The following is a 56,238-nucleotide window of genomic DNA, read 5'->3' on the forward strand; positions in this document are numbered from 1 at the left end:
CTATTGGCGCTTTCGGCGGCTTCCGCCACTTGGCGCGAGAAGGACGACGCTTCGCTGGCGCTGGCGGAGATCGAGCTGACGGTTTCGGCAAGCGTACGGCTGGCGGCCGAGATCTGCTCGGCGTTGCTTTGCTGGGCGCGTGCGCGCTCTTCCAGCATCTGCGACAACTTGGCCAACTGCGGTGCTTGCTGCGACAGGCGGATCGCCGTGCCGGCGATTTTGATCAAGGCGCTGTGAAAACGGGATAGCAACCCTTTGATCAATTGCGCCACCCAGCCAAGGCTGCCGCGATCATCCAGGTTAACGGTCAAATCGACCCCGTCTCGGGTGGCTTCCGACAACGGTTTGAGGAACTGGGTCAGTTTACGAGCTGAGACGAACATGTACTTCACTCCTGGCCGTTCTTGCGCGGCCTGAAAAAAGCCTTCTGTGCCTGAAAAAGTAAAATAGGCCGCCTCTCAAGACGGCGGCCGATCAAGTACGCGCAAGATTGCATACTCATATGCCATATTGTCAACCGCGGTTTCCAATATGAATAAGGTAGGGTGATCCGGTCATGCGGTTGCGTCGTCAAAAAACGTGGCGCGGATCCGCCCGATCAATTCGCTGCTGAGCTTGACGTCCGTAAATATATTACCTAGGCGTGGCGGAATTACATTAGCAAACAATGAATTGTTTGGTTTGGATCAACCGGCGCAGGTGGAAATGGCCATCCGCGGTTTGAAATGGCGTTGTGTGGCCGGGCGCGTTCGTTCGCGCAGAGCGGAGAAGGGGCTGCCAGGCACTGGGTCCTGACAGCTCGACAGAAATGGTGGCGTGCCGGTTATCGTATCGGCTGCTTTTCGCGTTCGCCCAATACGGCCTCGGCCGCGCCGGACAGTTCCGAGGCGCTGTGCGCCAACTGCTGGCTAGCTCTGAGTACACGGTCAATCTGGGCGAGCTGTTGTTTGAGTATGCCGGTATCTAGTTGTCCTTCGGCAATGGCGCGCACCATGATCGCATTCTCTTCGGTGATGTCCTCCAGCCTGATGCCAAGTTGATAGCGTACCCGCAGCAGTTCCATCACCGGCTTCGGGATGCGGCGATCTTGTTCGTAGCGCGAGCCCCCGGATTGGGTCACGCCCACGGCTGACCAGAACTCTTGCTGATTCAGATCGAGTCGACGACGCATCTCGCGCGGATCGAAGTCTACCTCTTTGCTAAGCATAATATATTCCTCTCTAAGTATTTAAATATAGATAACTAATTGTTTAATTTTGGTCGAGCAGACCCCGGCTGCGAAACCTCCATTTTTTTGAAGACCGGGAATCGATGTGCCTATGCCGTGGCAGATGGCACCGGGCTAGGGGCTAGCGTGTTAGCGCCACGCTGTCACATTGAGGCAGCAACTGCGCAAAAGTTCAGTGTCATCAGCAAGGAGCATGTCATGGTGATCTAAGATATTTCGGCATAAAGGCACAGATTTTTCTGCTGTGGTTCACGCTACTTACATGAGGAATTGTACCTAGGGCATGAAGAAAGGGAATGCAACGACAAGCAATTTAAGATAAGTCTTACGTTGCTGCTTGAATAATTAAATTTTCATATCCAACTGTGCGGGCATTGTGCCATATGGCGTGATGGCAGTGCCTGCTTATGTCAATTGAGTTATTGATGGGCTTTGAACGGGTGACGGAAATTTATGCTAAAATTCTCGGAATAATTACCATATATCTCGGTGATATTCCTTTATCTTGAATCGATCCATCGGCTGGTCGTCGCGAGTGTGTCAGCCGGCCGATCCGAGTGGGCGTCGAGTGCGAAATGACACATATCCTCAAACATAGCAAGGCCTTGTTGACCCGCGTGCGGCGTATTACCGGCCAGACGCAAGCGTTGGAGGCCGCGCTGCTGGAACAAACCGATTGCAATTTGGTTCTGCAGCAATTGGCGGCGATTCGCGGGGCCATCAACGGTTTGATGGCGGAAGTATTGGACAGCTATATGCGCGAGCATTTGGCGGCGCCCGACGTGAGCCACGAATCGCGCGAGCAGGGAATGGAACAGTTGTCCCGTGTGCTGCATTCCTATCTGAAGTGAGACCTTCGGTGCGGGGTGCGTTCGCGAAGCAACGCACCAACCCGTTTCCCTCCCCACACTTCCCCTAGTAAGCCACGAAGCCGTTGGGCCGGCAGAAGCTCAACAGCGTGATGCCCGCCTCGCGTGCCAGGCGAATGGCCAAGCTCGTCGGCGCCGAAATCGTGGCGATCAGCGCGACATCGCGACGTGCGGCCTTGCGCACCAGCTCGTAGCTGGCGCGGCTGGTCAGGAACACCAGGCCGTTATCCGTCGACACCGCTTCGCGCGCCATCCAGCCCAGCAATTTGTCGAGCGCGTTGTGCCGGCCGACATCCTCGAATACCCGAATAATCTCCCCGCTCGGCGTGCACCAAGCCGCGCCGTGCGCACAGCCGGTGGCCCGCATCAACGGTTGCTGTGCCGGCAGATCCGCCAAGATGCGGGCGACGATGGCTTCGTCGACAGCCGGCGCTGCGTGCGCGATCGGCGTCGGCGACAAATCCAACAGCTCGATACTCTCGATGCCGCAGACGCCGCAGCCGGTTCGGCCGGCCAGCGCGCGCCGCTGCGCCTTGAGTGCCACGAAGTCGCCTTGGGCGATCTCCATCTGAACCTCGACGCTGTCGTCATGCCGGATCACTTCGATGTCGCGCACGGCGCCGCATTGTTCGACGATGCCCTCCGACAGCGCGAAACCCAGGGCGAAATATTCCAGATCGGCCGGCGTGGCCATCATCACGGCATGCGAAATGCCGTTGAAAACCAGCGCGACCGGGCACTCCTCGGCCACGGCATCGGTGACGTCGTGCATTTCGCCCTGGCGGTGGCGACGAACCGGTAGCGCGAGGCTGCCGGCTGGCAGGGAATCGGACATGAACGGCAATCCTTCGGAGAAAGCTTGGGTAAGCAGTGTACGGCTAACCGCCGGTCTGCGACATGAAACGGATGATCTTTTCCGGTGCGGCGATAAAGTCGTGGCTGTGCGGTTTGAGTTCGATGGCTGCGCGGATGGCGGCATCCAGCCCGGCGTCGTCGACGCCGGCACGCAATAGCGGGCGTAGTTCGTAACGCTCTTCCTGCCCCAGGCAGAGGTACAGCGTGCCGTCGACCGACAGGCGGACCCGGTTGCAGGTGGCGCAGAAGTGCTGCGAAATCGGCGTGATGAACCCGACACGGCCGCGGCCGTCGGCGCTTTCCCAATAACGCGCCGGCCCGCCGCCCAATTCGACTGACGACGGTACCAGGCCAAAGCGTTTCACCAGCCGTTGGCGTACCTCGTCAAGCGGTAGATAGGCGGTGTTTCGGCCGGCCTCGCCAATCGGCATGGCCTCGATCAAGCGCAGAATGAAGTCGTGTTCGAAGCAAAATGCCGCCATGCGCTCGATTTCGTGCTCATTGATGCCGCGCATGGCCACCATATTGATCTTGATCGGCGTCAGGCCCGCCGCTTTGCCCGCCATGATGCCTGCCATTGCCGCATCCAGGCTGTCGCGGCCCGACACCGCGCGCACGCAGGCGCGATCGAGCGAATCCAGGCTGACGTTGATGCGCGCCAGACCGGCTGCCTTCAACGATTGGGCATGCTTGGCCAGCTGCGTGGCATTGGTCGAGAGCGATAGGTCGCGAATGCCGGGCAGGCTGGATAGCCGGCCGACCAGACCGACCAGGTTGTTACGCAGCAGCGGCTCGCCGCCTGTCAGGCGGATACGGCCCGCGCCCATGCGGGAGAAGGCGGCGACCACCCGCTCGATCTCATCGAAGGTGAGCCAGGTGTCCGGTTCGGCATAGCCATCGAATTCGCGCGGCCGGCAATAGCTGCATCGAAGATCGCAGCGGTCGGTCAAGGATAGGCGCAGATAGTCGATACGGCGGCCGAATCGATCCTGCAAGGGGGCGACGTGGTTCATGATCTACTCGATACGGTACTCGGGGCCGAGGTTCGTAGGGCGGGTCGCCTTCGGCGAACCCACCACCCTACGGCGCTTCCTGCTTAGTTGAGCGCGGCCCGGCGCATGTCGGCCTTCATTTTGCTGTAGCTCTCGCGCACATGGTTTTCCGCCCACGACTGATCGGCGATGGCTTCGATCTTGACGGCGCTGAACTTGTACTCCGGCGTCTTCGAGATCGGATCCAGGTGCTCGGCGGTCAGTTCGTTGCAGGCGCCGATCCACCATTGGTAGGTCATGTACACCGCCCCGGCGTTGACGCGCGGATTGATGTTGGCGCGCGTGATCACCTTGCCGCGGCGCGATGCCACCCAAACCAGTGCCTGATCCTGCACGCCAAAGCGTGCGGCGTCGTCCGGGTGGATCTGCACATAGCCCGGCTCGTCGGCCAGCGTTTGCAGCGCGCTGCAGTTGCCGGTCATCGAACGACAGGAGTAGTGGCCGACTTCACGTACCGTGCACAAGCCCAGCGGGTAATCGGCATCGACCTGTTCCCGCGGCGCGCGCCACTCGGCGGCGAACAAGAGCGCCTTGCCGCTTGGCGTGTCGAAGCGGTTGCCTTCGTACAGCCAGGGCGTGCCGGGGTGATCCTCGGTCGGGCATGGCCACTGCACATAGCCCAGATCGGCCATCTTTTCATAAGTGGCGCCGGTGTACAGATGGCACAGGCCGCGCAATTCGTCCCAAATCTGCTGGGCGTTGTCGTAGTGCATCGGATAGCCCATGGCGGTCGCCATCAGGCTGTGGATCTGCCAGTCGTCCTTGACGTCGCCCGGGGCGTCCACGGCTTTGTAGCAACGCTGGAAGCCGCGGTCGGCGCTGGAGAACACGTTCTCGTGCTCGCCCCACGACGTGGCCGGCAAAATGACGTCGGCCATCATCGCCGTCTTGGTCATGAAAATGTCCTGGACGATGATCAGATCGAGCTTGGCGAACGCCTTGCGCATCACGCCCAGATCCGGCTCGGTTTGCAGCGGGTCTTCGCCGAAGATGTAGTAAGCCTTGATCTTGCCTTCTTCGATCAGGTGCGGCACTTCGGTCAGGCTATGGCCCGTTTCGGCCGGCAGGCTCGGCACGCCCCAGGCGCGGGCGAAGCGCTCGCGCGCGGCGGCGTCGGTCACGCTGTAATAGCCGGGCAGGGTGTTGGGTAGCGCGCCCATGTCGCAAGCGCCCTGCACATTGTTCTGGCCGCGTACCGGGCCGACGCCGACATTGGGCCGGCCTAGGTTGCCGGTGAGTGTGGCCAGGCTCGACAAGCCCTTGACCACATCCACCGCTTGGCCCCACTGCGTGACGCCCATGCCCCACAAAATGGTGGCGGTCGCCGATTGGGCGTACATCCGTATCGCCTTCCTCACCAGTTCGGGATCCAGTCCGGTGATTTCGGCGGTGTACTCTGGCGTGTATTTGGCCACCAGGGCTTGGTATTCCTCGAAGCCTTCGGCGAATTGCTCGACGAACGCCTGCCGATACAGTTTCTCGTTGATCAGCACATTGGCGAAGGCGTTGACCAGCGCCATGTTGGAGCCGTTCTTCAGCGGCAGATACAGGTCGGCGATACGCGCGGTTTCAATGAAGCGCGGGTCGCAGACGATGATCTTGGCGCCTTTTTCCTTCGCCTTCAAAATGCGGCGGGCGACGATCGGATGCGAATCGGCGGCGTTGTAGCCGAATACCAGGATGCAGTCGGTGTCTTCGATTTCGCAGATCGAGTTGCTCATCGCGCCGTTGCCGAGCGTGACTTGCAGCCCGGCCACCGACGGGCCGTGGCAGACGCGCGCGCAGCAGTCGATGTTGTTGGTGCCGATCGCCGCGCGGGCGAATTTTTGCGCGACGTAGTTGGATTCGTTGCCGGTGCCGCGCGACGAGCCGGTCATCATGATCGAGTCCGGGCCGTGTTGCGCTTTGATCGTCTTCAGGCGCGAGCTGGCGAATGCGATGGCTTCGTCCCACGACACGGCTTCGAACTGGCCGCCGCGGCTGCGACGGATCATCGGTTGCTTCAGGCGCGGCGTCAGCAGCTTGGTATCGTTGAGAAAATCCCAGCCGTAGTAGCCCTTCAGGCACAGTTCGCCTTCATTGGTCACGCCGTTGGCGGCTTCGGCGCCGACTACCTTGCCGTTCTCGACCAGCAGGTTCAGTTTGCAGCCCGAGCCGCAATACGGACAAACGGTAATTACCTTCTTCATGTTGCACTTCCTTCAGCGGGAAATTGAATGCGTTCAAAGCGGCAGTTGGGGCAGGTCGAGCGCGGCCTGCTCGCGGCGTTGCTTCATCACCGAGGCCATGCGCTGCTGGTCGACCAGATGCAGGCACTTGGTCGGGCAGGACGAGATGCAGGCCGGGCCGGCCGGGCGGTCGATGCACAGGTCGCACTTGAGCGCCATGGCCTTGGTCGCGCGGCTCTTGAGTACGCCGCCACTCGCTACCGGCACGGTCGTGACTTCCATCGCGCCGTAGGGGCAGGCGACCATGCAGGTCTTGCAGCCGACGCAGCGTTCCTGCAGCACCTGAATACTATCGGCATGGCGCACGATGGCGCCGCTCGGACAGGCGTTGGCGCACGGCGCGTCGTCGCAGTGCCGGCACAGCACCGGGGTGCTGATGCGCGCACCCTTGATGACCTTGAGCCGAGGTCTGAAATTTTCAGGCGACAGCATTTCCGTGCCGTCGCCTAGCGGATGCGCCAGCGCGCACGCGACCTCGCAAGTTCGGCAACCGATGCAATTCTGGGGTTCGGCAATGATGAACCGGTTCATGTTTCCGCCTCCTTAGAGCGTCTCTTAGGCACCGCACTTTAACCAAGATAAATACGCGAATGCCTATTCATTGCATATGTTGTGCCAGCTCGGCCGATAGCGGGGTTTTGCGCGTCCAGTGTTTGCGTCAGCGCAAGTCGCCAACGCGTCTAGGGTGGGTAGTGCCTTGATTTGATGGAGAATATCGATGGCATGCCGTGGGTGGCACGCGGGCATGACGCTGGGCGGCTTGCCGGGTGTCGGATGTGACGAGCTTGCTGCATGGCAGGAGTGGCTCGTCAAAAGTGTCGAAGTGTCGACACGAAATCGAACGATATCGAGATATTCGAAGATGATAATATAGATGCGTTAGGAGATTGTTATGCATGAGCTGATGCTGGCCGAGAGCGTGGTGCGTCTGGTCGAAAGCACCGCCCGCCAAGCCGGTGCGGAACGGGTCACCCGTGTGCGTTTGGCGCTGGGGGCCTTGGCGCACGTCGATCCGGACGCGTTGCTATATTGTTGTGAGTTGGTGGCGCGCGACGGCCCGGCAGCCGGGGCGGTGTACGAGGTCGAACGTCCACCGGCCGTGGCCTGGTGCGCGAATTGCTTGACTGAGGTGACGCCGCCGGCCGTCGGGGCGCCTTGCCCCGGATGCGGCGGTTTTCAGCTCGACATTCGCGCCGGCGAGGAAATGCGCGTCATTGATATCGCCGTCGCTTGACCAAAGAAGGGAAGGATCGGGTATGTGTACCACCTGCGGTTGCGGTCACGGCAACGTCATGATCAATGGCCGGGCAGCGCGCGCCGCCGGCCACGCCGGTAACGGCCCACGCGCCGGTTACCGGGCTGTCGCGCCGCTGGATGCGGTGCATGCGCCCGATGTCGAAGCCGAACGCACCTTGCGCATCGAGCAAGACATCCTGGCGGACAACGATCGGCGCGCGGCAAAGATCCGGGCGCAACTGGATGCCCTGGGCATCTTCGCGCTGAACCTGGTTTCCAGCCCCGGTTCGGGCAAGACCAGTTTATTGGTGGAAACCTTGCGCCGTTGGCATGGACAGAGCCCGGTCGCGGTGATCGAGGGCGATCAGCAAACCGCCAACGACGCCGAGCGCATTCGCGCCAGCGGCGCGCCCGCGGTACAAATCAATACCGGCAAAGGCTGCCATCTCGACGCGCGCATGGTGGCGCAGGCGCTTGATCAGTTGCAACGCGATGGCGCGTTGGTCGAAAAAAGCCTGCTGATGATCGAAAACGTCGGCAACCTCGTGTGTCCGGCGGCTTTCGACCTGGGCGAGGCGCACAAAGTGGCGATCCTGTCGGTGACCGAGGGCGAGGACAAGCCGCTGAAATATCCCGACATGTTCCGTGCCGCCGATTTAATGATTCTGAGCAAGACCGATCTGCTGCCGTATCTCGATTTCGATGCCGAGGCCGCCATCGCCATGGCGCGCCAAGTGCGGCCCGGCTTGCCGGTGATCCGCCTGTCGACCCGCTCGGGCGAAGGCTGGGACGAATGGCTCGGCTGGCTTGCCGACGGACTGGCGCGGGCCGCCCCATGACCGTCGAGCGGCAGCGCCTGGTGGTGCGGGGCATCGTGCAGGGCGTCGGTTTTCGGCCTTTCGTGTTCCGCTTGGCCTGCGAGCTTGGTCTGACCGGCTGGGTGCGCAACGATGCCCAGGGGGTGACCATCGAGGCCCAAGGCGATCCAGCGCTGCTCGACACGCTGCCGACGCGCTTGCGCGACGGCAAACCGCCGCTCGCGCGTATCGACGCCATCGAGGTGACGCCGCTCGCGCCGCAGCCCGAAAGCGAATTCGCCATCCGTCTCAACCATGGCGGCGGTACGGTCGATAGCGCCGCCATCGGCCCGGATACCGCGATCTGTCCGGCCTGTCTGGCCGAGTTGTTCGAACCGACCGATCGCCGCTATCGCTACGCCTTCATCAATTGCACCGATTGCGGCCCGCGCTACACCCTGGTGCGCCACTTGCCCTACGACCGCGCGGCGACCAGCATGGCATCGTTCCCCCAGTGCCCGCGTTGCCAAGCCGAATACGACGATCCGCGCGCCCGCCGCTTCCACGCCGAACCGAATGCTTGCCCGACTTGCGGGCCGAGCTTGTCGCTGACCGATCTTGCCGGCACGAGCTTGCCCGGCGATCCGATCGCCGAAACGCTGGCTTTGCTGCGGCAAGGGCAGATCGTGGCCATCAAGGGACTCGGCGGTTTTCATCTGGCCTGCGACGCGCAGAATCCGGCGGCGGTGGCGCGGCTCAGGGCGCGCAAGGCACGCGAAGCCAAGCCGCTGGCGCTGATGGTGGCCAACCCGGCATCGCTCGATGCCTGGGTCGAATGGCAGCCGGGCGATGCGGCGCTGCTCACGCAGGCGGCGCGACCGATCGTGTTGTTGCGCAAGGGTCCGGCGGCCGACCGTGCGCTGCCTGACATCGCGCCCGGGCTCGCCTGGCTTGGCGCCATGCTGCCCTATACCCCCTTGCACTATTTGCTGTTTCACGAGGCCGCCGGCAGACCGGCGGGGCTCGACTGGTTGCAGCAGCCACAATCTCTGGCGCTGATCATGACCAGCGCCAACCCGCATGGCGAACCGCTGGTGATCGACAACGAAGCGGCGCTGTCGCAATTGGCCGGCCTGGCCGATGCCATTCTGATGCACGACCGCGCCATCGTCATTCGCTGCGACGATAGCGTGCTGCGCCAGGAGGAGGGTCGGGCGCAGTTCTTGCGCCGGGCGCGCGGCTATACTCCCCTGGGTATCCCCTTGGCGCGGATGGGGCCGGCGGTGTTGGCCATGGGCGGCTTCTACAAGAACGCGCTGTGCATTGTCCGGCGCGACCAGGCCTATCTGTCCCAGCACATCGGCGACCTCGATCGCGTGGCGGTTTGCCTGGCGCAGGAGGCCGCCGTCGGCCATTGGTTGCATCTATTGCAGCTGACGCCGCAGGCGGTGGCGCACGATCTGCACCCCGATTTTCACGGTAGCCGGCTGGCGCTACGCTTGGCGGAGGAATGGCAGGTGCCGGCCATCGCCGTACAGCACCATCACGCTCACATCGCCGCCGTGCTCGCCGAGCATGGCGTGGATCGTCCTGTGCTCGGGCTGGCGCTCGACGGCGTCGGGCTCGGCGATGACGGTCAGGCCTGGGGCGGGGAGCTGCTCCGTGTCGATGGGGCGCAATACCAGCGATTGGGCCACCTGCGCCCGATCGGCTTGCCCGGCGGCGACCGCGCCGCTCGCGAACCCTGGCGCATGGGGGCCGCCGCGCTGGCGCTCTTGGGGCGCGGCGACGAAATCGCCCAGCGGTTCGCCACCGAGCCCACGGCGCCGCAACTGGCGCAGATGCTGGCGCGCGGCGTGCCGAACACCACCAGCATGGGGCGCTGGTTCGATGCCGCCGCCGGCCTGCTGGGTATTCAGCCGCGTATGCAATTCGAGGGGCAGGCGGCCATGTTGCTGGAGGGGCTGGCCGAGCGGCATGGCCCGATAGCGGTCGACAATGCGCTTTATCGGGTGGGGGCCGAGCTGGACTTGCTGCCGCTCGTGGCCCGTCTGGCCGACGAGACGGATGCCCAGCGCGGCGCGGCGTTGTTTCATGCCGTGCTGATCGAGGCGTTGGCGGATTGGGTGCTGGACGCCGCCCGCAGCCAGGGGCTCGGCATCGTGGTCTGCGGCGGTGGTTGTTGGCTCAATGCCGTGCTCAGCCGTGGCATGCGCCAGGCGCTGAAGGCGCGCGGCTTGCAGATGCTGTCGGCGCGTGCCGTGCCGCCGGGTGACGGCGGCTTGGCCCTTGGGCAGGCCTGGGTGGCGCGCCATGTCTATGCGGCGCGATAAGCGATGATCGCGACGGTTCGTTAGCCCCCTCCCGGCGTCGGCACCTGTGGGAACCGATACTGGCGCCGTATGATCCAAGCTGCTTCTTGTTCTTTCGTCCGGGTATCGAGTGTATGTCCCCCAAGAATTCAGCCGCCGATGAAGGGACGCCGCCGCCGGTGACCACCGTCAGCGTTCCGGAGATATCCTCCCGTTCCTTTTCTGTCGTCGGCATCGGGGCCTCGGCCGGTGGACTGGAAGCTTTCGAGCAATTTTTCCAGCACATCCGAGCGGACAGCGGCATGGCTTTCGTCCTGGTGCCCCATCTCGACCCCGACCACGCCAGCATCCTGGGCGACATCCTGCAACGGATTACACCGATCCCGGTGATCGAAGCCTCGGATCAAATCAAAATTGCCCCGAACAAGGTCTACATTATCCCGCCCAATTACGGCATGACCCTTTTCAACGGCAGGCTGCAACTGCACGAACAGGATCTGCCGCGAGGCCAGCGCATGCCGATCGATGTCTTCCTGCGCTCGCTGGCCGACGATTGTGGCGACCGTGCCATCGGCATCGTTCTCTCCGGCACCGGCACCGACGGCACGCAAGGTCTGCGAGCCATTCTCGGTGGCGGTGGCATTACGCTGGTGCAGCAGCCGGATACCGCCAAATTCGACGGCATGCCAATCAGTGCCATTCGTGCGGGCTACGCGACATGGGTTCTGCCGGTCGCGCAGATGACCGAAGTTCTGCAGGGCGACACGCGGCTGCTCGCGTCCCCGTCGGAAATGCCGTCGCTGCCGAGCCGGTTGAGCAGCATCAACCGTATCTTGTTGAAATTGCGTCAGATTACCGGTCATGATTTTTCGCAGTACAAGAAGAGCACGATCGGGCGTCGGATCGAGCGACGCATGTCGCAGAACAACATCGGCGACATCGATTTGTATGCGCAGTATCTGAAGGGACATCCGGCCGAACAGCAGGCGCTGTTCAAGGAGCTGCTGGTCAATGTCACCAAGTTCTTCCGTGACGACGAAGCGTTTGCTTTGTTGAAGAGCGACATTCTGCCGCTACTTTGCGTCGGCAAGCCCGAAGATTACGTTTTTCGCGCCTGGGTGGCGGGTTGCGCCACCGGCGAGGAAGCGTTTTCGATTGCCATGTTGCTACGCGAATACATGGACGACACCCTGAGCGAATTCAAGGTGTTGCTCTATGCCACCGACATCGACGAGGATGTCATCAATATCGCGCGGGCTGGCTTCTATCCGCCCAACATCGCCCAGGATGTGTCTCCCGAACGGTTGCGCCGCTTCTTCAGCAAGGCTGATGGCGGCTATCGGATGAAAAAGGATATCCGCGAAATGGTGGTGTTTGCGGTGCAGAACGTCATCAAGGATCCTCCTTTCACCAAGCTCGATCTGCTCAGTTGTCGCAACCTGATGATCTACATGGAACCGGAGCTGCAGTCGCAAGTGATTCCGTTTTTCCACTACGCGCTGAAGCCGGGCGGCGTGCTGTTTCTATCTCCCTCGGAAAGTGTCGGCAACCATCCCCAGTTGTTCGCGACCCATAACCGCAAGTGGAAGTTCTACCGCGCCATCGACCTGCACCCGTCGCCTCGGCTGGCCATGTCGCACGACCTGGCGTGGCTCGGCGGCGATAACCATGCGGGATCCGAAGCGATCGTCAAGAAACCCAAGAGAACCGACTTCGCCATCTTGGCCCAGCGCACGCTGCTGCACTTCTTTGTGCCGGCATCGGTGATTACCGACCGCAAGGGCAATATTCTCTATGTCCATGGCGATACCGGCCGCTATCTGCGTCCGGCCCCCGGCCCGGCGTCACTCAATGTCGTCGATATGGCTCGCGACGGGCTGTCGCTTGAACTGCGTTCTGCGATCCAGTCGGCCGGCACCGGCAGCGCGGCGGTCGGCCGGGATGTCACGGTCATGACCAATGGCGGCCTCCTGCGCGTCAGCCTCAGCGTCCGGCCGCTGGCCAATTTGGCAAATGGCGGCCTACTGCTGGTCAGTTTTCTGGACGTTGAATCGCCACCCGCGAAGAAATCCGTGCGTAGCCGGAAAGCGACCGGCCCTGCCGAACTGCAGCGGATCGATGAACTGGAGCGTAATCTGGCCGACACCAAGGAAAACCTGCAGGCTACGATCGAGGCGCAGCAGGCCTCCAACGAAGAATTGAAATCAGCCAATGAAGAAATGCAGTCGACCAACGAGGAGCTGCAATCCACCAACGAAGAGTTGGAAACTTCGAAGGAAGAGTTGCAGTCGGTCAATGAAGAACTGATCACGGTCAATGCCGAATTGCAGGCCAAGATCGAGCAACTGGCCGGCATGCAGAACGATATGAAAAACCTGCTCGACAATATCAGCGTCGGCACGGTCTTCCTCGATTCGGCGCTGCTGATCCGGCGTTTCACCCGCGAGGCACAGGATATTTACCGCTTGGTCGCCTCCGACGTCGGTCGCCCGTTGATCGACATTAAATCCGATATCGATAGCGAACTGGTGCTGGCCGATGCCCGAACCGTCCTCGCCACGCTGATCCCCAGCGAACGCGAGTTGCGCACGGAGGCCGGCGTGTTCTACCTGCTGCGCACCAAGCCCTACCGCACGCTGGACAATGTCATCGATGGTGTCGTACTGACGTTCACCGACATCAGCCAGCGCATCGCGGACGAAATCGAGGTCCGCAAGGCCCGCGATCTGGCCGAGGGCATCGTCGATACCATCCGCGAGCCGTTGCTCGTCCTCGATGCCAAGTTCCATGTGGTGACCGCCAGTCGTTCGTTCTACGATCATTTCGAGGTTACGCTGCAGCAGACGGTCGGCCGGTTGATCTACGACCTGGGAAACCGTCAGTGGAACATCCCGGCGCTATCCGAGTTGCTGGAAACCGTGCTGCCGCGCGATCGCAGTTTCGAGGGCTATATCGTCGACCACGATTTCCCGACCATCGGGCATCGCCGGATAGAGCTCAACGGTCGCCGAATCGTCGGCCCGGCCGGGGAGACGGAGCTGATTCTGCTGTCCATGAATGACATTACCGGGTTGGATGAAAATGAGTGACTCTCCAAACGAACGGTGGCTCAGGGCGCAGGCCGAGGCCGTGCTGGGCGGCGGCCAGTCGCCGACCGGGAGCGAGGCGCGCACGGACGACGAACTGCTGCACGAATTGCAGGTGCACCAGATCGAACTGGAAATGCAGAACGAAACGTTGCGCCAGACGCAGATCGCCCTCGAACAATCGCGCGACCTCTACGTCGACCTCTATGAACTCGCGCCGGTCGGCTATATCTCGCTCAACGCCAGCGGCGCGATCACCCGGATCAACCTGACGGGAACGGCGCTGTTTGGCCGCAGCCGCAAAAACATGCTGCAGCGGTGCTTCAGCACTTATGTTCCGGGTGACGAGCAGGATCGCTGGCTGCGGCACTTCATGCGACTGATCCTCTCCGGTGGCCATAGCCGTCTGGCGCTGACCATCAAACGCGCCGACGGCACGGTCTTCGCCGCGCAACTCGACTGTACCTGCGAAAAAAAGCTGAGCGTAGATGCTCGCTCTTCGCCGGACGCCGACGAAGCCTGCTTGTGTATCGCCTTGAGCGACATTAGCGCGACCAAGGCGATCGAACGGGAGCTGCGGCAGACCAAGGCCGGGCTGGAGCAACTGGTGACGGCTCGCACCGCCGAGCTGGCCGACGCCAAACTCAAGGCGGAACAGGCCAACCTGGCGAAATCGGCCTTCCTGGCCAACATGAGTCATGAGATACGCACGCCGTTGAATGCCATCATCGGCCTCTGCCACCTGCTGTGCCGCGATCTCGTTGAACCGGAAAGGCGCCAGCGCCTGGAGCAACTCGTCGCCAGTTCGGAACATCTGCGGGACATCGTCAACGATGTTCTCGACTTAGCCAGGATCGAAGCCCATGGCCACGTCCTCGAGCCCGGCGACTTTTGTCTCGACACGCTGCTGCTCAAGATTGAACGCATGGTCGGCGGTCTGGCGCAGGAAAAGGGATTGACCCTGACCATGGCGGCGCCTCCGCCTGTGCGCGCCCTGTGGCTGCACGGCGATGCCTTGCGCCTGGCGCAGGTGCTGATCAACCTGTGCGGCAATGCGGTAAAATTCACTTCCCAAGGCTCGGTGCGCTTGGGAGTCGAATGTCTGACGGAAACCCCCGATCACGTCGTCCTGGCCATTGCCGTCAACGACACAGGTATCGGAATCGCCCCCGAGGCTTTGTCACGACTGTTCCAGCCTTTTTCGCAGATCGACACCCCTCCGGCGCGCGAATATGGCGGCACGGGTCTCGGCTTGGTCATCAGCCAGCACCTGGTCAACCTGATGGGCGGCACGATCGCGGTTGAAAGCCAGCCCGGCGTCGGAAGCTGCTTCCACTTTCGGCTCACCGTGCCGCATGCCACGGTCGAAGCGCCTCACACCGGATTGCTTGTGGCTGCCCCGACGGCGACGAATTTCCACGGGCGCTGCGTGCTGTTTGCCGAAGACCATCCGCTCAGCCAGGAGATCCTGTTCGAGATGCTTAAAAATTTGGGCTGCGACGTGGATGTCGCCTCGGACGGCGAAGACGCGGTCGAATACGCCAGGAAACGTGGCTATGACCTGATTCTGCTCGACATGCAGATGCCTAAATTGAACGGTCTGGCTGCCGCGCGGCTCATCCGCGAAATGCCCACGCACCACAAGACACCGATGATCGCGCTGACTGCCAACGCCTTCTCCGATGACCGGCGCCATTGTCTGGAAGCGGGCATGAACGATCATCTCCCGAAGCCCGTGACCCCCGCCGTTCTCGCAGCCACGCTCGCGCGCTGGATGCCCGGTGCCGCCGTTCCCCCGTCGAGTCCGGAGAGCTAGCGTACGTGCGCGTAGTAACGTACGATTTTGACCGCGCATTGCCTGCGACGAATGCATGCCACATTAACTTTCTCCGTCAGGGAGAGTGCCATGGTGTTGATCGTGCTCATGGCCATGATTTCCCTGGCATGGTTTGCTAGGCTGCAGGGCGTGAAATGGGCGTCCGGTCAAGTGTGAGGAAGTGTTATGTGTCTAGCTATACCCGCTCGGGTGGTCGAACTGTTGGAGGGCGACCGCGCGCGCATCGAACTGGGTGGCGTGCATAAGGTCGTATCGATCGACTTGGTGGACTCGGTCGCGATCGGCGACTATCTGATCGTGCACGTCGGCTACGCCATCGGCAAATTGGATCCGCAAGAGGCGGCACAAACCCTGGCGCTGTTGGCCGAGATGGGCAAGGATGCCGATCCCGCCAATCCCGCCGCCTACCGGTGAGCCTGGCATGAAATATATCGACGAATTTCGCGACGGCGAGTTGGCCCGTGGCTTGGCGCGCGCCATTGCCGCCGAAGTGCATCCCGAACGCAGCTACCGGCTGATGGAGTTTTGCGGCGGCCATACCCACGCCATTTCGCGCTACGGCCTGCAGGATCTGTTGCCGCCGCAGGTACGCATGATCCACGGCCCCGGTTGTCCGGTCTGCGTGCTGCCGATCGGGCGTATCGATAGCGCCATCGAACTGGCCACCCGGCACGGCGCGATGCTGTGCACCTATGCCGACACGCTGCGCGTGCCGGCTTCCGGCGGTCTGTCGCTCTACAAGGCGCGCGCCCAAGGCGCCGATGTGCGCATGGTCTATAGCTGCGACGACGCTTTGGCGTTGGCCGAGGCGAACCCAGGACGCGAGGTGGTGTTTTTCGCCATCGGCTTCGAAACCACCACGCCGCCCACCGCATCGGTTATCCGCAAGGCGTCCGAGCGCGGCCTGAAAAATTTCAGTGTGTTCTGCAATCACGTGCTGACCCCGGCGGCCATGACGCACATCATGCAGGCGCAGACCGGCCCGGATGCCGTGGCGCTCGACGGTTTCGTCGGCCCGGCGCACGTCAGTACCGTCATCGGCTATGCCGCCTACCAGGCCTTTGCCGAGCACTATCGGAAACCGGTGGTGATCGCCGGCTTCGAGCCGCTGGACATGATGCAAGCCATCCTGATGCTGGTGCGCCAAGTGAACGACGGGCGCGCGGTCATCGAAAACCAGTTCACCCGCGCGGTGAGCCGCGAGGGCAACCTCAAGGCTCAGGCGCTGGTGGCGCAGATTTTCACGCTGCGCGACGCTTTCGACTGGCGCGGCCTGGGCGAAGTCCCCGCCAGTGCCTTGCGCATCCGCGACGAGTATGTCGAGTTCGATGCCGAGCGGCGCTTCGGCCTGGATTACCGCCAGGTGCCGGATCACAAGGCATGCGAATGCGCCGCCATTTTGCGCGGCCAGAAACGCCCGCAGGATTGCAAGGTTTTCGGCACCGTCTGTACGCCGGATCATCCTATCGGCGCTTGCATGGTGTCCTCCGAGGGCGCCTGCGCCGCGCATTACACTTACGGCCGCTTCCGTGCGGCCGACCAACAGGACACCCTATGAGCTACTCCCGCCCGCTGGACATCAAGCACGGCCGTGTCGATCTGACCCATGGCAGCGGTGGTCGCGCAATGGCGCAGTTGATCCGCGATATTTTTCTGCACCACTTCGACAACCCCTGGCTCGCAGCGCAAAACGACGGCGCCAGCTTGCCGATGCCGAGTGGCGGCCGCTTGGTGATGGCCACCGACAGCCACGTCATTTCGCCCTTGTTCTTTCCGGGCGGCGACATCGGCTGCCTGTCGGTGCACGGCACCATCAACGACGTGGCGATGAACGGCGCCACGCCGCTCTACCTGGCGGCCAGCTTCATCCTGGAAGAGGGTTTTCCTCTGGCCGACCTGGTGCGTATCGTCGAGTCGATGGCGCGTGCCGCGCGCGAGGCCGGCGTGCCGATCGTGACCGGCGATACCAAGGTGGTCGAGGAGGGCAAGGGCGACGGCGTCTTTATCACCACCACCGGTGTCGGCGTGGCGCCGACCGGCGTCGAGGTGTCGGGCGACCGTTGCCGGCCGGGTGACAAGATCGTGCTCTCCGGTTCGATCGGCGATCACGGTATGGCGATCATGTCGTTGCGCGAGGGGCTGTCCTTCGAGACCTCCATCCAGTCCGACACCGCCGCCTTGCATCGGCTGGTGGCGGCCATGCTGGAGGCCGCGCCGGGCCTCCGCGCGCTACGCGATCCGACCCGCGGCGGCCTGGCGGCGGTGTTGAACGAATTTGCCGGCCAGTCGGGCCACGGCATGTTGATCCACGAACGCATGGTTCCCGTGCGCGAGGCGGTCGGCGCGGCCTGCGAGTTGCTTGGGCTCGACCCGCTGTACGTCGCCAACGAGGGCAAGCTGGTGGCCATCTGCCCGCCCGACGAGGCCGACCGCCTGCTGGCCGCCATGCGCGCGCGGCCGGAAGGGGTGGATGCGGCCATCATCGGCGAGGTGATCGCCGACCGCCACCGTTTCGTCCAGATGGAAACGGTGTTCGGCGGCCGGCGCATGGTCGACTGGATCAACGGCGAGCAATTGCCTCGCATTTGCTGAGCGCTAGTTGAGGTTCCCATCCAACGTCACGGAGCCATTCAACGGCACCGTAACCCCCCGCTCGATCGAGCCGTACTGCAACGTCGTGTGGGTGCCGCCGAGGCTGTAGAGCGTGATGGCCGTCAGTGCGTTAGCGGACCAGGACATGTCGAGCGCAAAGCCACCTTTGGCGCGCAGCCCCTTGACCTGCCCGCTGCCCCATTGCGGCGGCAGCGCTGGCAGCAAGACAAGGAGATCGATCCAACCGTGCATGAGCATGTCCAACATCGCCGACGGTGCCCCGAAGTTTCCGTCGATCTGAAAACCCGCATCGCCATCGAACATATTGAGACTGATGTGATCGAACAGGCGAGAGACTAACGAATAGCTGATCGGCGCTTCTTTAAAGCGCGCCCAGCAAGCTATCCGCCAGGCGATGGACCATGCTTCGCCGTTGTAGGTCGATTGCATGTCGGGGGGCTGGCCAAAAGTCCGCTCCGTCAGCAAGGCTCTCACCCCTGCCTCGAGTGGCGGATCGTCAAAAATGCGCTCTCCCTCGTACCAACCGATGAGAGGCGACAAGTGGCGGTGCTTTGGTTCGTTGGTCGTGATGGCGTCGTCTTTCCACTCCTGGAGTTTTCCGGTTGTTGCGCTGACTTGCGGCAGATAAAGTTGCGCTTTCAAATTCGCAATGGTGCTTGCATAATCGGCGTCCCGATTGAGGATTCGGCTCGCGCTAATATAATTTGTGAATAAATCCCAAACCAGCTCTTGCGCATAAGTATTGCCTCGCGCATATCCCCCTTGCTCCGGCGACCAATCCTGATCGTCCAGCAAGGTGTTGGTTTGAGGGTCCGTGACCAGGCGTGCCTGCCAGAACGCGCAGGCGGCTTTCAGTGGGGGATAAATACGGTTCAAGTAGGCCCTATCAAGGGTGTATTGGTAATGGTTCCATAGCGTGCGGCAATACCAGGCACCGCTCGCCGGGTGCCAGCGCCAACCGAGCGAGCCATAAATACCCGACGAGTACATGGCGGTCCATCCGGCGACTCGGCCGCTGCTATTCTTGAACGGATTGATGTCATCGTTGAAATGCGACTGCGTTAAGAACGACCAAGCGGGATATTGCTCGATCAAATAGTCGGCAAACGGTTTTTGGCATTCCGGTAGGGCGGTCTGATCGGCCAGCCAATAATTCATCTGCAGGTTGACGTCGGAGTGGTAATCGGACGACCAGCCCGGTTGGTTCGTGATATTCCACAAACCTTGCAAGTTGGCCGGCAACCGGTCGCGCGACGAAGCGATGGTGAGATAGCGCCCAAACTGAATGAATAGCGCATCGAGTTCGGGGTCGGCCGTGCCGCCGTTTGCCCGGCGAGCTTGCAACCGTTCGGGCATCGCCATCGCCCTTTGTGCTTCGCTCGAGACGCCAAGGTTCAATTCGAAGCGATCGAAAAGCGCGCGGTAATCGCGAACATGATTGCCGAGAAGCGTAGAATAGGTTTGCGCCGCAGCCGCATTCATCTCCGCCTCGGCAGTCCGATTCGGGTCGATGCGTGTTGACAAATATTGGTCGCCAGCCTTGCCGCTATAGTTCGTCCGGGCGGACAAGATAATGGTCAGTGCTCGACAGTCTTGGAAGAGGATTCTTTTTTCTCCCGTGCTGGACAAGGCCACGGTTCCCGCTTCCGGAATTACCCGCAAATGGACGGCATAAAGCTCGCCGCTGCCATTCACACTGCCGGAGAAGGATAAGGTCGAGCCTGCGCCGCTTGTGGCTGTCCCTTGTCCATCGACGAGGGATACCGCGCCCTGATAGCGGCCTTCGTCCGAGCTAAGGCGGATCACCATCGCGTCGTCGTGGGCGCTGCAGAAAACCTCGCGTCGGTAGAGCGCGGCGCCCAGTTGATATTGCGTGCGTACGATGGCATTGCTGATATCGAGTTCACGTTGGTAGCCGCTCACCTGGCTGTGTCCGTTCAGTTCGATGCGCAGTTGGCCCAGCGTCAGATAGCTACCCATCAGGGTGGAAACCAGCTCGGGATTGCCTTCATAATCGCCTTCGTAGGCGATTTGTTGTTTTCCGCCACTCCATAAGCTGATTTCATTCAAATAGACAACTTCCTGCGCCGGATCGCCGCTGACCAGTCCGCCCATTCGTCCATTGCCGATCGCCAGACCTTCGGACAGAATCACCGATTCCGCCGCATGCCGACGATATTGCAGCTTGAGCGCCTGGCTATCGGGGACAAGCGGTGAATGGGGGGTGCCGTTGACCGTGTAAATCAACGTTTCCTTGGGTTTGTCGATGGCAATGGCGGCGAGCCTCGTGCCATGACGGACGATCGAGGCACGGACCGGGCTGAGCGCTTCTTCAATGTTGACATGGAACTTGTTCATGCAACTTGAATCAATTCGATTTGTTGCCAGCTTGTAATACTGTGTGTCCCCATTTTTCATGTCCACCTGTAAATAGCACGCGCTGGCGGTTGCCACTTCGTTGGAATCCGGCTCGTACACCATGCCAAAAGCGCCATGCAGCGCTGGATAGATGTAACTCGTCAAGGTGCCCTGTGGATCGTAGTAGCCAATGAGTGTTACGACGACGACGCCCTGCTTATACGGTTTAGTGCTGGCGAGTTTGTCGATGTTTTTCCATTCGCCATCGGCTGATAGAAAAAACATTTCATCGCCGTTTCTAAGGGGGACCGTCAATCCATTGATATGCATATTGGATGCATTGCTTGCCTCGTGTTTTACATGAATGATTTTCCCCTTATTTTCTACTGAAGCCGTAGGTATATAAATCTGACTGTTATAAAATCCGTCGTAGAAATTTATTTTAACTTTGTCGAATTGGCTCAGTAGCCTAGTCATTCCTTCCAGGCTGACTTCATCGGGCTTTGCGATGGCGATGCTAAAGTTGTCCGAGCTGTTTTCCCAGGGCGCCATGCTTTGCGTGTTGGCATTCCACTTGCTAAATCCGGTGGGAGAATTTTCGTCAAATACCGCTTTACTTTCGAAGAATGTTTGGATTTTTTTTACAGAGTTAGGGGTGTAAAGAGTGAATTGGTTGCTGGCTTGGTAGAAAGGCCTGCCTCCCGCCATGGCATCCAAACCGAAAGTATGCCCTTCAAAAGGTGCTTGGCACTGCTGAGTGCCTGAAATATCCAGGCAAGTCTCGTCATGGCCGATGCGCTTTTCAAAATTGGGAATAAAGAAATCGTGATCGCCATCCCAGCCCCAAGTCGAATTGATTTGATCGGCAGGGCGATGGACGGCTTCCTCGAAGTGGGTGAAATTGTGGTCGAGCCCATAGTTATGCCCGATCTCGTGACTGAACTCGTTTCCTATGCTTTCACCGAGCGTTGCCATGCCGGCACCGCCCGATTGTCCGTGGACAACAATAGTGTTATTGGCATATTTGCCGACTGCATTATGGGCGGTTATTTGCGCGACACTGTAGGGGTTGTCGCTTTCCCCCTGGCCCCGGGATGAATGAATGCCGTAGTTGGCATTGTTAATGCCGATGGATACGAGCTCTTTTGCTATTCGCTGACGCATGGTACCGCTATAGGCATCGCCCACGCTTGGGTCATGGTCGGTTAGCAATGTGCCATCCGGCAGCATGACTTCAAGGAAATGCTGAGATTCGTACTGCGTCACGATTAAGCGACTGACGGGGATTTGCTGGAAATACTGTCGGTGAAGTTCGGGGTCTTTCTGGAAGGTGAATTCGTTGCGCGGCGGCGTTAACATACCCAAGTCGATGGTATGAATAACTAGCTCGTTTGGTGCACCAATATTGATATTGCTTAACGTGCCATGTCTGCCGCCATGTTCGAAATGGAGCGTGATGCCAGGCTGGACGATTTCGGGCGGTAGAATGGCGGACCAATACCTGTTGCTATAGGTGATTTGGCTATACGCCAGGTCATCTTGCGAATACCAAACGCCACGATAATATCTCAGCAAGGTTGTGACGCCGCGCTGTAGTTCATAGCTTTTTCCGGAGCAGTGTATGAGTGATGAATATCCTGCGTCTGCTGTGAATTTTACTATCTTTCCTTCCAATCCGGCGTTCGTCGGTAGATAGAAATCCTTAATCCACGCGCCGTCGTATGTTTGTATTTCCACTGCATTGTGACTGTTGAACTGTGTGTTGAGATAGTCCCCGGAAAAATCGTCTTTCATGCGATTGAGCGTAGCCTGGTCTGCTATCGTAAGATCGTAATTTCCTGGATCGGAAAAATAGGATTCATCCATATTGACGAAATTGCCAACGGCATCTCTTGCTTCGTCCATTGAGTACCATACGCCATTGTAATTTCTCAATAGCAACGTCATGCCAAGTTGAAGCTCAAAGGTTTTTCCAGAATAGTATATATTTGATTTGCTTCCAGCCTCGGAAAAGAACAATAATACCTTTCCATCGAGTCTGGCACCGGCCGGTAGATAAAAATTCGATATCCATCCGCCGTTATATGTATGAATCTTGATGGTGCTGTTATTTCCGAATTGTTGGCCCAAATATACCCCAGGTATATCGTCTTTCATGCGATCGAATTCGGCAGGATCCGTTATAACCTTGTCGTAGTGATCCGGCTCGCTGAACTCCTCTTCAAGGTTGCCTTCGCTCACCTTTGAGCCGGCAATACGCTCGGCGACGGCAGTCAGCGCCGTGGGTTGCTTCATGACAAAATTTGCAATAATTTGCCGGTCTTTATTTTCTACTGACATCGAAATGGGGAGGGCTTCGCCAATATTGATCTGTGGGCTGCATAGCACCATCGTTTTTCGATGTGCCACCAAATGGGGTTGGATGTCGCCTACGAGTTGGTGTTGTGAGGGTGTAATATTGTTCTGAACAAATAATATGTTTGCCGGCAGAGTGCTGCCGTTATCAAGATCGCCTGAAAAATTATTGCCGTTAAATACAATGGTATTGAAGTTGGTTTTTCCTGCTCCCATGATTTTACTCCCATGTCATATCGCAGAACGAATGTTTAGCCGAAATTTGGTCCTGCAGGGCGGGTCAAGGTAGGTGTGTGGACTGCTGGTGTAGGCCGATACCACGAATTATGTTTGTAGCATAACCATGGTTCGCTGAATGCTAGTCGACGGATATTGTGATTTCAAGGCAGAAACGAGACTTGTATGCAACTGTCCCATTTGACGGTGTCGGCCGGTCGTCGAGGCTGAAGCGGAGGGGCTGCTTCCAGCAGCTGCCATGTATTTGCTGAGACAAGCTAGCTGTTCGGTATATGTAAAAACTTTCTGATACTATCTTGGGTTATTTGACTTGATTATCGCGGAGCAATGCAACTATGAGCCGAATGTCTTCGACACCGAATGCGCAAATCATGGCCGAGGCTCGTGCCGCCTTGTCCGGCCGCTGGAAAGTGGCCATCGCCATTGTCGCCATCCAGTTCGGCATCATGATGGCGACTAATTTGCTCGGCCTGTTTGGCGCGGGAATCAGTGTGATGATCAGCGGGCCGCTGGCGTTGGGTATTGCGATGGTCTTCCTGCGCTTCTTACGTGGCGAGCCAGTGCGGGTCGGTAATTTGTTCGACGGTTTCGCCCACTTCGCCACCTGCTTCTGTGCCTATTTTTTGATGTCGCTGTTTATTCTGCTGTGGGCGTTGCTTCTGATCGTGCCAGGCATCATTGCCGCTTACGCCTACTCGATGACGTTCTACATCCTGGCCGACGAACCGCAGCTTCGTGCGCGCGAGGCGCTGCGCAAGAGCAAGATCATGATGTTCGGTAATAAGTGGAAATTCTGCTGTCTCGGATTCCGCTTCAGCGGTTGGTTTTTGCTGGGTATCGTCACACTGGGCATTGGTTTCCTGTGGATTGTTCCCTATATCAGTGCGAGCTTAGCCCGTTTCTATCTCGATATCCGCGATTTGCCGGTCGAGCCGGCTGTGTCCGGTCCCGGGCTAGCCTTCGGTTTCGACGATCAGTAGAACTTTATTAGCCTTTTGTCATATTTCCACTGTCGGCTCCAAGTGTTATTATTTACGACAGAATGTTAATTTTAATGAACTGGCCATTGTCGGTCAGTTCATTGCTTGGAGCCTGTGGTGCGCAAACACATGATTGCGGGACTGGTAGCCGCCTGTTTGGCAGGCTGCGCCAGCTTGCCGCAAAAACAATTGTCGACGGCGGGGATCACCGCGCTCAGAAATCAGACCGTGATTGTGTCCGTCTACGACAGGCCGAGTTTTGCGGCGATGACGCCAGCCAAGATGGGTTTGATCGGGGGCTTGTTGGGCGGGGCTTTGACGATTAGCGCTGGCAATAGTCTGGTCAAGGAAAACAACGTCGCCGATCCCGCGTCGCAGATCGCCTTCAAGCTGACGCAAGTCATGTCGAACCGTTACGGCGCCTACGCTAAACCCAAGTTTCTGCGTTTCGATTCGGAGTCGGTGGACGAGATTGCGCATAAGGCGAAGCCCAGCGCGCGTTACGTCATGGATGTGCGTACCGTGAATTGGGGGTTTATCTACTTCCCGACCAACTGGACGCATTATCAGGTCATCTATACCGCCAAAGCGCGCCTGATCGATACACAACTGAACGCGGTGCTGGCGGAAGGCGGTTGTCACTATATGCCGCCAGACGACACCGGCGCGCCCACCTACGACGAGATGGTCGACAATGGGGCGGCCCGGCTGAAGTGGGAGCTCGGTACGGCAACGGCTAGCTGTGTCCAGACGCTGCAGCGGCAGATGCTTGCCGTTTGACCTGGCCGCTCATGCCAGTTGACCGCGGGCCAAACGGCCTAACGTCGTCACCGCTTGTTTCAATTGCTCGCTCCACGGGTTACCGGCATTCAACCGCAGACAATCGCGGTACAGACCACGCGCGCTGAACGCCGCACCGGGCACCAGGCCGATGCCCTGTTCCCTGGCTGCGCGGTACAGCGCCAGGCCGTCGCCGCCTGGCGGCAATTGCACCCACAGCGCATAACCGCCAACCGGCTGACTGACTCTGCTTCCAGTCGGAAAATGGTGCAGTACCGCCTGGCGCAGGCTATCGACTTGAGCCGACAGCTGCGGCTGTAGCCGGTGTAGATGGCGCCGGTAGGCGCCGCGGTTGAGAAAATCCGCCAATGCGAGTTGTAGCGGTGCGTTCACCGCCAACATGCCGGAAAGGTGCAGGGTCGCGAGCGCCGCGAGCGAGCGTCCCGGCGCGCACCAGCCGATGCGGTAGCCCGGTGCCAGCGTTTTGGAGAAAGAGCCGCACCAGATGACCCAGCCTTCGGTATCCCACGCTTTGATCGGCAGTGGACGCGGCCCGCCGTGACCGCATTCGCCGAATACGTCGTCCTCGATCACCACGCAGCGATGGCGTGCCGCCAGCGCCGCCACCCGTTGTTTATCTTGCGGACTCAGACAAAACCCCAGCGGGTTGTAGTGGTTGCCGGTCAATAGCGCGACGCGCACCACGCCCTCGGCCAGACAGGCCTCCAGCCGATCCAGATCCATGCCGTGCGCGTGGCAGGGAATTTCCAGTACCCGGCGTCCCAGGCTTGCCAGCAGCTGCAACTGACCGCTATAGCACGGCGAGGGCACGGCGATGGTGTCGCCCGGCTGGCTGACCGCCAACAGCGCCAAGTTCAGCGCCGGCATACAGCCGTTGGTAATCAGCAGATCGTCGGGGAGGAGCGCCAGGCCGTCGTCGGCGAAGTGCCGGCTCAGCGCCTGGCGCAGTGCGGGCTCGCCGGCTTGCGGGCCGTAGCCGGCGGCGCTTTGCGGCGCGCGGCGCGCGGCGCGTGTCAGACTGAGTTGCAATTCGTCGAGCGGCAGGCAGCTTGCCGCCAGCATGACCGTACCGAGCGGGACGTGGGTTGCCTCCTGCGCGCCGCGTCGAACTTCGGCGATCAGTGCGGCGTTGTCCACCGGGGTGGCCTGGGGGTCGAACGCGGGAAAACGCGGAGTATGCAAGTCTGGCGCTCGATGGCAGACGAAGAAGCCGGACTTGGGGGCGGCCAGGATGTCGCCTTGCGCCTCCAGCCACTCGTAGCTTTTGATCGCCGTCGTCAGGCTGACGCCATGCTGGCGCGCCAATACGCGGATCGACGGCAAGCGTTGCCCGGCCGACAGTTTGCCCTGGTGGATGTCGTTGCGGATGCCGGCGGCAAGTTGCTGGTATTTGGCGTTCATTCTGTATGCTTTTTTATCGTGTTTTCTGTATCTGTGTTCTTTTTTTAAAAAAGCATACGCTGTTGTCACGATAAATAACAGGAGAGTGACGATGGGGCCGATGCAGCAGGATCAACAAACGCTGTTCGATCTGCAGGGCGAGATCGCGGCGTGGAGTGTCGAGTGGCTGAAGCAGCTGGACGAACGTCCGGTGGCGCGCCCGGACGATCCGCAGCCGCCTGCGCGCAGCCTGCCGCAAGATGGTTTGGGCCTGTCGGCCGTTTGGCAGGCCTTCGTGCGAGATCTCGCGCCCGGCTTCAATGCCTCGCCGGGGCCGCGTTACCTGGGCTTCGTTACCGGCGGCGTCACGCCGGCCGCCTTGGCGGGCGACTGGCTGACCTCGGTGATCGATCAAAACGTGGCCTCGACCGGCAATTCGATCGCCACCGCGGTCGAGCTGCAGGTGCTCGACTGGCTATGCCAATTGCTGGATCTGCCTTCGGGGCTCGTCGGCAGCCTGACCACCGGTGCCACGGCAGCCAATCTGCTGGGTATGGCCTGCGCACGCCAATATGCCGGGTGGCGCCAGGGGCGGGATATCGCCCGCGATGGCATCGGCGGCGCAGCCATTCGGGTGTTCAGCGCCACGCCGCATGCCAGCAGTCTCAAGGTGCTTGGCCTGGTCGGCCTCGGACGCGGGCAAGTGACCGAAGTGCCTAGCCTGGCCGACTCCGAGGCCATGGATACCGACGCGTTGCGGCAATTATTGGTCGATTGCCCTGTGCCGGGCAAAATCGTCATCGCCAGCGCCGGAACGGTGACCGGCACCGATTTCGACGATCTACGCGCGATCGCCGCGCTATGTCGCGAGCACCACGCCTGGCTGCATGTCGATGGCGCTTTCGGCTTGTTCTCGCGCTTGGATGCCGAACGGCGCGCTTGGACCGAGGGGATCGAATTGGCCGATTCCATCACTTGCGATGGCCATAAGTGGTTGAACGTGCCTTACGACTGCGGGATCTTTCTAACGCGCCATCCCGATCTGCTGCAGCAGTGCTGCTCGGTCAGCGCACCCTATCTGGCAAGCGACAGCGCACTGCCGACCCTGATGGATCGCGGGATCGAACAGTCGCGCCGTTTTCGGGCGCTGCCGCTGTGGTTCAGTCTGCTTGCCTACGGCCGCGACGGTTTTGGACGCATGGTGGCGGATAATTGTCGCCAAGCCGCCGCGCTCGCCGATTGGCTCGAGGCTTCTGCGGATTTCGAATTGCTCAAGCCGCCGAAATTGAACGTGGTGATCTTCCGCCCGAAAAACGGCGCTACAGCGGCATGTCTGCGTCGGCTCAATCAGGGCGGCGAAGTATTCATGACGCCTGGACAGTGGCAGGGGCGGGATGGTATCCGCGCTGCCTTCAGTAACTGGCGCACCGACGATGCCGATGTCGAACGTGTCTGTCGCGCACTGGCCTCTGCGGTCGGCGCTTGACCCGATCGGACTCGCCATGCAATATGAGTTTGATATTCATATTGAATAGAGGCGCGCCATGCACGTGCTGCCATACACCGATCCACAGCTGGTCGAGTTCTACGATCATCTTAATGTCGGCGAGCACGATTTCCGCTTCTATGAATCGCTGCTCGGCGACGCGCCGTTGGCGGTGCTCGACCTCGGCTGCGGTACCGGTAGCTTGGCATTGCGCCTGGCGGCGCGCGGGCATGCGGTGTGCGCTGTCGACCCGGCCCCCGCCATGGTGGCCGTCGCGCGCGCCAAGGATGTCGACGAGCAGGTGCAATGGCATGTCGGCGAGTTGACCTTGTTGCCTCCCGAACCGGCATTCGACGCCATTACCATGACCGGCCATGCTTTCCAATGCCTGCTGGCCGATAGCGAGGTGACGCGTACCTTGAACGATATGCGCGTCCGGCTTCGTCCGGGTGGTCGCATCCTGTTCGAAACGCGCAACCCGGCGGGCTTGCCCTGGCGTCATTGGACGCCGCAAGGGTCGATGCGACGGGTGACGTTGCCGGACGGCCGACAGCTGGCGTATTGGCATGTGCTGCAGGCGCATCTAGGGCAACTGGTTTATTTCGAGAGTCACTATGAGGTGCGGCCAGGCAATGAACATTGGGTGTGCGAAAGCCAGTTGCGTTTTATGACGCGTCAAAGGCTGGCCGAGCATCTTCACATAGCGGGCTTCGAGCAGGTCGATTGGTACGGCGATTGGGATGGTGCACCGTTCGATCCGGCGCAAAGTCGCGAGATCATTGTATCGGCCAGGATTTGAATTTTGCAGGATCGCTGATAAGACATATTCTGAAGTGAGGGAAATCGTTTTCTGGGCGGTGAGGAACACCGCCGAGAGCGATGATTGCGGAGGTGAGCCATGTATCTGTTGACTCATGAAGACCCGTCGTCTAGCGATGCTGTCATGCTACAGAACGCGCTATCCAACGTGCTGAGGCGATTGACCGGCTCCAGCGGTCGCGCCTCGTTCGATCCGTCGGAGATTGCCGGGGCGCATGCTTGTTTTGTGGTGGCGCGCGGCGAGCGCGGCGAGCCGGTCGGTTGCGGTGCTTTGCGGCTGTTGGAGCCCGGGATTGCCGAAATCAAACGCATGTACGCCGTACCCGGTCATCGCGGCGTCGGCCGTAGCGTACTGGTTCATCTCGAAGACCAGGCGCGCCGCATGGGCTACGAGGAGGTCTGGTTGGAGACGCGCGAAGTCAATCGGCGCGCGGTCGAATTCTATCAGCGCCACGGTTATGTACGTATCGCCAACTACGGCCGCTATGCCGGCCGCAACGAGGCCGCCTGCTTCGGCAAGTGCCTGTATCGCGGCTAAAGCCGATCCCCGTAGACGCGGATTGATCCGCGATTTTCCCGATGCGTTTAGGAATGCGCCGATAGGCGCTTTTTGTTGCCGAAAAAATAATCATTTCTTTACCCGCCCGGACTGTGCCGGGCGAACGGTGGAGAGATGTCATGTTGTTGTTTTGCCTAGGCTCCGCGCCATGGACCATCGCGGCAGCGCGTGCCGAGCGGCGCCGCCGTCGCGCACGCCGGGCGGCCCGGATGTTTGCGCCGCCCGCCAAGGTTGGTCTCGAAGCCGCCCTGACACGTATCGCGTTATACCAACCGCCGGGCAACGGCGGCCGGCTGGCCGTTCGACATTATCTGCATGCCGGCAGGGTGGCCGGGGGGCTGGTGTCGAGCGGCTCGTTGCTGCAGACCGTGGCGTAATTGGCGCCTTAGGCCGGGTGCGTCCCGTCGCGCTCGCGCAATACTTCTTTGGCCGCGAGCGTGGCGTTGATGGCCGCCGGGAATCCGGCGTAGACCGCAATGTGGATGAAGGTCTCGACCACGGCGGTGCGCGTGCCGCCGACATTGAGCAGGCCGTGGATGTGCACCTTGAGCTGCGGTAGGGCCGTGCCCATGGCGGCCAAGGCGGCGACGGTGACAATCTCGCGTGTCGTCAGGTCTAGCCCCGGTCGGGTATAGATGTCGCCGAAGCCGAACTCGACGATGTAGCGGCCCAGATCGGGCGCAATGTCGCGCAAGCTTTCGATGACGCGCTGCCCGGCCGCGCCGTCGATCTTCTCCAGTGCCGCCCAGCCTCTGCGATAGCGTTCGCCGGGCTCGGTTTCCGGCGTGGCCGGCGCCTCCAGCGTGATCCCTCGGGCGCGCAATACCTCTTCGGCGGCGAAAATGCCGTTGAGCGCGGCTGGAAAGCCGGCGTAGCCGACGAGGTGGATCAGCGTTTCGACGATTTCGGCCGGTGTGCAGCCGACGTTGAGCGCCCCGTGCAAGTGGAACACGAGCTGTGGCCGGGCGTTGCCCAGCGCCGCCAGTGCGGCGATGGTGGCGAGTTGGCGCTGGTGCGGCGTCAAGCCCGGCCGGGCATAGATGTCGCCGTAGCCGAACGCCACGGTGAAGTAGGCCAGATCGGGCGAGATATCGGCCAGGGCGGCCACGATGGCTGGCTGATCGGTGCCCGCGACCTGGGCGAGTTGTTGCAAACCGTGTTGGTAACGGGCGTCGTGCATGATGACCTCTCTTCGGTATGGGTTGGCGTTGTGAACGGCTTCGTTCGCGAGTCATAATCTAGTCCGTCGCGCCAATACGGCGCCAATGCCATTTTGCTGATACCTTTTTTGTATGAGTCACTTGCTGAAAACCCGACAATTGGAATGTTTCGTGGCCGTTGCCGAACTGTTGAGCTTCCGCCTGGCCGCCGAGCGGCTGTGCATGACTCAGCCGCCTTTGAGCCGGCAGATCCAACGCTTGGAGCAGACGCTGGGAGTGCGGCTGTTCGATCGCGATCGCCGTGGCGTGCGTCTCACCGAGGCCGGGCAGCGCTTGCTACTCGATGCGCGGGCATTGCTGGCCCAGGCCGATGCCACGTTGCAAAAGGCGCGTGCAGAGGCGGACGCCGCCCAGCCGGTGTTGAATGTCGGTTTGACGACGGTGGTCGATAGCGAGGTTTTCCCCAATCTGTCCGCGCTGTTTCAGGTGGAATATCCCGATATCCGCTTCAATGTCCTGTCGCGCATCTCGCGCCAACTGATCGAGCGGTTGCGGCGCGGCGAATTGGATGTGGCGCTGATCGGCTTGCCGTCGACGACCGGCGATCTGGTGGTGGAACACTTGTGCGACGACCCGCTGACGGTGGCGCTGCCGACCGGGCATCCGCTGGCGCGCAAGCGGCGGCTATCGTTGACCGAGCTTGGCGGGGAGGCGGTGTTCTGGTTCGAGCGCGAGCGTAACCCGGCTTTTTACGACCATTGCCGCAGACTGTTTCAGGGGTGGTCATTCGCGCCGCGCTGGCTGCCGGAGCCCGAGGATCATCATGTGTTGCTCGGGCAGGTCGCCGCGGGGCTCGGTGTCGGTCTGATTGCCCGCTCGCTGACGGCGATTAGACGCAAGGGGGTGGTCTATCGGCCCCTGGTGGAGGGCGAGCGCATGGCGATCGGCATCGGCGTGGCTTACCGCTCCGGCGACCAGGGCGCGCCGGTGTCGGCTTTCGTGCGCAGCGTGCGGGCGTATTACGCCCAGCGTCCTACGGTTGCGGGGTGAGCGCCAGCTTGTTGATGTCGAACCCCATGCCGATCAATCGGCCAAGCAGGGCCTGATAGTTTGCCGGGTCGACATGCGGCGTGCGCGACAAAATCCATAGCGACTGGCGCGATGGGTCGCTGACGGCGGCGAGTTGATAGCGTGCGTCGAGATCGATGATCCAGTAGTCGCGCCAGACGGCCGGTACCAGGCTCAACCACGGCGAGGCGAAGCTGACCTCCAAGTGCGGCGAGTCGGGCCGGCCCAGCGGTCGCGCCAACCCTTCTTTTTGCTCCATCTCCCCACTGTCCGTGCGGCAACGGCTGACCATGGCGAGCTGATACTGCTCGGTCAGCGCATATTGCATCGTGTCCTCCGAGACGCAGTGACGCTGCGACCAGTTGGGGTATTTGGCGATTTCGTACCAAGTCCCGGTGAAGCGAGCCATCTCGAAATGGCCGACGGTCGGTAGCGTATCGGCTAAGGCGGGTAGGGCGGCCAGCGCGAGCAGCGTGGCGAGCAGGTACGATTTCACTGGGTTTCCTAAACGATGCCGAGTGGACGAGGGCCCATTATCGCGATTTATCCCGTATTTGTCTGTTTGCGATGGGTTTGCGGCGCGAGCGTGCGTTGCTGCGCGAGCGCCTCGACATCTGTCGAAGTGTCATTTTCGGCGCCGGTTTCGACACTTCTGTCGATATGGCGTGTCGCATCGCCTGGCGACAGTGGCGCCGCGGCAAGCTCGAAGCCTGCCAATCCCTTGGCGCCAAACGGAAAATCCCTCCGGACGAAATTGTTTCCGCCGAAAGGCCCTGCCTGGCACGGCATATGCACTATATCCGTGTCGCCGTGGTTTTTTCGGGGGATTGGTCTATGAGCCGCTTCGTCTTCGCGGAGCCAACACGCTGTATCGGGTGCAATACCTGCATGGCGGCCTGTGCCATGGTGCACAAGGCCGAGGGTTTGCAGGCGCATCCGCGTCTGACAGTGGTGCGAACCGGGCAGTTGACTGCGCCGGTGCAGTGCCGCCATTGCGAGGACGCGCCCTGCGCGCGCGTTTGTCCGGTCAATGCCATTACGCACGAGAACGATGCGGTCGTGCTGAACGAGACATTGTGCATCGGCTGCAAGCTATGCGCGATCGCCTGTCCGTTTGGCGCCATCACCCCGAGCGGCACACCGGTCACCGGTGTGGTGCCGGTCAGTCATCTCTATCAGGCGCCGCCTGCCGCTGCCGCGAGTCAAGCGCGCGGCGATAGTCCGGCGATGCTGGACCCGATCCTCGATTGGCAGGCCGGCGTCAAGAGCGTGGCGGTCAAATGCGATCTGTGCGCCTTTAGCGCCCACGGCGCCGAATGCGTGCGCGTGTGCCCGACAAGGGCGCTCAAGGTGGTCGACAGCCGTCTGTTGGCCGCGGACGTCCGCGCCAAGCAGGCCGGCGCAGGAGAGGCGCTCTCCGCCGAGGTTTCGCTGAATCGTTCCCGGGAGCCAAAATGAGTCTGACGCCACTGGGTTGTTTGTTGTTGTCGGTGCTGCTGTTTCTGGCGGGCGCCGTCTTGTCGGCCGTGCTGGCCCGCTGCGAGCGGCTGGCGATCAATCTGTCCGCGCTGGCGGGTGTGGCGGGCGGGGTGGCCGGATTGTTCGCGGCCGCGCCGGTTTTGTTGTCCGGCCACACCGAGCTGCTGACGGTGGCCGGCCCGTTCGCCTTCGCCCACTTTACCGCGCGTCTCGATATGTTCTCCGCGTTGATGGTCGCGGTGATCTCGCTGTTGGCGCTGGTGGCCTCGCTCTACGCGCAGTCTTATGTGCGCGAGTATCAGGGGCGCGGCGCCTGGGCCATGGGGCTGTTCATGAACAGCTTCATCGCCGCCATGCTGGCGCTGGTGGCCGTGGATAACGCTTTCTGGTTCCTGGTGTTCTTCGAGGCCATGTCGCTGGCGTCCTATTTCCTGGTGATCTTCGATCAGGACGAGGAGTCGGTCGGCGCCGGCCTGTTGTATTTCCTGATCGCCCACGCCGGATCGGTGCTGATCATGATCGCCTTCTTCATTCTTTACAGTCACAGCGGCAGTCTGGACTTCCAGTCGTTCCGCACGCTTCGGTTGCCGCTGCCGACCGCGTCGCTGGTCTTCGTGCTGGCCTTCCTGGGCTTTGGCGCCAAGGCCGGCATGGTGCCGCTGCACAGTTGGTTGCCGCGCGCCCACCCGGCCGCGCCGTCGCACGGCTCGGCGATGATGTCCGGCGTGATGGTCAAGATCGGCGTGTTCGGTATCGTCAAGGTCGGCATCGACCTGCTGGGCGCGCAGGCGAGCTGGTGGGGGCTGTTGGTGCTGGCGGTGGGCGCCGTCTCCGCGGTGCTTGGCGTGTTGTACGCGCTGGCCGAGCAGGACATCAAGCGGCTACTGGCTTATTCGACGGTGGAGAATGTCGGCATCATCCTGATGGGGGTCGGCGCCGGCATGATCGGGCTGGCCACCGGGCACGTCGCGCTGGCATCGCTTGCGCTGATGGCGGCCTTCTATCACCTGTTCAACCACGCGCTGTTCAAGGGGCTGATGTTCTTCGGCGCGGGCAGCATCCTGTACCGGACCCACACGCGCGATATGACCCAGCTTGGCGGTTTGGCGCGACGCATGCCGCTGACCGCGCTGGCCTTCCTGGTCGGTGCCATGTCGATCTGCGCATTGCCGCCGTTCAACGGTTTCGTTAGCGAATGGTTCAGTTACCAGGCGCTGTTCGCCATGAGCCACGACGGCGATTTCATGATGCGCCTGGCCGGGCCGGTCGCCATGGTCATGCTGGCGCTGACCGGTGCGCTGGCGGCGATGTGCTTCGTCAAGGCCTGGGGCATGAGCTTTTCCGGACAAGCCCAGAGCGAGCATGCCGAGCACGCCGAAGAGGCGCCATTCTCCATGGTATTGGCCATGGGCGTGCTGGCGGTGCTGTGTGTGCTTAGCGGCATCGGCGCGCCATGGCTCGCGCCGTTGTTCGCCCGCGTGGCCGCTTCGTTGACCGGTGGTTTCATGGTGCCGGTGGCGCAGGGTCTGGCCTTGCATTCCGGCCAACTCAACACCCCGGCCACGGTGTCGACGCCGCTACTGGCGTTGTTGTTGCTGGCCGCGCCGTTGCTGCCGTTCCTGCTGGTGGGCGCTTTGCGTGGTAGTCGCATGACGCGACGCCATGGCGGCGATGCCTGGGCCTGCGGCTATGCCACTGAGCGCTCGATGACAGTGTCGCCGCAGGGCTTCGTCCAACCGGTGCGCTTTATGTTCGGTGCGCTCTATCGTCTGCGCGAAACCTTGAGCCCGGCGGCCTTCGCGACGCGTGGGTTGAACGGGGCCGTGGCCGGTGCCACCCGCGTCGAGCCGCTTTGGGACGAATATCTGATCGCCCCGATTGTCGCCGGGGTACAGAAACTGGCCCGGCGCGTGGCGGTACTGCAGCGCGGCGATTTCCGCGTGTACTGCCTGTATGTGGTCGTGGCGCTCGTCACGCTGCTGCTGATTTCGGTTCGATAGGAGCGTTGCAATGCCGAACCTGACTATGATCGTGCTGGCTGTGGTGCAGGGATTGACCCTGCTCTTGCTGGCGCCGTTGATGACCGGCGTGTCGCGGATGATTCGCGCGCGCATGCATTCGCGCCGCGGGCCGGGGGTGCTGCAGGACTACCGCGACGTCATTAAGTTGTTCAGGCGCCAGGACGTGGCGCCGGCCAGTGCGGGCTGCGTGTTCCGCGCCGCGCCTTACGTGATCCTCGGCGCCGTATTCCTGCTGGCGATGGCCTTGCCGGCCCTGACTCGCCACTCGCCGCTGTCGGCGCTGGCGGATCTGATCACGTTTGCCTATCTATTCGCCCTGGTGCGTTTCTTCTTCTCGCTCTCGGGGGTCGACTCCGGCAGTTCCTTCGCCGGTATCGGCGCCGGCCGCGAGCTGACGCTGGGCATTCTGGTCGAGCCGACCATGATCCTGTCGCTGCTGGTGGTGGCCCTGATCGAAGGCACAACCAATCTGGGCGCCATCGGCGCCGGCATCGGCGGCAACTATCTGCAGTCGCCGGCGGCCATCGGCCTGGCGATGCTGGCGTTCGCCTTCACGGTGTTCATCGAAATGGGCAAGCTGCCGTTCGACATGGCAGAAGCCGAGCAGGAATTGCAGGAGGGGCCGCTGACCGAGTACTCCGGTCCGTCGCTGGCCCTGCTGAAACTGGGGCTGGGGCTGAAAAAGGTGGTGATGGCGCAGTTCCTGCTGGGCGTTTTCCTGCCGTTCGGCTGTGCCGCCGCGTTGGATGCCGGTTCGTTGGCCATCGCCGCGGTGGCGCTGCCGCTGAAATTGCTGGTGGTGTTCGCGCTCGCCGGCCTGATCGAAAACAGCATGGCGCGCGGCCGCTTCCTGCTGACCTCGCGCGTCACCTGGATCGGTTTCGGGTTGGCGGCCTTGTCCTTCGTCTTCTATCTCACCGGTCTCTGAGGAGCAAACATGGAAAATATCGCTCTCGCGACCATTTTGATGCCCTTCGTCGGTGCGGCGCTGGTGCTGTGCCTGCCTGAACGCATCGGCAAGTGGCTGGCCACCCTGGTCGCGCTCATGGCGTCGGTGGGTACCTTGGCGCTGGCGCAGGCCTTTGCCGCCGGCGGCAAAATAGCCTTGACCGCCGACGTGTTCTCGTTGGCGGGTATGCCGCTCATCGGCATCACCGTCGACCGCCTGAGCACGCTGGTGGCGGTGGCCGTGGTGGTGCTGGGTTTCCTGGTGGTGCTGTATTCGACCGCCTATATGTCGCAAGGCAATCGCGAGCATCCGCATGTCGCCCAGCCGCGCTATTACGCTTATCTATTGGTGTTCATCGGCGCCATGGCCGGCCTGGTGTTGTCTTCGACGCTGCTGGGGCAACTGGTGTTCTTTGAAATCACCGGCGCGTGTTCCTGGGGGTTGATCGGCTACTACCAGAAACCCAAGGCGCTCAAGTCGGCGCTCAAGGCGCTGCTGGTCACGCATGTGGCGGCGCTCGGCCTGTATGTCGCCGCGGGCTGGCTGTTCGCCAATACCGGCTCCTTCGCGCTTGCGGGGATCGCCAGTCTGGCGCCGCAAGCCAAGATCGTGGTGTTCCTGGGTATCATGCTGGCGGCCTGGGGCAAGTCGGCGCAGCTGCCGCTGCATGTCTGGCTGCCGGACGCCATGGAGGCGCCGACCCCGGTCAGTGCCTATCTGCATGCCGCGTCGATGGTCAAGGTCGGCGTGTATATCTTCGCCCGCGCGCTGTATTCGGCGGGTGCCGTGCCGGAAGTCATCGGCTGGATCGGCGCGGTGATGGCGCTGGCGACCATGCTGTACGGCTTCGCCATGTACCTGCCGCAGAAGGATATGAAGCGCTTGCTGGCCTACTCGACCATCGCCCAGCTGTCGTACATCTTTCTCGGCCTGTCCTTGTCGGTGTTCGGCTCACGGCTCGCCTTCGACGGCGCGGTGGCCCACATCTTCAACCACGCTTTCGCCAAGAGCCTGTTCTTCCTGGTGGCCGGGGCGCTGTCGTACACCTGCGGCACGCGCATGTTGCCCAATCTGCGCGGCGTACTGAAGAAGTCGCCCATGCTTGGGTTGTGTTTCGGCGTGGCCGCCCTGGCGATCTCCGGTGTGCCGCCGTTCAACGGCTTCTTCAGCAAGTTCGCCATTCTGGCGGCCGGTTTCGAACTGTCGCGCGCGCACTGGCTGGTGCTGCCGCTCGTGGTGTTGGCGCTGATCGAGTCGGTGTGCAGCTTCGGCTGGTTGATGGCCTGGTTCGGCAAAGTCGTGCCGGGCGAGCCCTCCGAGGCGGTGGCCTCCGCCACCCCGTTACCGTGGGCCATGCGCGTGGTGTTTGCCGTGCTGTTGGTGATGTGTCTGGCCTCCAGCTTCATCGCTGCGTCCTGGCTGGCTTGAGGAGGGAATCATGGATGGAATGTTGATCGTCAATAATCTGGCCGGCCTGCTGATCGTCACCTCGCTGTTGGTGATCTGCACCCAAAGCGTGCTGTCCTCGGCGCGCTGGTATGCGCTGCAGTCGCTGGTGCTGGTGGGGATTTTCCTGGCGCTGGCCACCACCCAGGGCTCGGGCGAGCTTTACCTATGGTCGCTGTCGGCGTTCGTCACCAAGGTGGTGCTGGTGCCGCTGATCATGGTGCGCACGCTGGGCCGGCTGGCCGATCGCGAAGCGCTGCCTGGCTGGCTGAGTCCGGCCTGGATGTTGTTGCTGGCGGCGGTCATCGTGATGCTGTCGTGGTTCGCCGTGTCCTCGGTCAAACTCGCCGTCGTGGCCAACCTCAAGCCCGCGCTGGCGGTGTCGTTGGGGCATTTCCTGCTGGGCCTGATGTGTATCGTTACCCAGCGCAACATTCTCAAGCAGATCTTCGGCTACTGCCTGATGGAAAACGGCGCGCATCTGACGTTGGCGCTGATGGCGAGCCGCGCGCCTGAACTGGTCGAGGTCGGGATCGCCACCGACGCGGTGTTCGCCGTTCTGATCATGGCGATTCTGGCGCGCCGGATTCAGCGCACGCTTGGCACGCTGGATGTAAAGCAACTGACCGCGTTGAAGGGTTGATCAAAAATGACCGCAAACCAATGGCTTTCCGTTTTGTTGTCGATTCCGCTGGTGACCTCGCTGTTGTGCTTCGCTGCGCGGCTGTTGGGTCCGGGCGCGCGAGTCGCGGCAACCACCTTGCATCTGCTCGGCACAGCGCTGCTCTTGGTGTTGTCGCTGGGGGTGGCGGGCACCGTGCTGTACGGCGGTCCGGCCACGGCACTGTCCGGCTGGCTGCACGTCGACGCGCTCGGCGCGATTTTCCTTGGCCTGTTGGGGCTGGTCGGTTTTCTCACCGGCTTCTACTCGATCGGCTATATGGGACATGAACTGGAAGAGGGCGAAATCGACGTCGGGCAACTGTGCCTGTATTTCGGCATCTTCAATCTGTTCCTGTTCACCATGCTGCTGGCCGTGACGGCCAACAACATCATCATGATGTGGGTGGCGATCGAGGCGACCACACTCGGGTCGGCCTTCCTGGTCGGCTTCTACCATCAACGTTCGTCACTGGAAGCGGCCTGGAAATACATCATCATTTGCACCGTCGGGGTGGCGTTCGGCTTGTATGGCGTGGTGCTGGTGTACTCCAATGCCGCCAGCGTGATGGGCGACCATGGCGGCGCCGTGTTCTGGACCGTGCTGATGGGGCAAGCCAAGTCGTTCGACCCGACGCTGATGCGGCTCGCCTTCGTGTTCGTGATCATCGGCTTCGGCACCAAGACCGGCCTGTTCCCGATGCATGCCTGGTTGCCGGACGCGCACAGCGAGGCGCCCAGTCCGGTCAGTGCGCTGCTGTCGGCGGTGCTGCTCAACTGCGCGCTGTTGGTCATCATCCGCTTCTATCTGCTGGTGTCGCGCGCCATCGGCCCGGCGTTCCCGCAGATGCTGTTCATGGCGTTCGGGCTGATGTCGTTGGCGGTGGCAGCGTTCTTTATCGTATCTCAAGGTCATATGAAAAGACTCTTGGCATACTCTAGCGTGGAAAACATGGGGTTGATCGTGCTCGGTCTGGGCTTGGGCGGTCCGCTCGGCGTGTTCGCCGCGCTCTTGCACACCATCAACCATAGCTTGGCCAAGGCGTTGCTGTTCTGCGGTTCGGGCAATGTGCTGCTCAAGTACGGCACGCCGGATCTGGGCGCGATCAAGGGGCTGCTCAAGTCGGCGCCGCTGACCGCCATGCTGTTCGGCGCCGGGGCCTTGGCATTGGGCGGCATCCCGCCGTTCAACGTGTTCTTCAGCGAATTCCTACTGGTGACGGCGGGTATCAAGGCGGGACATGCCGGGCTGATCGTGCTGTGCCTGGTCTTGCTGACCGTGGTGCTGGCCGGTTTGGTGCGCATGGTGGCCGGCAGTCTGTTTGGGCCGGCGCCCGACCAGGTGGAACCGGGTGAACCGGGTGCCTTGACGCTGGTGCCGATGGCGGTGCTGTTGGCGTTGATGTTGATCATGGGCGTGGCCGCGCCGCGACCGGTCACCGATTTGTTGCATGCCGCGACCGCGGTGGTGCAAAACGTGGTGGCGCCGTCCGCCACGGTTCAATGAGCCCGCGAGGAGAGTGTTGCAAATGACCGTTTCGGAACAAACCAAAGTGGGCCAAAACTATGTGGATGGACTGCGCGAACGCTTTGGCGCGGCTATCCTGGATGCCGAATGGCAAACCGCGGATCAGGTGACCGTGACCATCAAGCTCGGCAGCCTGCCTGACGTGGTCGAGTGGCTGTATTACAAACAGGGCGGCTGGCTGTCGGTGTTGTTCGGCAACGACGAGCGTCCGCTCAACGGCCATTTCGCCGTGTATTACGTGCTGTCGATGGAAGGCATCGTCAAAAGCTGGGTGGTGGTGCGCGCGCTGGTGGAAGAACACCGGCCCGAGTTTCCCTCGGTCACGCCGCGCGTGCCGGCGGCGGTATGGGGCGAGCGCGAAATCCGCGACATGTACGGTCTGGTCCCGGTCGGCCTGCCCGACGAACGCCGCCTGGTGCTGCCGGACGATTGGCCGGACGATCTGCACCCGTTACGCAAGGACGCGATGGCGTACAACCAGCGCCCGGCACCGACCTCCGACAGCGAAACCTACACCTTCGTCAACGACGCCACCGGCAGCACGCGCGACGTGCCGCTCGGCCCATTGCACATCACTTCCGACGAGCCGGGGCATTTCCGCCTGTTCGTCGACGGCGAAGACATCGTCGATGCCGACTACCGCATGTTCTATGTGCATCGCGGCATGGAGAAGCTGGCCGAGACGCGCATGGGCTACGACGAGGTGACTTTCCTGTCGGATCGGGTCTGCGGTATTTGCGGCTTTACCCACAGCGTGGCGTACAGCTCGGCGGTGGAAAACGCGCTCGGCCTGGTGGTGCCGCCGCGCGCCCAGGCGATCCGCAGTGTCTTCCTGGAGGTGGAGCGGCTGCATAGCCATCTGCTGAACCTGGGGCTCGCCAGCCACTTCGTCGGCTTCGACACCGGCTTTATGCAGTTCTTCCGTGTGCGCGAGAAGGCCATGACCATGGCCGAGCTGTTGACCGGCGCGCGCAAAACCTACGGCATGAACCTGATCGGCGGCGTGCGGCGCGACATCATGAAGGCCGAGCGTACCCGCACGCTGGCGCTGGTGGCCGAATTGCGCGTCGAAGTCACGCAACTGGTGGATATGCTGCTGTCGACGCCGAACCTGCGACAACGTACCGCCGGCGTCGGCATCCTCGACAAGAAGGTGGCGCGCGACTTCAGCCCGGTCGGTCCGCTGGTGCGTGCCAGCGGTTTCAAGCGCGACGTCCGTGCCGACCATGTGTACGCCGGCTACGCCAGCCTGCCGTTCGATGTGCATACGGAAGACAGTTGCGATGTGCTGGGGCGCGTGTTGATCCGCGCGCGCGAATTCTTCGATTCGCTGTCGATCATCGAATACGCCCTGGACAATCTGCCGGCGGGTCCGGTGCTGCTGGAAGGCTTCCACTATCGGCCGCACCAGTTCGCACTCGGCTTCGCCGAAGCCCCGCGCGGCGAAGACATTCACTGGGCGATGACCGGCGACAACCAAAAATTGTACCGCTGGCGTTGCCGCGCACCGACCTATGCCAACTGGCCGCCGCTACGCTATATGCTGCGCGGCAATACCGTGTCGGATGCGCCGCTGATCGTGGCCAGTATCGACCCCTGTTACTCGTGCACCGACCGCGTGACGTTGGTGGACGTGAAAAAGAACAAGTCGACCACGGTGCCCTACAAGGAAATCGAACGCTATGGCCGCGAGCGCAAAGACTCGCCGCTGAAATAGGAGCCGATTCATGCTCAAGCTCTTCAAAATCATTGCCGACGCGGGCGAGGCGACCGCCAAGTATCCGTTCGCACCGTTTCCGGTCAGCCCGGGATTTCGCGGCAAGCCGGAACTCGACGCGACGCAGTGCATCGCCTGCGCCGCCTGTACCACGGCTTGTCCAGCCAACGCGCTGACCATGGACAACGACACCGCCACCGGTATCCGTACCTGGCAACTCCATCTCGGCCGCTGCATTTTCTGCGGCCGCTGCGAGGAGGTGTGCCCGACCCACGCCATCGTGCTGACGCCGACGTTCGAGTTGGCCGTGGCCAATAAGGACGATTTGCTGCAAAAAGCCAGTTTCCGTTTGCAGGATTGCTCAGCGTGCGGCCGGCCGTTCGCGCCGGCCAGGGAAATCGACTACGCGATGGCTTTGCTGCGGCAAAGCGGTGTGGCGGTGGATGAGGCGCGTCGCGCCGAGTTTGCCTGCTGCCCAGCCTGCAAGCGCGCGGCGACCGTGGCGCGCGACGCCGTATCGCAGCATCTGAGCCCGGAGGCGGAACAATGAACGGACCCATGCAAACCTCGAACCTGATCGTGCCGCGCGACGCCAACGGCATGCCGGTGCCGTTGACCGAAAGCGAGCACATCGCGGCGCTCAAGGGCAAGTTGCTCAAGGATATCCAGCGCTCGGCCTACGTGTATCGCGTCGACTGCGGCGGCTGCAACGGCTGCGAGATCGAGATCTTCGCCGCCATCACGCCGGTGTTCGACGCCGAGCGCTTCGGTATCAAGGTGGTGGCGTCGCCCCGGCACGCCGACATTTTGCTGTTCACCGGCGCGGTGACGCGCGCGATGCGCATGCCGGCGCTGCGCGCCTGGCAGGCGGCGCCGGATCCCAAGATTTCGGTGTCCTACGGCGCCTGCGGCTGCTCGGGCGGCATTTTTCACGATCTGTATTGCGTCTGGGGCGGCAGCGACAAAATCGTACCGGTCGACGTCTACATTCCCGGTTGCCCGCCGACGCCGGCGGCGACGCTGTATGGCTTTGCCATGGCGTTGGGGCTGTTGGATCAGAAGCTCAAGGGGACGCATCAGGTCGAGGACGAGCACCAGCGGCCGACGCTGCCGCATCCGACCATTGCGCTGGACGTGCGCGTCGAGATCGAGCGCGAGGCGCGCCGGTTGGCCGGCTATCGCAGCGGACGCCTGATCGCCGACGAATTCCTGACCCTGGTGGCGGAAAGCGAAATGCCGCTGGATGAGTGCATGAAGCACCGTCTATCCGGCGAGGACGACCCGCGCCTGGCCGAGATCCTGACGCGGCTGTGGGACATCGGCGCCGGTGTCGGCAGGGGGTGAGGCCATGAGCGGCAAAGTGGTGTTTTACTCGCTGTCGAAGAAGTTTCTCGAACGCGAACAGGACCTGCCGCCCGAGGGCGCGGCACGCCAGGTGATTTATCAGACGCTGGCGCTCGGGCATCACATCGGGGTGATCGATTGTCTGAAACCGGTGTTGTCCTGCCCGCAAGACGGGTTTGAGCGTTGGGCCGCGCGCCTGCCCGACAACGAAGCGCGGCGCAAGCTCATGGGGGTGCTGAAGTTCGGCGAAATCATGATCGATGCCAGTCATATCGGCATGCTGGGCGCGGCGCTGTCCGGCGCGCGCGAGTCGTTCGCCGGCGAGGAGGCGGGATGGTACCAGACGCTGATGGGCGCACTGGCGGCCATCGAGGCCGAGCCTGCCATGTATCTGATGGTGAAGCGTCATGACGGCTGACAATCTGATCCTGGCGGTCGGCAACGCCATGATGGGCGACGATGGCGCCGGCCCCTTGCTGGCGTCGCTGCTGCACTCGGCACCCGCCGCCGGCTGGCTGGCGATCGACGGCGGCTCGGCGCCGGAGAACGTTGCGCATAGCGTCTTGGCGGCCAAGCCGCGGCGCGTGGTGGTGTTCGACGCCGCCGACATGGGGCTCGATCCGGGCGAGATCCGCCTGGTCGACGACCGCACGATTGCCGAAATGTTTATCATGACCACGCATAACCTGCCGCTCAATTTCCTGATCGAGCGCCTGCGCGAGGAGATCGACGAGGTCTTGTTTCTCGGTGTGCAGCCCGATGTGGTGGCGTTTTATTTCCCCATGACGCCCAAGATCGACACGGCCGTGCGTGCGCTTCACGCGCGCCTGGTGGCCGGGCAGGGGCTGGATGGGTTGGCGTGGCTGTCGTCCGAGCGCCCGTAGGGGCGGAAAGCGTGCACCAAGCTTGATCTGACTCCGTTTGCCGAAAGTCCTCTGCCTGTTACAATGCCGACGAGATCGGTTGTAGCAGGCTTTATTCCCTTTTCATTGCCCATTTTCCGAATCGACGCATGGACTCCCATCTGCCTAGCCGTTTGCCCGCTGCTGCCGTGCCCGTCGCCGGGGAGCTCTCCCTCGATGCGCTGCGCCGCGAGCGCGATCACCTGCAGATCCTGGTCGATGTCACCAACGCCGTGCTGTCCACGCTGGAATTCGACGACCTGGTCGAGCAGGTGGCGCGTGCGTTGTGCCGCTATCTGGATGTTCATTTCGCCGATCTGAATCTGTTCGACGCCGATTCGACCCGCGTCGAATCCCATGCCGCGCTATTTCTGCCCGACGGCACGCTCACGCGCGAGCAGGCCGAGTTTGCGCTCACGCATCTGCCCGGCCGCGATGCCGTGATGAACAAGCAGGTGCTGGTCTGCGATTTCGAGCGCATGCAGCTGCTAGCCGCCGAACATCGCCATGTGCGCGCCTTGCTGGCGCAGGGGTTTCGCTCGCTATGCGTGCTGCCGTTATTCTCCGGCGAACGCATCCTCGGTGCGCTGATGCTGGCCCATGGCCGCGAGGCCGCCTTCTTTCACGATAATCTGCTTTTGATGCAGCAGATCGCCGCGCGTATTGCGCTGTCGCTCGACAACGCCTTGGCCTATCAGCAGATCTCGCAGCTGAAAGATAAGCTTGCGCGGGAAAATCGCCTGCTGGCCGAAGAGATCAGCAATTACGAGAGCTTCGATGAGATCATCGGTCAGAGCGTCGCCATGTCCGAGGTGCTGGAGCAGGTGAGGATGGTGGCCGAAACCGATTCGTCCGTGCTGATCCAGGGCGAAACCGGTACCGGCAAGGAACTGATCGCACGCGCGATCCATAATTTGAGCCCGCGCAAACCGCAGCGCATGGTGACCATGAACAGCGCGGCCATTCCGGCCGGATTGCTGGAGAGCGAGCTATTCGGCCACGAGAAAGGCGCCTTTACCGGCGCCAATGGCCAACGGCTGGGCCGTTTCGAGTTGGCGAACCAGGGGACGCTGTTTCTTGACGAGGTCGGCGATATTCCGTTGGAGCTGCAGCCCAAGCTGTTGCGCGTGCTGCAGGAGCGGGAAATCGAGCGTCTGGGCGGGCAGAAGATCATCCCGGTCGATGTGCGCGTGATCTCCGCGACCAGTTGCGATCTGTCGCAGATGATCGCCGAGAGACGCTATCGCAGCGACTTGTTCTACCGCCTCAATGTCTTTCCGATCTGGGTGCCGCCGCTGCGCGAGCGCCCGGAAGATATCCCACTATTGGCTCGCTTCTTCGCGCACAAGTTCGCCCGCCGTCTCAAGCGCAACATCGAGTGCATCGCCGACGAAACCCTGACGCGTCTTTCGCAGCATCCTTGGCCTGGCAATGTACGCGAACTGCAGAATGTGATCGAGCGCGCCGTGATCCTGTCGCGCGGGCCCGAACTGCATCTGCCGATGGCCGATCTGCAGTCGCCGTCGACACCGCCGTCGGTCGCGCCGGCCAGGCCCGCCGGCGGCCTGGCGGCACCGTTGTCGCCCGACGACGGCAGCGAGCCGGAGCGCGAGCGCATCTTGCGCGTGCTACGCGAGGCCAACGGCATCGTGGCCGGCCCCAAAGGCGCCGCCGCGCGTCTGGGGCTCAAGCGCACGACATTGCTGTCGCGCATGCAGCGTATGGGGATTTCGGTCAAGTCGTTGGATGAATTATGATTGTCGCATCGATTTGTCGAGATTTTGTATGATCCGTTATTTTCGCTGCGCGCTGTTCGCCTTGCTCAGTCTGTCGTCGTCGTGGGTTCTGGCCGAGAATATGCCGGCACCCGCTGTGCCGCCGCGCATCGGCGTGGTGCTGGGTGGGGGCGGTGCGCGCGGTTTTGCGCACCTGGGGGTGCTCAGGGAGCTGGAAAAGCTCCATATCCCGATTTCCTGTATTGCCGGCACCAGTGCCGGCGCGCTGATCGGCGGCATGTACGCCAATGGCCTGTCGCTGGACGAGATGCAGCAGTCCTTCAAAGAGGCCGACTGGAGCGCGATGCTCTCGGGTAAGCCGAGTCGGGCTCAAGTGCCCTACGAGCGCAAGAGCGACGACTATCGCAATTATTTCGACCTGACCTTCGGCGTGCGCGACGGCGCTTTTCGCGTGCCGCGCAGCGCCATCAATTCGCAGGACGTTGACCTGTATATCCGCGCATTGACGCGCGACCGGGTCGTCGACAGCTTCGATCGTTTGCCGATTCCATTTCGTGCCGTGGCAACCGACCTGTCCAACGGCGATGCGGTCGTGTTCGACCGCGGCGCGCTGGCCATCGCATTGCGTGCCAGTATGGCGGTGCCGGGGGTGTTCGACCCGGTTTCCGATCAAGGCCGGTTGTTGGTCGATGGCGGCTTGGCGCGCAACTTGCCGATCGAGGATCTGAAGCATCGCTGCGCCGATCACCTGATCGTGGTGGATGTCGGTACGCCGCTATTGAAGACCGACCAGATCCATACGCTATTCGATGTGCTGGCTCAGACCAGCAATTTGATGGTGACGCGTAACGCAAGTCAGCAGAAGACCTTGCTGGATGATCAGGATGTGGTCATCCGGCCGGATCTGACCGGCTTTTCTTCGGCGGCGTTCGTCAATAACCAGGCTATCATCGCCCGCGGCGTGTCGGCCGTGGATCCGGTGCGCGAACGGTTGAAGGCCTGGGCGGTCTCGCCGCAGGCGTATGCCGCCTGGCATGCCCGACTGGTGCCGCCGCCATCGCCCAAGATCGATCATATCCGGGTGGAGGGGTCGGGTGCGAGCTTCATCAACCCGGAGCAACTGACGAAAACGCTCGGCAACGACACCGGCTCGGACGGTAGCCTGGATTCGGCGCGTCAGCAGCTGCGCACGCTGTTTGCCGGCGGCGACTTCGATAGCTTGACCTACCGGGTCGAGGATGTCGACGGGCGTCATATCATGCAGGTGATGCCGGTCGAACGCTCGATCGGGCCGAACCAGCTGCGTTTCGGCTTGAATCTGAAAAACAGTACCGTCGGCGATGCCAGCGTGACCTTCCTCGGGTCGTCGCTTTCTACCTGGCTCAATGCTTCCGGCGCCACTTGGCGCAACGACCTGCAGCTCGGTTCGGATACCTTGTTGCGCAGCGAGCTCTATCAGCCGCTGGCACTCGGCAGCCCGGTGTTTCTGGCGGCCCAAGGGCATTACAAGGAAGAGCCCTGGCCGTTCTACGATGCCAACCATCTGAAATACGCCGAACTGACGCTGGCGGAAACTGGTGGGGAACTGGATGTCGGCGTGGCGCTAGGGCAGTACGGTCAACTGCGCGGCGGTCCCTACTGGTTGCAGTACCAGCCGCGTGTCAGCATGGGGGCGTTGCAGCCTTCTCAGGTCGGACTGGATCAGAAAGCGACCGAGGCCGGCTTGCACCTGTCGGCGGTGGCCGACCAGTTCGACAATCCGCGTTGGCCGCGCAGCGGTTACTTCTTCGATGGCAGCCTGCGTTACTCGATGCCGGCGTGGCACGGTATCGATACGCGCTATTACGGACTGACGGCGGAGGATGTGATGACGCTGGGCGATGTGACTTGGCGTCTGACCGGCAAGCTCAAGGGAAATTTGATCGGTGCCAATCCGAACCGTTTCGCCATGCCGCAGTTCCTGGGCGGCTTCCTTAATATGAGCGGCTATCAACAAGACGAGCTCTATGGCGACAGAATCAGCTTGGGGCGCTTGATGGTGTATTGGCGCGCCGCGACGTTGCCATCCGCATTCGGCTCGGGGATCTATGCCGGTGCATCGCTGGAGCTTGGCAAGGTGTGGAATCGGAATTTCGGCGACGAGAACACCGGCTGGTTGCCCGGCGGTTCGGTTTTCCTGGGAGCGGACACTCTGCTCGGACCCTTCTTCATCGGCGTCGGCACGGCCCGTGGCGGTCGTCCGATCGGCTATATGTACCTGGGGCTCGACTACTAGTTGCGGGGGTGTGGAGCGTAGGGTGCGTTCGCGAAGCAACGCACCACCCTTGCGATGATGGCGGGTTGCCTTCGGCGAACCTACCCTACGGCCGCTCCGGATGGAAGGCTATGCCTGGGCGAATAGCGCCGACAACGCCACGCCCGGGTCCGGTGCGCGCATGAATGCTTCTCCGACCAGGAAGGTCAGCACCTGATGCGCCTGCATGCGGCTCACGTCCTCCGGCCTCAGGATGCCGCTTTCGGTGACCACGATGCGGTCGTGGCCGATTTGCGGTAGCAAGTCGATAGTGGTGGCCAGATCGACTTCGAACGTGCGCAGATTGCGGTTGTTGATGCCGATTAGCGGCGTGGGGAGCGTCAGTGCGCGCGTCAGTTCCGCCGCGTCGTGCACTTCTACCAAGACCGCCATGCCGAGTGCCGCCGCCAGATCGTGCAAGGCGCGCAGTCGGGCGTCGTCCAATGCCGCGGCGATCAGCAGAATACAATCGGCGCCCATGGCGCGGGCTTCGTAGACTTGGTACTCGTCGACCAGGAAATCCTTGCGCAGGACGGGGAGGGCGCAGGCGGCGCGTGCCGCTTCGAGGTAAGCCTGGTCGCCCTGAAAGAAATCGCGATCGGTTAAGACCGACAAGCAGGCCGCGCCGTGCGCGGCATAGCGCGCGGCAATGTCGGCCGGATCGAAATCGTTGCGGATCACGCCCTTGCTCGGACTGGCTTTCTTGATCTCGGCAATGACGGCGGCATGGCCTTGGCGATGGCGCTGCCGCAAGGCCTCGACGAAATCGCGCCGGTCGTCGGAGCGGGCTTCGGCTCGCAGTCGCAGCTGTTCGAGGGGGAGGGTAGCGCGGGCATCGGCCACTTCTTGTGCCTTGCGCGCCAGGATGGTATTGAGGATGTCGGTCATTCGAGCTGGTTTGGCGGTCAAAAAGGCATCATGCAGAATGGATGGCGCTTTGACAAGTCGCTGGTGCTCGCACGGTCGTGCAATTCGGCCGGACGCAAAAAAACCCGGATCGTGATCCGGGTTCTTGTTCTTCCTGTTCGACCGATGATTACAGCGGTTGAATGTTGGAAGCTTGCTTGCCCTTCGGGCCCATGGTTACTTCGAAGCTGACTTTCTGGTTTTCAGCCAGGGTCTTGAAGCCATTGACCTTGATTTGGGAGAAGTGAGCGAAAACGTCTTCACCGCCTTCGTCCGGAGTGATAAAACCGAAGCCCTTAGCGTCGTTGAACCACTTAACGGTACCCGTTGCCATGTGTAATTCCCATCAAAAAAATAAAAAAACAAGTGCATGAAAGTCAAGGAAAATGGCGAACCGTGGTACAGACTTGCGTCAGCTACGACAACTCATGTTTTCGACTTGAAAATCCTGCAGGGACGGATAATGCATAAGGTTTGAATACTATGCAAGCTTTATTTTCGACCGGTGTGCGGCGGCAGATAATGTCAAATGCGTAGAAGCTAATCCCCGCAAGGGTTTTGGTCTATTTTTCCTTTATTTCCCCGGCGGTTCAGCGACGATGGCCAAACGCTCCAGTAGCGCGCCGGCCTGGCGCAATAAGGCGATTTCCTCGCTATTTAGCGTATTGGTGATGGCTTGGCTCAACCAGTTGTCGCGGTTGTTGCGGTTGGCCGTCAATACGCCCAGGCCTTCTTCGGTTAGTCGAACGCAGCTTTTGCGTTTGTCGCTGGCATTCTCTTCTTTGAAGGTCAATCCCATCTGCTCCAATTTACGCAAAAGCGCAGACAGGTTTTGCGGACGTAAGCCCTCGTATTCGGCCAGTGCCGTGGGGGTTGCCTCGTCGCCCAGTTGATCGATACGGCCAAGCAATAACAATTGGCTCAGCGGCAGCTCTAGCGGCGTGCTTTCACGGCGCAAGCGGCGTACCAGGAGCATCATTTGTTTGCGCAAGGTGCTGGCGCAGTCGGCGATATCGGTAGTTGGATTCATGCGTTGCAATATGACGATTAATATTCTAAGCGAACATAGTATAAGGTGGGTCGGTTCGGCAAGTATGTCGCCTCGGTCAGGATTTTTTGTCGTCCCTATAGGCATTGGGTATGGCAATCGCTATGATGCCCTTTAAATAGACTGAAGCGACGGCAAATACCGTGGAGCGGGCCATGCTAGATGAACGAACCCCTATCGTAATCGAAGACGAAGAGAGTTTCCGTGATTTCCATGATGCCGTGAGCGATTATGCGCCGCATATCGAGGCTTTGGTCGCCTTGCTCAGGCAACAGCCTACCGATTCAGACGCGGTGGCCGATCTCTTTCGAACTTTTCACAACATCAAGGGCGATGCCAGTCTTTGCCGGCTGACGTTCCTGGTGCCTTTCATGCATTCGGCGGAAACGCTGCTCGCGCGCGTGCGCTCGGGCGAAGTGCCGTTCACCCCCAGACTTGCCGACGTGCTGTTGTTGTCGACCGATCGCCTGCAACAGGCGGTGGACTCGCTGGCGGCCGGCGAGTCCACCGGTAATCTGCACTTGGCGGAATTGACCTCGGCGCTGGAGGCCATGCATCACATGGCCCCGACCGAAGTCGAGCGCGCCTGTGTTCAATTGATCGCCGCGTTGACCGGTGTGCGCGAAGAGCGCGGCGAGGTGTTCGATCTGCAGGCGCTGATGATCGACCGCCCCGGCGATCTGGCGTTTTTCAAACAACTGGCGCTGCAGCTCGAGCGCCGTTCTTCGCTGTTTACCGGCCGCACGGAGCGCAATCTGAAGCTTGCTTTGCTGACCAATCAGTTGGCCGGTGCCCCGATCGATCCCGAGCAGTTGTGTGCCGCGGTGTATGTGCACGACCTGGGGATGGTGTGGCTGCCGGAGGCGTTATGGATCGGCAATCGTGTTATGCATGACGAAGAGCGGCAACAGATGCGCCAGCATGTCGGCTGGGCCGCTGGCCTGTTGCAGCGCATCCCTGGCTGGGACTTGGCCGCGCGTATCGTGTTGCATCACCATGAAAAGCCTGACGGCACGGGCTATCCGCAAGGGTTGCACCAGGATCAGATCGAGCCGGGGGCGAAGATCTTGGCGTTGGTCGATGCCTTCGAGTCGGTGATGGTCAAGCAGGGGGCGCGCGGCCAGCCGCGTTCGACGCTGCGGGCCGCGGCCGAGGTGAATGCCGCCGATCACCAGTTCGACCCGGCATGGGTTCGGCATTTCAATCATGCGGTGCAGCATGTGCTGGATGAGGCGAATAGTTGACAGGCGAATCGTGTCCGGCACGATTTAGGTCATGGTCGTGTGGCTGGCAGCATGTATAATTCACCGCCATAGCGTATAAGAAATTGCTGAATGATCGATGTCGGCGGGCGAAGTGGCTGCGCCCCGGTCATCGCAGCCACAGAATACATGGCATTGCAAAATGACTACCCCACGATGGTTGTGCTGGAGGGCGAGGTTTTATTCGACCGGCAGCGCAGGCATCTCTCTAGGCAGGACGTGCATGTCGAGCTGAAGGAGCACGAGGCTCGACTGTTGTCCGCGCTCCTCGACGGCATCCAGGATAAGCGCGAAATCATCGAGCTGCTCTGGGAGTCTCGCGGCGTCATCGTCACCGAAAACAACTACTACAAGGTGGTGAAAGGGCTGCGCAACGCGTTCGAGTCCGTTGGTCTCTCCGCCGATCTACTCAAGACCCTGCCGCGTGTCGGTATTGCCTTTGTCGGCATGGCCGAGCCGCTGGCGGCCGGCCTGGATGCCGTGGAGCGGTTACCCGTGGCGGCGCCGGTGGTCGCGGCGGACGACGATGTCGGCGTGGCGCCAATGGCCGAGTCGAAACCGGCGGCGGCCGAGCGCCGGCGTCAGGCGTGGTTGTTCGGTGTGCTGATTCTGGCGATGGCACTGCTGTGCGGTAGTTTGTTGCTGCGCTCGGATAACGGTTTCCGTCTGCTGGGTACGGCGTCCGGTATCAAGATCTACGTTTTCAAAGATCCTGGCGTGTCGCTGGTCGACGTGCTGGCGCGTTATCGCCGTTTCGATCTCGAGCAGCAAAATACCCGCTATATCTACTATCGTGCGGTCGGCAAGAACTTCATTATCTTGGCATGCCCAACCGCGCTGCCGGATGGGGCGGAATCATGCGTATCCCTGATGCAAAAAAATATCTGATCATCCTGGCGTTGGAGACGATGCTGGCGGCGACGTTATGGTGGGCCAATCCGGCAGGGGGGCGCGAGCTTTCGCCACGCAATCCGTGTCTTGCCAATGTGGTCATCGCGCGTGGACAGGCGGCGCCCGGACGAGTGGGTGGTCACTTGATGGTGTTCCCGGCCGGATCCCAGTGGATTTTCAATCTGAGCTGGAAGGCCAATGGCGCGCTGCACGTGCTGCACCGCCAGATCGATGCCCGTTTCCAGGATCTGGGTATGGGGCGTTTCCAGTATGTCACCCGTTCGGTTTCCCGTTATCGGGATGACACCGATGACGATGTCGCGACACTGTTTCCCATGCTGCAACCCGGCGCATCCGGCTCCATGACTTTTACGCCGATCGCCGATGGTCTGTTCAATGCGCAGGTTAACGAGGACTTTCAGTTTTATTGCAGCGAGCAGTAAACCCGCGGTTTTTAAGGAAAAAACGGCGGAATTCAGAAATTTTCAGAAGTATTCCCTACTTTGTATAGTCAAATTCAGACTAAGTCCGTGCAATTTTCTGGGGCGGGGGTAAGCTGGGTACATCAGGACGGCGCAGCACTTTATGCCGCACCTGGTGGGTAAGTAACCTGAAAGTCTTCTTCGAGGGCGTCCAGGTTGCGCGCATCCAGCCGGACACCCTTCGCTCTTATACGCTGGTTTTTGCTTGGCGCGTCGGGGTAGTCGTGCCAGGCAAATCTCAAGGCTGAGATGCGCGCAACCTGGACGTCTTTTCGTCTGGCGACCGTTCGCCGAACGGTCGCAATGATTCCAAGATAACGCTAAAACCGGGTAGGCTCAGCGCAGCTTGAAGAGCTCGCGCAGATGGCGCGCTACGGCAGCGTCGCGGTGGTGTCCGATGCGCTGCGCGCTTGGCAGTTGCGTCGCCAGTCGCGGATGGGCGTTGCCCATGATGCGGGGGTGGCCGGCCACTTGCAGCAGCTCGATATCGTTCTGACCATCGCCGAATGCGAGGCAATCGGCGGCGTCCACGCCCAGTCGGTTCAAAATCAATTTCAACGCATTGCCCTTGGAAACGTCGGGTGCCATGACTTCCAGGCAGTCGTCGGCCGAGAAAGTGATGGACGCAACGTCGCCGAAGCGAGCGTGCAATTGTTGCTCCACCTCGAGTAGGTGCGCGTGTTCGGCGATGTAGAGCACCTTGGCGACGCCCTCGCCGCTATGGCGGGTCAGATCGCTGACCTGGTATTGGAAGCCCGAGTCCTGGTGCATGTCGAGAATCCACTGGCAGGGTTGATCGATCAGCCAGGCATCGTCCAGGTAAAAGTTCAGCAGGCAGCCGCGCGACAGCGCTGGATCGGTGAGTTGCCGAACCAGGGCGGGTGGGATGTCGCTGCGGTGGATCGGTTGATCGTCCGGGTCGTGGATGCGGGCGCCGTTCGAGGTGATCAGGTGGGCGCGCACGCCGAGCGAGGCGCGGATGCCGGTGACGTCAAGAAAATGCCGTCCGGTGGCGATCGCGAGATGCACACCCAGATTGTCGAGAGACTGCAGCGTTTGGGCGGTATAGGCATCGACGCTGTGATTGCCGTCGAGCAAGGTGCCGTCCAGATCGGAGACGATGAGCTGGTACACGGTGAAGGGGCTTGAGAACGTAAGAGTGGGAATCATACCCGAAAACCGCTGTTTCGGTTGCTTCTTGGTGAGGGGCGTCTGAATTTTTGTTGGAAATCAATTTGTTGAATCGTGCTGCTTGTCGAGGCTTTAGGCCGATAAGTGGTCGCGATCGATCCATGCGTCGTGTTCGATGCGATAGATGATGCTGTCGGCGATGCCGGGGCGCGGGTCGGCTTGACGCGCTACCTCGTGCATGCCGATTTTTTCCAGGACTCGACGCGATGCTTGATGCGGCTCGCGTACCGTGGCCCGTATTTCGGCAAGGCGGTACAGCGTGAAGCCGTATTTCAATGCGTATCGGGCAAATTCGGTTGCCAGTCCTTGTCCCCAGGCCGATGTTGCAAATCGATAGCCCAGGTTTGGGTGGGTTTGTGTGCCGAACAGTCCCCAGTGCAGTCCGCCGAAGCCGATGATGGCATCGGGTTGGCGTTTGAGTCGTATGCTCCAGGTGCAGAAGCCGTGCTGTTGGCGATGATCCAGCCAGCGTTGCATGCGCGCTTCGGCTTCGCGCCGGTCTTTCATCGGGCCTGCCGGGTTGAAGGTGTTGGTGGCGGGGTCGCCGTAAATGTCGAACAAGCGGTCAATGTCTGCTTCGCTGGGGTGGGTCAGCAGGAGGCGGGGGCTTTCGAGTGGGGTGGTCATGTCGGGGTGGGGCGCGAGCAATCAATAAACCATTTTGGATTATGCTAAAGGCATTTTCAATGAATGTGAATCAAAAAGCGGCGTAAGCCGCCTTTTGATCGTAGGGCTGCTTACTTGCTGCCGTGAGAGCGATCCATCTCCCACTTGTCCCCGCTGACTTCATTGCCCTGCGCCCTTTGGTTGTCTGGCGGGGCCATGCCGTTGCCGGCCTGGGTTTGCGACGACGAGGTCGCAACCGAATCGTCGGCGGAAGCGAGCAAAGGGATGCCTGCGGAGAAAATGGCCAGAATAGCGGCGAAAATACGAGTTTTCATGGTTAACTCCTTTGAATGGCGTTTATGATGGCTCCCTGCGCCTTTGTTGTGATTCTGTTATATCGTAACCTGATGTTTAGTACCAGTTGACAGGAATTAAAAAGTATGAATTTGGTATAAAATGACTTAACATTTTCAGGTTTTAAGCTGCAAGTGATTGATTTTGCCGAAATTTGTGTAATAAATTTTAACAAAACCAGTATGGATTTGGGTCGTGACGCGTGCCGGTGCCATCTGATTTTGAGGTGTTGGCAAGACGCTACAAACGTCTGAAGGCTCGACCTCGCGCCATGGGACGCCTAGTTCGTTCGAACTAGGCGTTTTCGACTTCCGGCCGACTGTTTCGTACGACGCGAGCCCCTACACTGGCGGCAAGGAGCCCGCTCATGTTCGAATCCTCGTCATCCGCCCCAGCCGAGCTGCTGGACGCTTTCGGCCGTCGCATCGATTATCTGCGCCTGTCGGTCACGGATCGCTGCGATCTGCGCTGTCGTTATTGCCTGCCCAAAGGCTTCGACGATTACGCCGAACCCGCCGATTGGCTCGGTTTCGACGAGATAGAGCGCGTGGTGGCGGCTTTTGCCGCACTTGGGGTGCGGCGTTTTCGACTGACTGGCGGCGAGCCGCTGATGCGTCGCAATCTGACCGCGTTGGTGGCGCGCCTGTCCGTCATCGATGGCGTGCGCGATCTGTCGCTGTCGACCAATGCCACTCAGTTGGCGCGCCATGCCGAGGCACTGAAGCAAGCCGGGCTGTCGCGGCTGAATGTCAGTCTCGACTCGCTGGACAAAGGCTGCATGCAGCAGGTGACCGGGCGGGATAGTCTGGATACGGTCATGGCCGGGCTCATGGCCGGCAAGGCGGCGGGGCTCGCGCCGATCAAATTGAACATGGTGCTGATGCGCGGCATCAATGACGGCGAGGTCGGCCGCATGGCGGCATTCTGCTTCGAGCATGGCTTTATTCTGCGCTTGATCGAAGCCATGCCCATGGGCGCGAGCGGACGCAATACCAGTTATCTGCCGGTGGCCGACGTCCTGCCTGCACTGATCGAGCGCTTTGGGCTCGTACCCTCCGCGCGGACGCTGGGCGGCGGCCCGGCCCGCTATTGGCAGACACCGGACGGCCGGGGGCAGCTCGGTACGATTACGCCGATCAGTCAGCACTTTTGCGCCACCTGTAACCGGGTGCGGTTGTCGGTGGACGGTACGCTGTATCTGTGCCTGGGGCAGGAGGACAAAGTCGAGCTGCGGCCACTCATGCGCGCCGGTTGTGACGATGCCACTTTGCGCGCGGCCATCGTCGACGCGATTCGACGCAAGCCGGAAAAACACCATTTTGTCGAGACGCCGGCTAAAATCCTCAGATTCATGTCCCAGACGGGTGGGTAGCCAGTATGACCATGTCGCCTCTCGATGTTCTGCCGCAGTGGCGGCGTTTGAGCGTTCGCGTTGTTGGTTTCCTGCTGTTGACGCTGCTGATCGGGCTGACGGCGATCGGCGCCACCTTGTATCTCTCCTGGCAACTGGAGGGCGGCGCCGCCGCCATCAACGCCGCCGGCAGCCTGCGCAAACAAACCTACCGGCTGGCGCTGTCGCTAGAGGAGTATACCGCGGCGCCCGATCCCGCCTTGCGGCTGCGCATCGTCAATGATCTTGGGGTGTTCGAGCACACGCTGACCCAGCTCAAGAACGGCGATCCGACACGCCCGCTGTATCTGCCGCACGACGAGACGGTGCATCTGGCCTTCGATCGCATCCGCGCACATTACCAGGCTGAGATCCTGCCGCCGGCCCAAGCGGTGCTGGCCGGCCGCAACGGCCCGGCGCGCGCCGATTTACGCGTGCGCGCCGACGATTTCGTCGGGCAGATCGACGGGCTGGTGACGCTTGTCGAACACTACAACGAGCGCCGCACGCTGCTGCTGCAGGCGTCGCAGGTGATGTTGATCGCGATGGCCATCGCCGGTTGCACGGCGCAGATCTATCTGATGTTTCTGCTGATTTTCCGCCCGTTGGAACGCTTGAGCGAAGGCATGCGCCGCATGGCTTCGCGCGATCTGTCCGTGCGCTTGCCGGTGGAAACGCGCGACGAATTCGGTGCGTTGACGCAGGGCTTCAACCATA

Annotated in this window: 51 protein-coding genes (1 of these 51 only partly in view); 34 read left to right on the forward strand and 17 right to left on the reverse strand. The window is 61.3% G+C overall.

The genetic code is table 11. The annotated features are described in order from the left end of the window. The coding region (locus tag DFP86_RS09455; protein WP_133680535.1) for a methyl-accepting chemotaxis protein at positions 1-383 on the reverse strand (383 nt) is incomplete at its 3' end. 440 nt (positions 384-823) lie between these two features. Next, positions 824-1,207, reverse strand: a complete 384-nt coding sequence (locus tag DFP86_RS19600) for a helix-turn-helix domain-containing protein (RefSeq protein ID WP_243729357.1) — start codon at positions 1,205-1,207, stop codon at positions 824-826. A gap of 596 nt (positions 1,208-1,803) precedes the next feature. Here DFP86_RS19600 and DFP86_RS09465 point away from each other — a divergent pair. Then, on the forward strand, positions 1,804-2,079 hold the full coding sequence (locus tag DFP86_RS09465) for a metal/formaldehyde-sensitive transcriptional repressor (protein ID WP_133680537.1): 276 nt from the start codon (positions 1,804-1,806) through the stop codon (positions 2,077-2,079). Positions 2,080-2,143: 64 nt separating this feature from the next. Here DFP86_RS09465 and fdhD read toward each other — a convergent pair whose 3' ends face one another. The 4 genes from fdhD to DFP86_RS09485 form a co-directional block, all read right to left on the reverse strand. Continuing rightward, positions 2,144-2,932, reverse strand: a complete 789-nt coding sequence (fdhD, locus tag DFP86_RS09470; protein ID WP_133680539.1) for a formate dehydrogenase accessory sulfurtransferase FdhD — start codon at positions 2,930-2,932, stop codon at positions 2,144-2,146. A 43-nt stretch (positions 2,933-2,975) separates the two neighbouring features. Continuing rightward, positions 2,976-3,965 carry a GTP 3',8-cyclase MoaA gene (gene moaA, locus DFP86_RS09475; RefSeq protein ID WP_133680541.1) on the reverse strand — a complete coding sequence of 330 codons (990 nt, stop codon included), beginning with the start codon at positions 3,963-3,965 and terminating at the stop codon, positions 2,976-2,978. A gap of 83 nt (positions 3,966-4,048) precedes the next feature. Further along, entirely contained in the window at positions 4,049-6,193 is a 2,145-nt protein-coding gene (fdhF, locus tag DFP86_RS09480) for a formate dehydrogenase subunit alpha (RefSeq protein ID WP_133680543.1), read from the reverse strand. 33 nt (positions 6,194-6,226) lie between these two features. Beyond that, on the reverse strand, positions 6,227-6,763 hold the full coding sequence (locus DFP86_RS09485; protein WP_133680545.1) for a 4Fe-4S dicluster domain-containing protein: 537 nt from the start codon (positions 6,761-6,763) through the stop codon (positions 6,227-6,229). Between the two features lie 361 nt (positions 6,764-7,124). Here DFP86_RS09485 and DFP86_RS09490 point away from each other — a divergent pair, with 361 nt between their 5' ends. The 8 genes from DFP86_RS09490 (at position 7,125) to hypE (ending at position 18,092) form a co-directional block, all read left to right on the forward strand. Next, a complete protein-coding gene (locus DFP86_RS09490; RefSeq protein WP_133680547.1) occupies positions 7,125-7,466 on the forward strand; it encodes a hydrogenase maturation nickel metallochaperone HypA/HybF in 342 nt (113 codons plus the stop codon). A 22-nt stretch (positions 7,467-7,488) separates the two neighbouring features. Beyond that, a complete protein-coding gene (gene hypB / locus DFP86_RS09495; protein ID WP_133680549.1) occupies positions 7,489-8,307 on the forward strand; it encodes a hydrogenase nickel incorporation protein HypB in 819 nt (272 codons plus the stop codon). Continuing rightward, positions 8,262-10,598: a carbamoyltransferase HypF gene (gene hypF / locus DFP86_RS09500; protein ID WP_243729358.1), complete on the forward strand. Its 2,337-nt coding sequence runs from the start codon at positions 8,262-8,264 to the stop codon at positions 10,596-10,598. Before hypB ends, hypF begins: the two co-directional genes overlap by 46 nt. 113 nt (positions 10,599-10,711) lie before the next feature. Further along, on the forward strand, positions 10,712-13,666 hold the full coding sequence (locus DFP86_RS09505) for a chemotaxis protein CheB (protein ID WP_133680553.1): 2,955 nt from the start codon (positions 10,712-10,714) through the stop codon (positions 13,664-13,666). Further along, positions 13,653-15,479, forward strand: a complete 1,827-nt coding sequence (locus DFP86_RS09510; protein WP_208108288.1) for a PAS domain-containing hybrid sensor histidine kinase/response regulator — start codon at positions 13,653-13,655, stop codon at positions 15,477-15,479. Before DFP86_RS09505 ends, DFP86_RS09510 begins: the two co-directional genes overlap by 14 nt. A 186-nt stretch (positions 15,480-15,665) precedes the next feature. Continuing rightward, positions 15,666-15,914, forward strand: a complete 249-nt coding sequence (locus DFP86_RS09515; protein ID WP_133680557.1) for a HypC/HybG/HupF family hydrogenase formation chaperone — start codon at positions 15,666-15,668, stop codon at positions 15,912-15,914. A gap of 7 nt (positions 15,915-15,921) precedes the next feature. Then, positions 15,922-17,058 (forward strand): hydrogenase formation protein HypD, encoded by a 1,137-nt coding sequence (gene hypD / locus DFP86_RS09520; protein ID WP_133680559.1) that lies wholly within the window; start codon positions 15,922-15,924, stop codon positions 17,056-17,058. Beyond that, complete coding sequence (gene hypE / locus DFP86_RS09525) at positions 17,055-18,092, forward strand: hydrogenase expression/formation protein HypE (RefSeq protein ID WP_133680561.1); 1,038 nt, start codon at positions 17,055-17,057, stop codon at positions 18,090-18,092. The genes hypD and hypE overlap by 4 nt, the downstream gene beginning before the upstream one ends. Positions 18,093-18,095: 3 nt before the next feature. Here hypE and DFP86_RS09530 read toward each other — a convergent pair whose 3' ends face one another. Continuing rightward, entirely contained in the window at positions 18,096-23,042 is a 4,947-nt protein-coding gene (locus DFP86_RS09530; RefSeq protein ID WP_133680562.1) for a glycosyl hydrolase family 95 catalytic domain-containing protein, read from the reverse strand. A 365-nt stretch (positions 23,043-23,407) separates the two neighbouring features. Here DFP86_RS09530 and DFP86_RS09535 point away from each other — a divergent pair, with 365 nt between their 5' ends. Together DFP86_RS09535 and DFP86_RS09540 are read left to right on the forward strand one after the other, a co-directional pair. Continuing rightward, entirely contained in the window at positions 23,408-24,043 is a 636-nt protein-coding gene (locus DFP86_RS09535) for a DUF975 family protein (protein ID WP_133680564.1), read from the forward strand. Positions 24,044-24,172: 129 nt separating this feature from the next. Further along, entirely contained in the window at positions 24,173-24,823 is a 651-nt protein-coding gene (locus DFP86_RS09540) for a hypothetical protein (RefSeq protein ID WP_133680566.1), read from the forward strand. Between the two features lie 9 nt (positions 24,824-24,832). On the opposite strand, the gene DFP86_RS09545 is transcribed toward DFP86_RS09540, so the two are convergent. After that, positions 24,833-26,245: an aminotransferase-like domain-containing protein gene (locus DFP86_RS09545; protein ID WP_133680568.1), complete on the reverse strand. Its 1,413-nt coding sequence runs from the start codon at positions 26,243-26,245 to the stop codon at positions 24,833-24,835. Between the two features lie 91 nt (positions 26,246-26,336). On the opposite strand from DFP86_RS09545, the gene DFP86_RS09550 reads away from it, so the two are divergent. From DFP86_RS09550 to DFP86_RS09565, 4 genes are all read left to right on the forward strand, one after another. Continuing rightward, positions 26,337-27,710: a pyridoxal phosphate-dependent decarboxylase family protein gene (locus tag DFP86_RS09550; protein ID WP_208108289.1), complete on the forward strand. Its 1,374-nt coding sequence runs from the start codon at positions 26,337-26,339 to the stop codon at positions 27,708-27,710. A 58-nt stretch (positions 27,711-27,768) separates the two neighbouring features. After that, on the forward strand, positions 27,769-28,509 hold the full coding sequence (locus DFP86_RS09555; RefSeq protein ID WP_133680570.1) for a class I SAM-dependent methyltransferase: 741 nt from the start codon (positions 27,769-27,771) through the stop codon (positions 28,507-28,509). 99 nt (positions 28,510-28,608) lie between these two features. Next, the gene (locus DFP86_RS09560; protein ID WP_133680572.1) at positions 28,609-29,067 is read left to right on the forward strand and encodes a GNAT family N-acetyltransferase; all 459 of its coding nucleotides are present in this window, start codon (positions 28,609-28,611) and stop codon (positions 29,065-29,067) included. A 140-nt stretch (positions 29,068-29,207) separates the two neighbouring features. Then, positions 29,208-29,465 carry a hypothetical protein gene (locus DFP86_RS09565; RefSeq protein ID WP_133680574.1) on the forward strand — a complete coding sequence of 86 codons (258 nt, stop codon included), beginning with the start codon at positions 29,208-29,210 and terminating at the stop codon, positions 29,463-29,465. Between the two features lie 8 nt (positions 29,466-29,473). Here DFP86_RS09565 and DFP86_RS19605 read toward each other — a convergent pair whose 3' ends face one another. Then, positions 29,474-30,268, reverse strand: coding sequence for a carboxymuconolactone decarboxylase family protein (locus tag DFP86_RS19605; RefSeq protein WP_133680576.1), 795 nt, complete (start codon positions 30,266-30,268; stop codon positions 29,474-29,476). A 112-nt stretch (positions 30,269-30,380) separates the two neighbouring features. Between DFP86_RS19605 and DFP86_RS09575 the strand changes: the two genes are divergently transcribed. After that, positions 30,381-31,298, forward strand: a complete 918-nt coding sequence (locus tag DFP86_RS09575) for a LysR family transcriptional regulator (RefSeq protein WP_133680578.1) — start codon at positions 30,381-30,383, stop codon at positions 31,296-31,298. Here DFP86_RS09575 and DFP86_RS09580 read toward each other — a convergent pair. Further along, positions 31,282-31,812, reverse strand: a complete 531-nt coding sequence (locus tag DFP86_RS09580) for a lipocalin family protein (protein ID WP_208108290.1) — start codon at positions 31,810-31,812, stop codon at positions 31,282-31,284. The two genes, DFP86_RS09575 and DFP86_RS09580, sit on opposite strands and share 17 nt — an antisense overlap. 47 nt (positions 31,813-31,859) lie before the next feature. Further along, positions 31,860-32,105: a hypothetical protein gene (locus tag DFP86_RS09585; RefSeq protein WP_133680580.1), complete on the reverse strand. Its 246-nt coding sequence runs from the start codon at positions 32,103-32,105 to the stop codon at positions 31,860-31,862. Between the two features lie 45 nt (positions 32,106-32,150). Here DFP86_RS09585 and DFP86_RS09590 point away from each other — a divergent pair, with 45 nt between their 5' ends. The 13 genes from DFP86_RS09590 to DFP86_RS09650 all read left to right on the forward strand — a co-directional run bounded on the left by DFP86_RS09590 (position 32,151) and on the right by DFP86_RS09650 (position 47,373). After that, on the forward strand, positions 32,151-32,774 hold the full coding sequence (locus tag DFP86_RS09590) for a 4Fe-4S dicluster domain-containing protein (protein ID WP_133680582.1): 624 nt from the start codon (positions 32,151-32,153) through the stop codon (positions 32,772-32,774). Then, positions 32,771-34,795 carry a hydrogenase 4 subunit B gene (hyfB, locus tag DFP86_RS09595; protein WP_133680584.1) on the forward strand — a complete coding sequence of 675 codons (2,025 nt, stop codon included), beginning with the start codon at positions 32,771-32,773 and terminating at the stop codon, positions 34,793-34,795. Before DFP86_RS09590 ends, hyfB begins: the two co-directional genes overlap by 4 nt. 10 nt (positions 34,796-34,805) lie before the next feature. After that, a complete protein-coding gene (locus DFP86_RS09600) occupies positions 34,806-35,744 on the forward strand; it encodes a respiratory chain complex I subunit 1 family protein (protein WP_133680586.1) in 939 nt (312 codons plus the stop codon). Positions 35,745-35,753: 9 nt separating this feature from the next. Beyond that, on the forward strand, positions 35,754-37,193 hold the full coding sequence (locus tag DFP86_RS09605; RefSeq protein WP_133680589.1) for a hydrogenase 4 subunit D: 1,440 nt from the start codon (positions 35,754-35,756) through the stop codon (positions 37,191-37,193). A gap of 10 nt (positions 37,194-37,203) precedes the next feature. After that, positions 37,204-37,854 carry a hydrogenase 4 membrane subunit gene (gene hyfE, locus DFP86_RS09610; RefSeq protein ID WP_133680591.1) on the forward strand — a complete coding sequence of 217 codons (651 nt, stop codon included), beginning with the start codon at positions 37,204-37,206 and terminating at the stop codon, positions 37,852-37,854. Between the two features lie 6 nt (positions 37,855-37,860). Next, complete coding sequence (locus DFP86_RS09615; RefSeq protein WP_133680593.1) at positions 37,861-39,378, forward strand: hydrogenase 4 subunit F; 1,518 nt, start codon at positions 37,861-37,863, stop codon at positions 39,376-39,378. A 22-nt stretch (positions 39,379-39,400) separates the two neighbouring features. Continuing rightward, the gene (locus DFP86_RS09620; protein ID WP_133680595.1) at positions 39,401-41,116 is read left to right on the forward strand and encodes a hydrogenase large subunit; all 1,716 of its coding nucleotides are present in this window, start codon (positions 39,401-39,403) and stop codon (positions 41,114-41,116) included. Positions 41,117-41,126: 10 nt separating this feature from the next. Next, the gene (locus tag DFP86_RS09625) at positions 41,127-41,666 is read left to right on the forward strand and encodes a formate hydrogenlyase complex iron-sulfur subunit (RefSeq protein WP_133680597.1); all 540 of its coding nucleotides are present in this window, start codon (positions 41,127-41,129) and stop codon (positions 41,664-41,666) included. Positions 41,667-41,674: 8 nt separating this feature from the next. Next, entirely contained in the window at positions 41,675-42,460 is a 786-nt protein-coding gene (locus DFP86_RS09630; protein ID WP_208108291.1) for an NADH-quinone oxidoreductase subunit B family protein, read from the forward strand. A gap of 4 nt (positions 42,461-42,464) precedes the next feature. Further along, positions 42,465-42,878 (forward strand): formate hydrogenlyase maturation HycH family protein, encoded by a 414-nt coding sequence (locus DFP86_RS09635; protein WP_133680601.1) that lies wholly within the window; start codon positions 42,465-42,467, stop codon positions 42,876-42,878. Then, positions 42,868-43,344 (forward strand): hydrogenase maturation peptidase HycI, encoded by a 477-nt coding sequence (gene hycI / locus DFP86_RS09640; RefSeq protein WP_133680603.1) that lies wholly within the window; start codon positions 42,868-42,870, stop codon positions 43,342-43,344. Before DFP86_RS09635 ends, hycI begins: the two co-directional genes overlap by 11 nt. Before the next feature lie 128 nt (positions 43,345-43,472). Next, positions 43,473-45,119, forward strand: a complete 1,647-nt coding sequence (locus DFP86_RS09645; RefSeq protein WP_133680604.1) for a sigma 54-interacting transcriptional regulator — start codon at positions 43,473-43,475, stop codon at positions 45,117-45,119. 28 nt (positions 45,120-45,147) lie between these two features. After that, entirely contained in the window at positions 45,148-47,373 is a 2,226-nt protein-coding gene (locus DFP86_RS09650; protein WP_166642221.1) for a patatin-like phospholipase family protein, read from the forward strand. A 108-nt stretch (positions 47,374-47,481) separates the two neighbouring features. Here DFP86_RS09650 and trpC read toward each other — a convergent pair whose 3' ends face one another. The 3 genes from trpC to DFP86_RS09665 form a co-directional block, all read right to left on the reverse strand. Beyond that, positions 47,482-48,279, reverse strand: a complete 798-nt coding sequence (gene trpC / locus DFP86_RS09655) for an indole-3-glycerol phosphate synthase TrpC (protein WP_133680608.1) — start codon at positions 48,277-48,279, stop codon at positions 47,482-47,484. Positions 48,280-48,427: 148 nt separating this feature from the next. Further along, positions 48,428-48,631, reverse strand: coding sequence for a cold-shock protein (locus DFP86_RS09660; protein WP_133680610.1), 204 nt, complete (start codon positions 48,629-48,631; stop codon positions 48,428-48,430). A gap of 240 nt (positions 48,632-48,871) precedes the next feature. Next, positions 48,872-49,327 (reverse strand): MarR family winged helix-turn-helix transcriptional regulator, encoded by a 456-nt coding sequence (locus DFP86_RS09665; protein ID WP_133680612.1) that lies wholly within the window; start codon positions 49,325-49,327, stop codon positions 48,872-48,874. A gap of 173 nt (positions 49,328-49,500) precedes the next feature. Between DFP86_RS09665 and DFP86_RS09670 the strand changes: the two genes are divergently transcribed. The 3 genes from DFP86_RS09670 (at position 49,501) to DFP86_RS09680 (ending at position 51,941) form a co-directional block, all read left to right on the forward strand. Beyond that, positions 49,501-50,589 carry an HD domain-containing phosphohydrolase gene (locus DFP86_RS09670; protein ID WP_133680614.1) on the forward strand — a complete coding sequence of 363 codons (1,089 nt, stop codon included), beginning with the start codon at positions 49,501-49,503 and terminating at the stop codon, positions 50,587-50,589. A gap of 147 nt (positions 50,590-50,736) precedes the next feature. Beyond that, positions 50,737-51,495, forward strand: coding sequence for a winged helix-turn-helix domain-containing protein (locus DFP86_RS09675; RefSeq protein ID WP_133680616.1), 759 nt, complete (start codon positions 50,737-50,739; stop codon positions 51,493-51,495). Continuing rightward, complete coding sequence (locus DFP86_RS09680; protein ID WP_133680618.1) at positions 51,465-51,941, forward strand: hypothetical protein; 477 nt, start codon at positions 51,465-51,467, stop codon at positions 51,939-51,941. Before DFP86_RS09675 ends, DFP86_RS09680 begins: the two co-directional genes overlap by 31 nt. Positions 51,942-52,316: 375 nt before the next feature. On the opposite strand, the gene DFP86_RS09685 is transcribed toward DFP86_RS09680, so the two are convergent. From DFP86_RS09685 to DFP86_RS09695, 3 genes are all read right to left on the reverse strand, one after another. Beyond that, positions 52,317-53,150, reverse strand: coding sequence for a Cof-type HAD-IIB family hydrolase (locus DFP86_RS09685; protein WP_208108292.1), 834 nt, complete (start codon positions 53,148-53,150; stop codon positions 52,317-52,319). Positions 53,151-53,243: 93 nt separating this feature from the next. After that, on the reverse strand, positions 53,244-53,798 hold the full coding sequence (locus tag DFP86_RS09690; RefSeq protein ID WP_133680620.1) for a GNAT family N-acetyltransferase: 555 nt from the start codon (positions 53,796-53,798) through the stop codon (positions 53,244-53,246). Positions 53,799-53,908: 110 nt separating this feature from the next. Then, a complete protein-coding gene (locus DFP86_RS09695; RefSeq protein WP_133680622.1) occupies positions 53,909-54,112 on the reverse strand; it encodes a hypothetical protein in 204 nt (67 codons plus the stop codon). Positions 54,113-54,498: 386 nt separating this feature from the next. Here DFP86_RS09695 and moaA (DFP86_RS09700) point away from each other — a divergent pair, with 386 nt between their 5' ends. Both moaA (DFP86_RS09700) and DFP86_RS09705 read left to right on the forward strand, forming a co-directional pair. Then, positions 54,499-55,503 (forward strand): GTP 3',8-cyclase MoaA, encoded by a 1,005-nt coding sequence (moaA, locus tag DFP86_RS09700; protein WP_133680624.1) that lies wholly within the window; start codon positions 54,499-54,501, stop codon positions 55,501-55,503. 5 nt (positions 55,504-55,508) lie between these two features. Continuing rightward, positions 55,509-56,238 carry the start of a type IV pili methyl-accepting chemotaxis transducer N-terminal domain-containing protein gene (locus tag DFP86_RS09705; RefSeq protein ID WP_133680626.1) on the forward strand. It continues 1,226 nt past the right edge of the window, so the window shows 730 of its 1,956 coding nt (coding positions 1-730); its start codon is at positions 55,509-55,511; its stop codon lies off the right edge, out of view.

Origin of the sequence: Paludibacterium purpuratum (assembly GCF_004363805.1) — a bacterium.
GTDB classification, from domain to species: Bacteria; Pseudomonadota; Gammaproteobacteria; order Burkholderiales; family Chromobacteriaceae; genus Paludibacterium; species Paludibacterium purpuratum.

What these genes read in the sequence shown, in the direction of transcription:
- DFP86_RS19600 (WP_243729357.1), bottom strand. Translation starts at nt 1,207, where the DNA reads ATGCTTAGCAAAGAGGTAGACTTCGATCCGCGCGAGATGCGTCGTCGA.
- DFP86_RS09465 (WP_133680537.1), top strand. Translation starts at nt 1,804, where the DNA reads ATGACACATATCCTCAAACATAGCAAGGCCTTGTTGACCCGCGTGCGG.
- fdhD (WP_133680539.1), bottom strand. Translation starts at nt 2,932, where the DNA reads ATGTCCGATTCCCTGCCAGCCGGCAGCCTCGCGCTACCGGTTCGTCGC.
- moaA (WP_133680541.1), bottom strand. Translation starts at nt 3,965, where the DNA reads ATGAACCACGTCGCCCCCTTGCAGGATCGATTCGGCCGCCGTATCGAC.
- fdhF (WP_133680543.1), bottom strand. Translation starts at nt 6,193, where the DNA reads ATGAAGAAGGTAATTACCGTTTGTCCGTATTGCGGCTCGGGCTGCAAA.
- DFP86_RS09485 (WP_133680545.1), bottom strand. Translation starts at nt 6,763, where the DNA reads ATGAACCGGTTCATCATTGCCGAACCCCAGAATTGCATCGGTTGCCGA.
- DFP86_RS09490 (WP_133680547.1), top strand. Translation starts at nt 7,125, where the DNA reads ATGCATGAGCTGATGCTGGCCGAGAGCGTGGTGCGTCTGGTCGAAAGC.
- hypB (WP_133680549.1), top strand. Translation starts at nt 7,489, where the DNA reads ATGTGTACCACCTGCGGTTGCGGTCACGGCAACGTCATGATCAATGGC.
- hypF (WP_243729358.1), top strand. Translation starts at nt 8,262, where the DNA reads ATGGCTCGGCTGGCTTGCCGACGGACTGGCGCGGGCCGCCCCATGACC.
- DFP86_RS09505 (WP_133680553.1), top strand. Translation starts at nt 10,712, where the DNA reads ATGTCCCCCAAGAATTCAGCCGCCGATGAAGGGACGCCGCCGCCGGTG.
- DFP86_RS09510 (WP_208108288.1), top strand. Translation starts at nt 13,653, where the DNA reads ATGAAAATGAGTGACTCTCCAAACGAACGGTGGCTCAGGGCGCAGGCC.
- DFP86_RS09515 (WP_133680557.1), top strand. Translation starts at nt 15,666, where the DNA reads ATGTGTCTAGCTATACCCGCTCGGGTGGTCGAACTGTTGGAGGGCGAC.
- hypD (WP_133680559.1), top strand. Translation starts at nt 15,922, where the DNA reads ATGAAATATATCGACGAATTTCGCGACGGCGAGTTGGCCCGTGGCTTG.
- hypE (WP_133680561.1), top strand. Translation starts at nt 17,055, where the DNA reads ATGAGCTACTCCCGCCCGCTGGACATCAAGCACGGCCGTGTCGATCTG.
- DFP86_RS09530 (WP_133680562.1), bottom strand. Translation starts at nt 23,042, where the DNA reads ATGGGAGCAGGAAAAACCAACTTCAATACCATTGTATTTAACGGCAAT.
- DFP86_RS09535 (WP_133680564.1), top strand. Translation starts at nt 23,408, where the DNA reads ATGTCTTCGACACCGAATGCGCAAATCATGGCCGAGGCTCGTGCCGCC.
- DFP86_RS09540 (WP_133680566.1), top strand. Translation starts at nt 24,173, where the DNA reads ATGATTGCGGGACTGGTAGCCGCCTGTTTGGCAGGCTGCGCCAGCTTG.
- DFP86_RS09545 (WP_133680568.1), bottom strand. Translation starts at nt 26,245, where the DNA reads ATGAACGCCAAATACCAGCAACTTGCCGCCGGCATCCGCAACGACATC.
- DFP86_RS09550 (WP_208108289.1), top strand. Translation starts at nt 26,337, where the DNA reads ATGGGGCCGATGCAGCAGGATCAACAAACGCTGTTCGATCTGCAGGGC.
- DFP86_RS09555 (WP_133680570.1), top strand. Translation starts at nt 27,769, where the DNA reads ATGCACGTGCTGCCATACACCGATCCACAGCTGGTCGAGTTCTACGAT.
- DFP86_RS09560 (WP_133680572.1), top strand. Translation starts at nt 28,609, where the DNA reads ATGTATCTGTTGACTCATGAAGACCCGTCGTCTAGCGATGCTGTCATG.
- DFP86_RS09565 (WP_133680574.1), top strand. Translation starts at nt 29,208, where the DNA reads ATGTTGTTGTTTTGCCTAGGCTCCGCGCCATGGACCATCGCGGCAGCG.
- DFP86_RS19605 (WP_133680576.1), bottom strand. Translation starts at nt 30,268, where the DNA reads ATGCACGACGCCCGTTACCAACACGGTTTGCAACAACTCGCCCAGGTC.
- DFP86_RS09575 (WP_133680578.1), top strand. Translation starts at nt 30,381, where the DNA reads ATGAGTCACTTGCTGAAAACCCGACAATTGGAATGTTTCGTGGCCGTT.
- DFP86_RS09585 (WP_133680580.1), bottom strand. Translation starts at nt 32,105, where the DNA reads ATGCCGTGCCAGGCAGGGCCTTTCGGCGGAAACAATTTCGTCCGGAGG.
- DFP86_RS09590 (WP_133680582.1), top strand. Translation starts at nt 32,151, where the DNA reads ATGAGCCGCTTCGTCTTCGCGGAGCCAACACGCTGTATCGGGTGCAAT.
- hyfB (WP_133680584.1), top strand. Translation starts at nt 32,771, where the DNA reads ATGAGTCTGACGCCACTGGGTTGTTTGTTGTTGTCGGTGCTGCTGTTT.
- DFP86_RS09600 (WP_133680586.1), top strand. Translation starts at nt 34,806, where the DNA reads ATGCCGAACCTGACTATGATCGTGCTGGCTGTGGTGCAGGGATTGACC.
- DFP86_RS09605 (WP_133680589.1), top strand. Translation starts at nt 35,754, where the DNA reads ATGGAAAATATCGCTCTCGCGACCATTTTGATGCCCTTCGTCGGTGCG.
- hyfE (WP_133680591.1), top strand. Translation starts at nt 37,204, where the DNA reads ATGGATGGAATGTTGATCGTCAATAATCTGGCCGGCCTGCTGATCGTC.
- DFP86_RS09615 (WP_133680593.1), top strand. Translation starts at nt 37,861, where the DNA reads ATGACCGCAAACCAATGGCTTTCCGTTTTGTTGTCGATTCCGCTGGTG.
- DFP86_RS09620 (WP_133680595.1), top strand. Translation starts at nt 39,401, where the DNA reads ATGACCGTTTCGGAACAAACCAAAGTGGGCCAAAACTATGTGGATGGA.
- DFP86_RS09625 (WP_133680597.1), top strand. Translation starts at nt 41,127, where the DNA reads ATGCTCAAGCTCTTCAAAATCATTGCCGACGCGGGCGAGGCGACCGCC.
- DFP86_RS09630 (WP_208108291.1), top strand. Translation starts at nt 41,675, where the DNA reads ATGCAAACCTCGAACCTGATCGTGCCGCGCGACGCCAACGGCATGCCG.
- DFP86_RS09635 (WP_133680601.1), top strand. Translation starts at nt 42,465, where the DNA reads ATGAGCGGCAAAGTGGTGTTTTACTCGCTGTCGAAGAAGTTTCTCGAA.
- hycI (WP_133680603.1), top strand. Translation starts at nt 42,868, where the DNA reads ATGACGGCTGACAATCTGATCCTGGCGGTCGGCAACGCCATGATGGGC.
- DFP86_RS09645 (WP_133680604.1), top strand. Translation starts at nt 43,473, where the DNA reads ATGGACTCCCATCTGCCTAGCCGTTTGCCCGCTGCTGCCGTGCCCGTC.
- DFP86_RS09650 (WP_166642221.1), top strand. Translation starts at nt 45,148, where the DNA reads ATGATCCGTTATTTTCGCTGCGCGCTGTTCGCCTTGCTCAGTCTGTCG.
- trpC (WP_133680608.1), bottom strand. Translation starts at nt 48,279, where the DNA reads ATGACCGACATCCTCAATACCATCCTGGCGCGCAAGGCACAAGAAGTG.
- DFP86_RS09660 (WP_133680610.1), bottom strand. Translation starts at nt 48,631, where the DNA reads ATGGCAACGGGTACCGTTAAGTGGTTCAACGACGCTAAGGGCTTCGGT.
- DFP86_RS09665 (WP_133680612.1), bottom strand. Translation starts at nt 49,327, where the DNA reads ATGAATCCAACTACCGATATCGCCGACTGCGCCAGCACCTTGCGCAAA.
- DFP86_RS09670 (WP_133680614.1), top strand. Translation starts at nt 49,501, where the DNA reads ATGCTAGATGAACGAACCCCTATCGTAATCGAAGACGAAGAGAGTTTC.
- DFP86_RS09675 (WP_133680616.1), top strand. Translation starts at nt 50,737, where the DNA reads ATGGCATTGCAAAATGACTACCCCACGATGGTTGTGCTGGAGGGCGAG.
- DFP86_RS09680 (WP_133680618.1), top strand. Translation starts at nt 51,465, where the DNA reads ATGCGTATCCCTGATGCAAAAAAATATCTGATCATCCTGGCGTTGGAG.
- DFP86_RS09685 (WP_208108292.1), bottom strand. Translation starts at nt 53,150, where the DNA reads ATGATTCCCACTCTTACGTTCTCAAGCCCCTTCACCGTGTACCAGCTC.
- DFP86_RS09690 (WP_133680620.1), bottom strand. Translation starts at nt 53,798, where the DNA reads ATGACCACCCCACTCGAAAGCCCCCGCCTCCTGCTGACCCACCCCAGC.
- DFP86_RS09695 (WP_133680622.1), bottom strand. Translation starts at nt 54,112, where the DNA reads ATGAAAACTCGTATTTTCGCCGCTATTCTGGCCATTTTCTCCGCAGGC.
- moaA (WP_133680624.1), top strand. Translation starts at nt 54,499, where the DNA reads ATGTTCGAATCCTCGTCATCCGCCCCAGCCGAGCTGCTGGACGCTTTC.